Below are 49,731 nucleotides of genomic sequence, written 5' to 3'. Positions count from 1 at the left end.
TGTTCCACTTTAGATATTTGTTTAAGATGAGATGTAACTCATTGAAATGTGTCATCATATTCGTCGTCAGAAAACAAGTATTATGCCATTATTTCAATGAGTTATCTTTTTTTGTCGTGTACAAAGACTTTTTTTAAAGGTTTTTTGTTTTTTATGCTTTAAAAATAAAATAATTTATTAAATTTATTTCAAGGTTTTTTCTATATAAATAAATGTAATTTTTGCCTTTATATGCATCATGATGAGTTTTGTTAAAAACATACATTCTGGAATATTTTAATACCGCCTTTTAAGCTGGCTTGGTTCATAATTTCAATAATCTTATGTGTAACTGACGGATAATAATTTTGGATATTGCAGTTATTGGCAGTGGCATGGCTGGGCTAGCTACCGCAAGAATTCTTAAAGATGCAGGACATAGCGTTACTATTTTTGAAGCCTTGGCAGGTCGTGGTATGGATAGCCATAGCATTGAATTCGAGGGCGGCCTGATTGATGCTCCCCTGCGTGTCATGAACCCGCATTTGTGGAAAAACACCCTTAGTCTGGCGGCCTATCTGGGTATCCAGACCTTTCCTGTACGTACCTATATGGCATGCAGCTGGTTATTTGAAGACCGTACCGAAACCTGGCTGACTACCTCACGCAGCCGTATTGGTAATTTTCCGATTATTAATAACCGTAAAGGCATTCAGCAATATGGCTGGCGCATGGTGAAAGGCATGCTGCAGTTGAAGACGGCGATTGCGAAATTCTTCAGATCGAAGCACCAGGACATCACCCTGGCTGAATTCATTAATCATAATGATATCGAAGAAGTGTTCTGGCATGGTGCCGTAATGCCGGTGCTGTATACTATTTGTACTTGTAACCCGAAAACCATTGGCGAATGGCCTGCTAAACCCTTGCTGGTTTTCTTGCGTCAATTGACCGATGGCGATGCATTGCTGCGTCTGCAGGGCGGTACACCGGCCCTGGTCGATAAGCTGATTGAAGGCATTGAAATTCGTGGTGGTTCTGCCATTACCCATATTCAACAGCAACAAGAAAGGGTATTGATTGAAAATGAACAAGGCGAACAGCAGCTGTTTGACCGTGTGATTGTCGCCACACCGACCAATAAAATTGAAACATTCCTGGATAACCAACAATTTGCTGATGATATTGCGCTGTTAAAGAAATTTAAATTTGAGCAGGGCCAGCTGGTGATTCATACCGATCAATCGGTAATGCCACCAAAACGTAAAGATTGGGCTGTACTCAGCTACATGATGGACCGTAAATTTACCCGTCAGCAATTTACCGTCTGGCTGAATTCGGTTGAGCCAACCTTGGTCGGTAAATCGCCCGTATTCCAAACCTGGCAGCCGGTGACAGAGATTGATCCGAAAAAAATCATCTCCTCAGTGAGCTTAACCCGTGCTGTAGTAGATTCACAAACAGTAGCTTTAAATAAAGAACTGCAAGCCCGTCATCATGATTTAAACCGCAAAGTGTTCTATTGCGGTTCATGGTCTTGTGATGGATTGCCTGTACTGGAATCTGCCGTGACTTCAGCCATGCATATTGCAGAGATTTTAGGTGCACCATTGCCGTTTGCCGGATTAAAACCTAAAGTTGAGGTTGCTCCACAACTCGGCTACTAAGATATGAAATGGCTTCAAGCGATTCGGCAGAAACTTCCTCAACATAAATACGCAATCAATGCGAAACAGTTAGGAGATGATGCCGTACTCGCCTGGAGCAATCTGGGTTATTGGGATGATGCAACATCGTCCTATCCAGAAGCTTGCCGTCAGTTGGCAGATCAATTGGCGCAAGCTGTATCTTTAAATGCCAAAGATCGACTGCTGGACTTGGGCTGCGGGCAGGGGGCAAGTTTACTGTACTGGCAACAGCACTATCGGGTTCAGCATATTGAAGCCGTGGAACTGCAAGCCAGTTGTGTCATGCAAATTCAAAAACATTTTCCGCAAATTACGGCCATTTACCCGCAATCCTTTTTAAATTTAAAACAGATTCCTTTTCAACAGCGCTTTGATGTGGTGCTGTGTATCGATGCTGCCTATCATTCCAATTTAAATTCGTTCCTGTATTCAGTAGACAATGTTTTAAATTCAAAAGGCCGACTGGGTTTTCATTATTTAATGCTGTCCGAGCAATGGCTGAATTTAAATGCACTACAAAAGCAAAAATATAAGTGGTTGCTCAAGGCTGCAGATGTGAATCTGGAGCATTTGATGATGGCATCGGGATTAGAACAGACATTGCAGCAACATGATTTTAGTCACATTGAAATTCGCGATTTATCCAAAGCCGTTTTATACGGATTTGCAAACTACTTTCAACATTTGCAGCAATTGCCACAGCAGGGCACAGGTGTGGATGCCTTTAAAATTCGCATGACTGCAAAACTCTGTCAGCAGCTGTATCAGGATGGGTTAGTCAATTATGTACAGATCAGTGCAACAAAGAATGCCTGAGACTGGGATAAAGTTCTAATTTTTAAAAGCAAAGTACAAAAACAACAAAGCCTCACTAAAAAGCGAGGCTAAGTATAAAATGGTGCCGGCACACGGATTCGAACTGTGGACCTACTGATTACAAGTCAGTTGCTCTACCAACTGAGCTATGCCGGCAACGTGCAGAGAATAATAGCGAATTTCGTTGAAAACGCAAGCCAAAAAATGAGCGGTTGAATAGGGTAAATGGATTTGGATATTTTAAATCACCCGTTATTTAAATTCATGTCCTGTTTCAATTGAACCGGTTATTTACTCCTTAAAATCTGGTCCAGATCTTGAGCACATTCTTCTAAGGTTAAAGCCATATCGATTTGCATTTGTGGTTTAAGTTCGCTGGCCAGTTTTCGCCATTGTTCGATCAGTCGCAGGGCTTTTTGAATTTTATGTTTATTCATATCCTTGGCAATCGTTGGAGTATAACCACCACGTTTAGCATTCTTGATTTGTTTGACATAATTATTGCTGGTATTCATATCTACTCCCGAATAGCAGTTTTTCTATGTGTTCAATGTGCTGTTACAGGTCGATTTAAGGTTCTGTTATATGATTGTTATCATGGAAATATTGCATTTATATGATCATATCTCAACAGGTTTATTTACCTGCTGAGCTTGCGAAATAATAGCGTGCAGTAATTGTGCCATTTAGGTGACATGTGAATGAAAGATCGGACTTTGCAGGCTTTTGGTAATCAATGTGAAGCTGATTTCATCACGGTTGTTGCAGATCAATCATCTAGAAAATTCACAGTTACAATGATGGAAATTGAAACATGGCTGGAGTTGGAAGATTCAATTTAAGGCGTAGATTAATGCTGATGTAGCGCAACTGATTAATGGCAATGCACAGGAAAGATAACCATGACTGAACAAGATAACCCACAACCAGATCAGCAAAAACAGCCTGTTCCTTTAATTCAACATCCTGACCAGCAGAAACACCCTAATCCACCCAACCCTCAACCGGATCAACCCGACCAGCATATCGGGACAGCCAATCTGCAAAAAAATCCGGACGAACAGCCTGAAAATCCAATCAGACAACAGAAATAAAGGATTGCTGTGGGTCTTGAATGAGGCATCCCATTCTTATTATTTCATCAGTAGGGATAAGTAACTTTTTTCTGGCAAAGTGCTCTGATGAGGGATGTTTATCAATAAGCTCAAGGAAAATATATAAGATGACAAAATGGACCAAAATGATCAGTACTGTCGTGGTACTTATGTTTATCGCCATTGCTGCATTGCTGTATTTTCAGTCCAACAAAAAACAGGAATTTGGTGGCTTTGAGGAGGGTACAGAGCAATACTATGGTTATCGCTATGCACAAGACAATCTTAACTCTGTAGATCAATGTGATGATGATAAAGATGATCCGTCCATGAATTTCAACGAGGAATTTTTTCAGGGATGCCAGAAATATTTTGAAGATAAATAATGTTTCAAAAGCAGAGAATATAAAAACCTCAATCTTGACGATTTTTCCCAGTTTATTTTCATGGTTTTAGAACTGCTGGGTATTTTTGCTGAATAGTATACGATAAAAAAAGGCTTAAACCCTTTAGATTTAAACCTTTGTACACTGCGTTGGATTGCAGTTCTTTCGAATTTGGCGGTGAAAGAGGAAGTCGTAAACAGTATATAAATAACTGAAATATATAGATATAAATTATTAAAAATTAAAATATACCGACAAATATACCGACAAGTGAAAAAAGTTATGATGTCGGTACACGTATCGTCAATTAGATTCCTTAAATCTCGATTCGGGTAATTTTATATATTGAATGAGTTTAATAGCAGAAAAAAATATAAGTGGTTTTGCTGTTTCTTCCAATCTGCTTTTTTACTGGTCGAGTAATTCGAATAGTTGGGTAACTTTACGGTAACTGTTGTACATTATTTTTGGTATGTTGAACTGAGTATCTTTGAGCTAGTCACTGAATTATATTAAGTAACTCACTTATTCAGATTTTAAAAGTTATTTTTATTTATCATAGTCTTTTCTTTAATCATAAAAAATAGGAGGGTATATGGGGCTTATTCTCATAGTTATTCATGCAGTTATTTCATTTGCTGTTGGTAAAGCTGTAGTTAATGCAAAGCCAGGGATAGCTAATTGGTCGATAAACAAAAAACAAGCTATAACGCTTATCTGGTTTTTCCTCAGTGTACTTGTTTGGGTGGGTATTAAATCAATGCAACAAGACTTCGCTATTGAGCAGCATCTTTTTAGCAGTATTGGTACATCAATTATTATGGGTATGATTTTTTACCACGCCTTAAAACCTAAAAAACAAACTGTATAAAAACAAAAAACAAGTATTAGAGTAGTTTTTTTAGATTGGATATTATGCAATTATAAAACACTATCTTTGCAGAAAAGCCTCCACGTTTAATAATGAACTTGGGGGCTTTTTTTAATTTCATAATCAGTCATTTTTCTTCCTAAAATGTAATATTTTGCCAATAGAAAAAACCACTTGACTTTTACGCCCATGAGGTAGTTTCCATAAACAGGTAAAACGGCGTATTTTATTGTGATTTTTGGTTTTAATTTATTGTTTTATAAAGATAATTTAATGATTTGCTAAATTTTATTAAAAAATGCTTATATTTAGTCTATTTTTGGTAGTTTTTGCCAATAGAACCCCTCTAAAAAAATATGCTTGACAATTTGCTTCATGGGGTTAATTTGCGGAACAGCTAAAACAGCTAAAACAGCTAAAACAGCTAAAACAGCTATAAAAAATATAAAAAACAACCATAAACATTTGTTTTATATTACTAAATTTTGGTTTAGGGTTAATTTAAAATTAGTACATTCAGTATGGGGCTATTTTAGGTGGTTTGTTTTGGTATTTTTTGCCAATAAATATTAATAATTTCTACCTTGTTTAATAAGGTTTTTATGCTGTTTTCTCAAGGTAAATTCAAGATATGCCGTATCTGTAAAATACGGCGTTCTTGTTGGATGCAGCATGACAAAAATAGGGATTGCAGATAACTAGTTATAGCTAACTTATGACTAGGTTTAGCTATAGGTGTACCCAGTCGACACGTTATCTATGCCATGTCGATTCAGTTCGATTTTATCGATATAAAAAGCCCCCAGTTAAGGAGGCTATTTATTAAAGCAATTGCAGCTCATCGGCTCGAATCTCTGTTATTTCCTTTTCATATCCGCTTTGGTCTTTCCACTTTCGGGTACGCAATGAACCCTCTATATAAACCTTTCCGCCTTGCTTGAGGTACTTACCCCTCGCAATCTTGGTCAATCGGTTACTGGTGGCGATTCTGTGCCACTCTGTAGCCTGTTTGCGTTCGCTTGTAGTCTAGCTTTCCAATTATCAATAGTTGCAATGCTGAATGAAGTAATACTGCCACCGTTGGGGAAATTCTTAGTTTCAGGGTCACGGCGTAATACCCCCATTACAGTTACTCTATTTAAATTTGCCATTGTTTAATTCTCAACTGTATATAAATTCACAAGGCATAGATAACCAAGTATTAAACGCTGTACCTGTGCTGTCATCGGGTAAATAGTCCTGTTCTAGCTGGTCGGGAGTGGTAAGGAATGTTTTTGCATGGTCAAAATATACAAGCTGCCCACTTTGAATGAGCAATCTCTCAATGATATTCAATTCAGCATCATCGACCTTTAACACACCTTTAACTGTTTCTCGCCACTCATTCGCTAATACTCTCGCTGTAATCATAGGTACGCCATTGTAGCGGTAATGGGTGCGCTTACGGTCTAACATCCATTGGTAGCCATCTAAAGCACGTTTAACCAATATCGAAAGGTCACGGCTCGTATGTTTCAGGTATTCAATCAAGATGGGCTTATTTGCTTTCAGTTCCTCCAATAGTTCATTCGGTGGCATCACTGGGCTTTCCCATCTCAGTTGATCAGGTGGGGCAATAAACAATCTGCATTGATACGACTTGGCAAGTTGAATCAAATTAAGTGCCTTTTGCATGTTCATATTCCACCCCCGAACATATCAATCGTTTTTGTGTCTATCACTTCATTAGGCTGTGATACTTTAGCCTTTACCTGTTTTTTTGCTGTCGTTACCCCGTTACTATGCTGTTCACTCCTTGTAACCCTGTTTTGGGTAGTAACATCGTTACAAGTCTTGTGTGGCGTGGGTTTGAGCGAATTTTGAAACGTAACATCATTGTTCGGTGTTACGTTTTGTTTTTCGCTGCAAGCCTTATGTGTCGTGGGTTGTAACGATGTTACGACCTGAATACCCCTTTCAGGGATGTATCGCTTAAACGCATCATCAAATTGGCTTAACTCGTAACCGCTTTTTACTTCTGCACCCACCCGAACCTTTTTGGATTTAATGCCAAAATGTTTTAGGCGTGCTGCTAATTGGTGTTGAGAGATTGGCTTACCTCTATTCCATGTAGCCCATGTGCTTTCCTCATCTTCATTGAGGGCTGCAATCAGTCCAGCACTAAACATATTTTTATAGCCGTGTTGCTCAAATATCTTTTTAATGTCGGTAAGAAGTTGCTCATTTACGCTAGGAGATTCAACCTCTGTGCCATCAATTAATAATGCTGCATGATTTGCCTTTGCAAGCCATTCATCACTTGCTAGTTGAGCAATAATAAAAAGGCTCTCCCAGTTGTCTTGCGCTCGGTCATGTAGTTGCTCGGGCAATTGTGGTTGAGTGCTTTTTATTGATTCAAAATTATCATTTACCCATCTTAGGCATTTACTTTTGATGTTGTGCCATTCGGTTTGATCTGCATGTCGTAAACGCTGCTTTTGTTCACTGGGCAGCTTGCGCCGTAGCTCCAAAATAATTGAGCGGTCTTTAATGGTTTCAGGTAGATGACCAATACCACTAATCGCTTTAGCACAGTAAACATTGAAGCGTTTAGGCTTATTGTCATCTCCATCACAACGAACAACAAAAGCATTTTTACGGCTGTGACCTGAATTAATCACACCTCGTAAGTCCTCATTCTCTTTTAAGAACGTATCTGCTTCATCAATCAACAATGTTGGTTTCCAGCCCTCAATAGCTCTGTATAGTGCTGGGGCAGATATGTTTGAGGTCGATAAAGGCTTGTAGCAAAGCTCGCCAATCAGCGTTAAAAGCTGTGTTTTACCGCACCTTTTTTCAGGGGCAGTGATACAAGCGATTGGGGCAATGTGCATTGCATCTATTGCCCATGTGTAGAGAATCCACAACGCTGCTGCAATCCGTGTCTGAGGCTCACAAGCGATATGATTATCTATCACTTGCTCTATGCTGCTGAGTAGCTCGCCACCATTTACAGGCAAGTGCCATGCTTGCACATGGTCAAAAAAATCATCCTCTTGCTGACTTTCCGCTATCTCTTTCCGCTTGGCTTTAACAAGTTTATCTAAGATGCTTGCACGTATTCCTAGATGCTCGGCTTCTGCTGCTCGTGTCTGTTCATATTGCAACTCGGTAAGGTTTGCCAATCGTAGAATGTCGTTATCTGTTGCATCGGTGTCAAATGGGATTAATTCACCCCATGTTGGTTGTATCTCTGCTGACTTGCCATTTAATGCCTGTCTGATCTGCTCATCTGTTAAATGCGATATATCAGCATCAAAGTGAATCTTTAAATCATTGTTGTGTTCAAGCTGTTTGTTGGTTGCAATGATTCTAGGCTTATAAGCATCAAAGTATTTATCTAGCAGCTTAAATGCTTGGTCAATTTGTGAATGAAACACGGCGGTATAATTCAGTTTTGATAACTTACAAAACAAATTAAAATTATCAGTAGCAATAAAAACTTGTGCAGTCGATAGGCGCATATTGGCTACTGGTGTGCCACTTCCAACGGTAGCAATGCTTTTACTGCCCTTATTTAACACTGAATAGCCTACAAGCTCTTTGCTTTCAAGGTTATACAATGGAATAGCTTTAAATCCTGCAATATCACAGCCCTTATAAAGCGTTTCATCTGCAACGGTTCTTATATTTCCTTTTGGCTCATTTTGTACCAATACATTTAAATCAAAGTCTTGTATTGAATAGCTTTCAATGACTTTTTTTGTAAAGGCATGAGTATGAGAAAATATTGCCTTTTTTGGCATTAACTCCCTAGCATCAGCTATAATTTGCTCGGGTGTTATTAGTTCTTTGGGGTGGTCATAATCAAGCATTGTGGCTACCCCGCATTATTATTTAATAAAGAAATACGCTCATTATGTTTTTTTTGCCATTTAGCCCAAAATACACAAGAAACGGCTTCCATTGCCTGATCAATATGCAAAGTCCCTACAATAAAATCAAAACTACAATCTGGGTATTTTAACTGAGCCTCATTCTTAAATTGGTTAGCTTCCTCAATAGAGTAAAAAGGAATATTCCAGTTTCCTAGAGGATAGGCAATATCACTATTTGCAAGTCCCACGGCGATATAAAAGCAATAGCGTTTGTTATCTGCCATTGCATCAATCCATGCTTGGATTCTTTCTTTTGATTGATATTCAGGATTAACAAATGATTCGGTATTAATTTGATTAGGCATGATTACTCTCCCCATACTTTTTTTAGCACTGAGGAAATACGCTTAAATAGTCCCTGTTTTTGTGCAAAGTCTGAGGACTGGATGCGTTGGCGTGTAATTTGATGGATGTTTTTAGGCATTAGAATGCGCTCCGTTTGAATTTAAAGGAGCCTTGCCGATTACTGTCAAATAATGGTGGCGAGGCTGAAAAGGGTTGACAGACAGGCTCAAACGGATACCTGCACACATAAATGTGTCCCTCTCCAGCTCCGCCATAACATGCGAACGCATAGAGATATTACGCACAAAAAAACCGCTTGGAGCGGAATGTACGCCGTTTGATAATTTGCAGTCTGTCAAAACTGATTCATCATGTGGATGAACGGTCTTAGAATAAACAGAACTGTTTATACTTGCAATAACAAAGCAAAATATAACAAAGCAAGTGCCTAGAAATATGCCCTTGAATAAGTCAAAAAATAACTCTTTCATGTTGCCACCTACTTAATAAGTTCATAACGTGCATGTCTGCCAAAGCCTGACTTATTGCAAATGTTATGGGTCACAATGTCATAACCTGTGTTGCGTAAACGTTGGATGATTGCACTTAAACGGTAGCAACCGAAAAGGTCGATAGCCTCTGCCTGTGAAATGGTTTCACCTTGCTTGAGATGGTCTAAAACTTGCTGCAATTGGGTGCTATTCATGTTCTTGCCCTCACTGGATCGGGTTCACGTTGGCATTAATCAAAAAGCCATCAGTAGAAAGCTCAAGTTCTTTGTGCTGCTGCATCGTGTTTAAGCCTCCAAACCTTTCGAAGCCATCCATGCTTCAATATCTTCAATACGCCATGCAGTGATGCGCTCGGTTAACTTGATCGGGGCAGGGAACTCGCCAGTACGTACTTTCTCCCATATAGTTGTTTCACCCATTGGCAGTTTGCCTTGACGTTCAGGACGTGCCTTGATGATTCGAGTTGTGCCATCTTTGGTGGTGTACTTGCGTTCTTTACGTGCAGCCGTAGTCGCAAGCTGTGACATACGGTAAAAGCCTTTTGGGGGATGGTTGAATTTTTCAGTGGACATAAAAAACCTCTAACTATGTACCGTATTGCAACGGCGTTAGAGTTAGTATGTTGTTGTTTTATATCGGTGTGTGTAACGCTGCTAGCAAGGTTACCTCTCTGCTAGCAGAATGACCTTTTTGCTAGCAGAGTGACTTATTTTTTAGTGGAACGGGCATTTATTCTCTTTGTTATTTCTGACGCTAATTTTCTAGGGTCTAAATCTTTTAAATAATTATCCTCTTGAGCGTGTGGATTATTTAAATAAAATTGTCTTAAAAAATACCTTGCACATTCGATTTTTGTCCATTTTTCTACTTTTGCTCGTTCTGGGTGTTGGTATAAATCAAACACTTCATCAAAGATAGGATTCATTTTTTCTAAATACTTATTAGCTTTTGCCCTACCTCCGGTAGATGCTATTTTCGTTATATCAACTGATGGCTTTTTATTTTGAAACAATTTATCTGCAATAATTTTTGCATCATTCAATAGGTCGTGTAGATAACGAGTTAAATCAATAGATTGTCCCACTGTTTCAAAAGTAGCGTTAATTGAACAATATTTCCAAAAAAGCCCATTTAATCCCAGCATATCTATATGAAGGCTAGAATAATCTAATACGGTTATACCGTCTTCAAGTGTTGGAGGGGTTATTCCTTTGATAAAACTTGCATACATTTCATCATTAAAATTATTAAATTTATCTAAACAAAATTGGTGGTCGATTCTGGATTTAATAGGGATTTCTGAACTGTAATTAATTAAAAAGCTAGACGTGTAAAGTTTTTTTAAGTCATTGAAATTTTTTTGATTCTTTAGCTCAATTAAATTGTCATACCACAATGAATACATTAAATACTGAAATTCATCATAGGAATTATTTACTCGAATCATCTCTTTAAATTTTTCTCTTTCTTCATCGAGTGAAAAATATTGGAAACATTTTTTTGTATATTTTTCTATTAATGCTTTCAGTTCTTTGGGAGTTAAGATTTCGAATTGATTATTTGGTTTGAACAAAGATACGTTCTTTCGATTTGAAACTACCGCAATACTAATAATCTTATTAAAAATTTGTTCCTTCAAAGAAAGATTATAGGTATATATTTGATTTAAATATTGCACTTTGCCTCCCACGGCGCACCCAAAAGCAGTCAGGTAAACAAGTTGGGTACTTGCTTGTCGGATGCCTCCTATACCTGACTATTCAATAATACTGAAATTTATGCAGTTTTAATGTTTTGTTTGAATTGAATCAAGTTTTCACTATCATTATTTGGCTTAAACCTTGATACATCCCCACCTTGACGAAGCGTGTCCAAATAATCCGCCCATAGCTGCATCATTTCACGTCTACGGCGTAAAAACTTAGTTCGGTTGTAAGCTGTACCGTTTGGGTCTTTAACCTTGTGTGCAAGCTGGTGCTCCACAATATCGGTTCTGTATTCAATTTCTTCATCGAGCAATGTTCTCGCCGTTGCTCTGAATCCGTGTGCTGTGTGCTTTCCTTTAAAACCTAATCGCTTTAATACTTGAGTAAGGGTGTCTGTACTCATGCACTCAGATGAAATTTTGACGCTTGGGAATACATATTTTGAAGTAGTCCGCAGTTCTTCAAGTTCCTTGAGAATGTCATAAGCCTGAATTGATAGCGGTACTATGTGGTCTTGATTTGTTTTACTTGCTGCAAATGACAAGCATCTGTTTTCAAAATCGACTGATTCCCATAGTAGGCCACGTATCTCGTTTGGACGCTGATAAATGTAAGCTGACAACTTTAGTGCTAATTCGGTTCTGATTCTTGTACGTGGGAAGTCCTTAGTTAAACGCCACGTTTTACGGAGTAGATCGGCCAGCTCTTTTTCATTCGTCACAGCATTGTGATTGCCTTTGATGGGTTGGGGTAGGCTAATGTCGGGAGCAGGGTTATAAGTAATGATTCGGCGTTTTAATGGAAGTTTAAGCACCATATTCATAATTGACTTAACACGTCTAGCCGATTCAAGCGCACCACGTTCAACAAGTGCATCGGTCACATCTCGTTCCAGTTGCTCAGTAGTCAGTTGTGCTACTGGCAACTTGCCAATAAAGGGCAGTATATCTTTATCAAGTTTGCGTATTGTTTCACTGTCCACCTTTCCTTCATGCTTGCGAATCTCTAACCATTCCGTAGCAAATTTACTAAAAGTGTTCTCTAAGGTTTCAAGCTGTTCGCGTTTTTTATTATTCCGTTGCTCGGCTGGGTCAATACCATCTGCCAGCATCTTTTTAAATTCTTCTCTCTTTGTTCGAGCTTGTTCAAGGCTAATGGTTGGATAAGTACCAATTGCAAGGGTGTTATATTTTTGCGTCACTGGTCGGCGGTAATCCATGCGCCAATACTTCGCTTCGGTATCATCAATCAATAAATATAGGCCACCGCCGTCAGGGTGTCTTTGCTTCTTTGCACCATTCACATCAAAGCTAAGGTTCTTAACGCCTTTAGCAGTCAGCTTATTAGACTGTTTTGCCATTCTGATTTCTCCTAGTTGTCGGTACAAAATCAGCACTTCTTTGGATTGGTGGTCAAAATTTAGCTGATTTGAATTTATACCGACAAATATACCGACAAAGTTGTCGGTATACTACCGTAATCCACCGTATTGTATTGGGTATAAAAAAAGGCTCAATCCCTTTAGAATCAAGCCTTTTGCACTACGGTAAACTACTATAAAAATCGAATTTGGCGGTGAAAGAGGGATTCGAACCCTCGATACGCTATTAACGTATACACACTTTCCAGGCGTGCTCCTTCAGCCACTCGGACACTTCACCATTGCGCCGCGATGATAGCGAAAAAAAGCCCTTCTGCCAAGTTGAAACAATTGATTTAGAGCAAAAGTTTTTGCTCAATGATATCATTGCGAAAAAATAGTGTTCAAAACGAAGACGAAATATGCAAAGTACTGCACAAAAAGCCGCATTGCCCGCGATTACTCTGGCAGCATTAGGGGTTGTGTTTGGAGATATTGGAACCAGTCCACTCTATGCGCTGAAAGAATCATTCCATACAGTACATGGCTTGGGGATTAACCCTGAAAATGTATTGGGTATTTTGTCGATTATTTTTTGGACCATGACACTGGTCATTACCATTAAATATGTCGCCATTGTTATGCGTGCAGATAACAATGGTGAAGGCGGAATTATGGCGCTGTTGGCCCTAAATTTGCGTAATACAAATTTTAGTGATCAAAAAAAGTTACTGTTAATTGCGATTGGCTTTATTGGTGCTTCCCTGTTTTTTGGGGATGGCATCATTACCCCCGCAATTTCAGTGTTATCTGCAGTTGAAGGGCTTTCTATCGCTACAAATGTTTTAGACCCTTATATTATACCAATCGCCATTACGATTGTGACCATATTGTTCATCATGCAAAAGTATGGAACAGCCTTTGTGGGCAAGTTTTTTGGTCCAATAACTTTATTATGGTTTTTAGCACTCGGATTCTTGGGAATCTCTAGCATTATTCAGACTCCTGTAGTTTTGGGGATGTTTAGTCCACATTGGGCTTTCCAGTTTATTGTCACTCATCCCTTAATGACCTTCTTTATTATGGGCGCGGTCGTACTGACCGTGACAGGCGGGGAAGCCCTGTATGCCGATATGGGCCATTTTGGTCCTGTTCCTATTCGTTTGGCCTGGTTTTTTGTGGTGTTACCTTGTTTGTTAATCAACTATGCAGGTCAGGGGGCATTATTACTTCGCGATCCAAGTGCGATTCAAAATCCATTCTATTTATTGGTGCCTGAATGGGCTCTATACCCCATGATTTTCTTGGCAACGATGGCCGCAGTCATTGCCTCTCAAGCTGTTATTTCAGGGGTGTTCTCTTTAGCACGTCAAGCCATTCAATTGGGTTATTTACCACGACTGACCATTAAGCACACATCAGACTCAGAACAGGGACAAATCTATGTGCCTTTACTGAACTGGGTTTTACTGGCCTCTATTATTGTACTGATCTTGATTTTCCAAACCAGTTCACGCTTATCTCATGCTTATGGTCTGGCTGTGACCATGACCATGTTATGTGACACCTTACTGATTGCTGTGTTTATTCGTTACACATGGAAATGGAACCTACCGAAACTGATGCTGCTGATTACTCCATTCTTGGTATTGGACTTGGTATTGGTAAGCGCAACCTCACTCAAAGTATTCTCTGGGGGATGGGTTCCACTGTTGATAGGTGGAATTGCTTTCCTTCTATTAATGACATGGAAAGAAGGGCGTGAACTGACCTTCGCCAAGCTCCAGCAAGATACCTTACCTTTAGATATATTCGTGCAAAGTATCGATGAGCAAGCCAATTGGGTAGAAGGGGAAGCTATATTTCTCACGGGTACTCCCACCGTGGTGCCGCATGCCATGTTGCATAATATGAAGCACAATAAGGTCTTGCATCAGAAAAATATTATTTTGACGGTTAAAATTCAAGATGTTCCTTACGTCGCTGATCAGGATCGCTTCCAAGTAGAAATGATGAATCGCCATTTTTATCGGGTTGAACTGTTTTACGGTTTTAAAGATGAGATGAATATTCCGCAGGCACTCGAAGCGGTCTACCAATCGATTGAACTTGAATATAATTTGATGCAAATCAGCTTCTTTGTTTCGCGTGAACGAATTATTAGTACAGTGGGTGACGGTATGGCCTCTTGGCGCGAAAAGCTGTTTATTTCGATGCAGCGCAATACCAGTCCGGTGAGTGACTTTTATCGGATTCCTCCCAATCGTGTGGTTGAATTAGGCAGTCAAATCGAAATCTAAGTTTCAGATCGTATAGACAATAAAAAACCAAGGTGGAAAATCCTTGGTTTTTTATTTGGAGGATGAAAGCCTGAAAAAGAGCGTGATTAGTTCTCTGTTGCCTCTGTCATTGGTACTTCAGGAGAGACCTTTACCGGAGCATCGATTACAGCAGCTTCTGGTGCTGCTTGTACTGCATCATCTGGCTGTGTTGCTTCAGGAGTGGCTGCAAAGGCTTCCTGGGTTGCAGTGGTCTCAACATGATTTGCTGGTGCGGCAGCCGCAGATTCATTGCTTAGTTCTGCTTGAGGCATATTTGCTGCATTGACTTGTGCATCAGCAGCAGATTGATTGACCGGCGCAGTTGCAATCTGTTGATCGGAACCTTGTTCCGCCTGTTGTGCAGCTAATTCGCTATTCTGTTGTATCTGATCTACATGGTCAGATACAGCCTGAGCTGTTTGCTCAATAGCAGATTCATTTGCTTGTGCGCTAGATGAATCAACTTGTGCTGCTGTATTTATCTCTGAGCTTTGTGCCACAGTTGCATCTGAAGCTGATCTGGCTTGTGCTGCGGTTTCAGAACTCGCTGCATTTGCCTTGGTAGCAACTTGACCTGCATCCACAATGCGGATTTGACCGCTAGCCACTAATTCTTCAATCGAACCTGCCTGACCATTTACTGCAGTGCTTACTTTGACTTTAGATAGACTTTCTAAGGTATCGCCCGGTTGAATGGCTGGTTCTGCGAATGCCGTTGCACTCATCATTCCTGTAACCAGACTTAAACCTAAAAGCTTAAAATGCATAAAATACTCCCTAGCAATCATTATTCAGATTTTTTGCGTATTTTTACCTTGTCATAAGCAGCATCGGTTTTTCAATCAAACATACGTAAAGCTCTTAAGACTGGTTAGAAAAGCTTTAGAAAATGAGACAGACTGTTACAACAACTGTGCTTTTGTTGAACAGTTTTAGGCTAATTGTTAAGCAAATAAAATTTGCTACATATACTTCATTTTCACTGCTTGTTAAGCTCGTGAAAAATGAGGGTTGGTCTCAAAATGGCAGTCAAGAAAGGTAAAACGGGTCAATCTGTAATGCAAATTTTAAAGCGGAATAGTTTAAAAATTATCTTGGGAGTAGTTGCAACCAGTAGTTTTGCAATTGCCTTTGGACAAGAAAGAATTCAACAGCTGATTTCATTGCCATCAGTCTCCAACTCGGCCTGTCTGGATCAGTTTTACCGCGATATTCCGCCGTATCTGGCCAAAAAAAGCCTGAATAAAAATACTTTTCCGCTGTGCTTTAATGGCTTTAACGTGATGTATTCGGGGGTATCGAAAACACCTTTATGGGTGGCAGAAGCCCTGACGCCACAACGCTTGAGCCATAAAATTCCACGTGAAGACAATTTCCATGAAGAAACACGTCTAAAGACAGAATATCGAGCGACCTTGGCAGACTATAAAGCTTCGGGCTATGACCGCGGACACATGGCACCCAATGCCGATATGCCGAATAAAGATGCGCAGTTTGACAGTTTCTCATTAGCCAATATGGTGCCGCAAGTTCTATCCATCTAGCTATATCATATATTAAGTTAAGTATTTGTTTTTAAACATATATAAAAATATGATAATCATATTTTTATATCATATATATTTTTTATTAAGTAGATAATCGTGAAATTTAGTTTTTATTTAATCATATTTAGTATTTGCCTAAATAGTTCATTAGCTTTTGCTAAAGAAAATATTAGTGTTGTAGATTATTCAGAAATTGCTAAGAAAAGGCCGATAGAATTATATAGTAGTAAACAAAAACAAAATTCATTTGATGGTTGTTCTGATTTATTTCCTAAAAAAAATCCAAAAGAGACAACTGAGTTAACATATTTTAATAAGATGAAGTGGAGTATAAGGGAGCTATGTTCTGATAACTTTGCTGTAGTATATTCAGATATTACTAAAACACCGCTTCTAGTTATTGAAAAATTAAGTGCTAAACAAATTAAAAACAAAAGCGAAGGTTTGAAAAGGACAGATTTCTTTTATTCTGATCCTAGAACGCCTAATAAGGGTAGAGCAAAAGCATCTGATTATAAAAATGTTCGGCCTAGCGTTGATAGAGGACATCTAGTACCAGCTGGTAATTCAATTACAGCTCGGGGTATGGCTCAAACTTTTGCATTATCTAATATTTTTCCGCAAGATTCAGACAATAATAGAGGTCCATGGAAAAAAATTGAGACTGATGTTAGGAAATATATCTTAAGATCTGAAGGAGATACTTATATTCTTTCTGGCATTATTTTCGATAAAAAAGAAAATTCAGTTAAGATCGGTAAAAACAAAGTTTGGAAACCAACTAGAATATTTAAATTAGTTTATAACACTAGCGAAGATAAAGTGTGGGTATATCTTATTAAAAATGAATCTACAAAGATTGTACCCAAACCAATATCTTATGAAGAATTTGTTACTGAGACAGGAATAAAATTTGGATTCATTGAAAATAATGGGTCTAGTTATAATTCATCTAGTCAGCCTATTAGTGAACAAAATACATTCATTGAGAATATAAAATCAAAATTTTTGGAATGGTTGCAGAATTTTCTGCAAAGTTTAATGATTAAAATTCTTCAATAAGAGAGCAATTTTAAATAATGTATATTTTTATTAGCTAGTCGGATGGTTATGCCAAAACGTAAAAGTCAATATAAAGCTGATTCCGGTTTTTTATCTGGAAATTTTATTAAAGTAGTTTTAGCAATTATAGCAATTAGTAGTTTTGGATTAGCTTTCTATTATGATCAGGTATCAACAACTTTGGTTAAGCTCTATTCAATCTCGGATAAAAAATGCTTAGAACAATTTTACAATAATGTCCCACCCTATTTAAATAAGGAAAGTTTACAGAGACATACTTTTCCATTATGTTTTAATAGTTTTAATGTAATGTACTCAGGAGTATCAAAAACTCCACTTTGGGTAGCTGAACGTTTAACCTCTCAACGATTAAGTCAAAATGTACCTAGAGAAGATAATTTTCATGAAGAGGGAAGGATTCCTCCTTATTATCGTTCTAAGCTTTCAGACTATCGTGGTTCTGGATATATTCGTTGGCGTTTAGCTCCAAATGCAGATATGCCAAACAAAACTGCTCAATTTGACAGTTTTTCATTGGCAAATACAGCACCAGTTGCAAATTTAGAAGCACTAACAAAAATAGAATATTTAATACGGGGTATTGCGATTAAGAAGAATCTAGACGTGTATGTGGTTACTGGACCAGTATTTGCTGCGAAAAAACTTAAAACGATTGGTAAGGGTGTGATTGTTCCAACAGCGACCTATAAAGCCATATATATGCCAAAAACAGGGGTGGCAGGTGTGTACTATGCCGACAATACCCTGAAAGATACTGCACCAAAAGTGCAGGTGATCAGTATATGTGCGTTGGAAGATATCACTGGAATTAATATTTTTCCTCAGTTAGCGGAAGATCAAAAAAGAAATACATATAGCCTTCCTTTAAGTAAAAGCGACTTAGCTTTGAATAAAGAAATTGAATATTCTTACTGGGATGGAGAGAGTCAATGTGCCAATGAAGTTCCAGAAAATGAGATAACCAAGCTTCAGAAGGAGTTTAAACTCTAATAAACCATTAGTTATCTAATAATTAGTGATAAGATTTTTTAGAATTTGAGGTGATAATCCTCAAATTATTAATATAATGATTTGAATTTTATTTTATTATTTTAGGGATATGATGCAAACTTGGGGAAATTGGATAAATTCCAATAGGAAATTAATGCAACATCCTGCAGATTTTGAAGAAAGATTTGTCATTGATATCCTTTCAAAAATCAATAATTTAAATCCAGAAGATGTCATTCCTCAATATCATTTTACTGATTTTGATGGAGGTAATCGTTATATTGACTTTTGTATAAAAAATGCAGAAAAAGGGTACTTTCTATCAATTGAGCTTGATGGACGCTTTAAATTTCAACATGATTTATTGGAAAAAACTTTAGAGAGACAAAATGCATTAGTCGCTAAAGTTGGTACTTTAGTGCGTTACGCCAATACAACTTGGTTGAATAATCCAAATAGAGTTATCAACGAAATTCAGACAATTTTATTTAACCAGAAAAGTAAGCACATGAATGATGAAGAGTCTAGAAAGCAGATACAAGAATCTCTTAATGATTATCAAAAGCAATTACAAGAAGTAAAAGAACTTAGCAAACTGAATAATCATGAAAAGGAGCTTAAACATCTAAATTCTGTAATTATGTCTTTAAAGGCACAGATAGAAGATAAAAAAGAAGTTTCACATAATTATACAGCCGCAGATGAATTAAAAAATATCAATCAAATGATGTTGGGGCTTAGTCAACAGCTTGAAGATTTGAAAGACAAATTGAAAGAAGATGTAAAAACGATTAATTTAGAATCTGAAAAATATGAAGATGTAAGAACAGCTAGCCTAGAACAGAAAAAGCAGGCATCAGATTTAAATAATAATCCTGAATTGATAGTTGCATCAAATAAACCCATTGGTATAAAGCATATTCATATGGTTTTATTAGGGCTTATAGTTATCTCTATAGTGGGCATAACCGCATATATTATTAAAAATAAAAAACCTTCAGATACTAAATATACTGATTCTAAGGACACAGTAAGCAAAATTGTTGACTCTGAACCTTCTCTTAATAAAATTTCTAATGAGTCGCCAGACATTGATCCTGTAGTGAATGATTCACCTCAAATTGAAGTGGAACAAGTGCCTGCTCAGAGTCAACCTCTTGAATCCCATGCGGAAGATTCATCTTCTATACAAGCTAGTGATGCTTCAAACTATATTGGTGAATATAAGAAAGTTTGCGGACAGGTTGTACAAATAAAAGAATTTTCAAAAGGTACATATTTAAATTTTGGTAATAATTATCCTAGGCAAAATTTGACAGCCGTCATTTGGTCAAGTGATATTTCTAATTTTGTAAATTTGAATCAATATGTGGGTAATAGTATCTGTATTTCTGGTGAAGTTACGTCATATAGAGGTACTCCACAGATTGAATTAAGCAGTTTAGAGCAAGTAAATTAATATTATGGGTATCATTATAGGAATAGTAGGTTTTGTTTTTCTTCTCCTCGTTTTAGAACAATATTTTAAAGATCAAGAGGAACGAAACAGGAAAAAAGCAGAAGACGAGGCTAAACGAAAATTAGAAGCACAAAGATTACATAGCTTAAAGTTGGAAAAAGACCGTATAACTCTTGAGGTATATAAGTCAAAGTTATTGAATAAAGGTAATTTAAAAAATACGGGGCTTAATAAAGATCAAATTATACTCTGGTGTTTACTCATAATTATTACTGCATTAGTAGTTTTTATAACTGTTTGGAATATCTAAAGTCATGAAGAAAATAATGTTTAAGAAATTAAGTATAAGTTTATTTTGTTTAAGCATGGTGTCTTCTGCATTCGCCGCAGAAGCAAAAATAGAAGCTTTAAAGGCTCCTTTTTATGTAGGTCAGTCGGTTATGGCTTGCGGTAAATTAGTTGAAACAAAGCATTTATCTAATCGTCATTATTTGAACTTGGATAAAAAATATCCAAATCAAACATTGACAATATTAGTATGGGATAATGATTACCGTTGGTTTGAAGAACGTTTTGGTAAAATTGATGCAAAACTTGGTCAGAGATTTTGTGGTCGAGGAACTATAGAGGAATATAAGAATAATATGCAAATGCAAATTAAGAACCCGCAGTTTCTAAGATTGATGAAGTAATACATTTGAAATGCTTAATAAGTTTAAATAAATTAATGACTTGCAGTTTAGTATTGTTTCTAAATCTAAATTGCATTTCTTCTATCTATGCTAATAATCCTCGCTATTCTTCAGCAGGTATCGTAATTAGTAATATTTTATATGTTGTTGATGGAGATACCATCCATATAAAAGATAAAGATGAATGGAAAAAAATTCGTTTACAAGGAATTGATGCACCAGAGAAAGACCAAGCATTTGGTAAAGAGAGCATGCGTGTTTTAGCTAACTGTTTGTATAAAGCTAAAAAAATTCGTATTGAATGGACTGAAAAAGACAAATATGGAAGATTACTTGGAAAAGTTTTAGCAGATGAAACAGACTGTAATTTGTCTCAAATAAAACAAGGTTATGCTTGGCACTATAAATTTTATCAAAAAGATCAGACAGATCTTGATCGTCAATTGTACTCTAATGCAGAAATAGAAAGTCGTAAATCTAAAATAGGATTATGGAAAGAAAAATGTCCCACCCCTCCATGGGACTGGCGGAGAAATAATATTTTAAAATGTTCTTAAGTATTTGAGAAAATAGAATATTAGGGCAATAAATCTTTAGGGTTTATATCGATTGACTTAGCAATTATATAAAGTTTTAAGACAGTTAAATTGACTTCCCCTCTTTCGATACGTCCTAAATAGCTTCTATCTATCCCAGTCAGTAATGCCAAATGCTCTTGGCTAATTTTTTTAATATCACGATTTTTGCGTATTAATTTTCCAATATCTTTAGCTAACTCTTTCATTCAGATAGATCAGTAAAAAATAGAACTATTAATTTTTGATGTTTATAAGTCCACGGCTTATAATCCTCATTTTGATTTTGGATTGCTAGATGTCTAAGAGAGTATTGCCATTCTATAATCGTTTTTTTGATCTTTTTGATAGACTTGTAATTGAAGAATGGGAGGCTAAGACTTTTATTAACAATGTTTTATCAGAAGATCTTATCAATGATGAAAATAAGAAAAAAATTTATAAAGGAATTAATGTTCTTTATAAATGTGGTTATTTAACACGTAAGAAAAATCCCAAAAACAGTAAAGTGTTTTTGTACACAGAGACACAACCAATTGTGGATTATAGAGCGAAAAAAATTAACGAAAAGATTGAAAAAGTATTAAAAGAAAAAATGAATACTATCTCAGACAGTTTAAATACAAAAAGCAAAGAAGCTCTGTTCATTAGTGAATTAAAGGCAGAGTATCCAGAAATAGCTTGCCAAATTGACGTTATTCAACAAGAACATCTTCAAATTTTGAATGATTTAAGCACCAAAAAAAATGTCATAAAAAAACTTATGCAACATTTTAGTATAAGTGAATTCTAATATGGAAATACTTTAAAATTGATCAGATAAATCTTCAATTTTCCTATTAAAAAACATTAGGATTCATTATGCTTAGTTCAATTCCAAATAAAAAATATGGTTTTGGGGTATGGATAAAAAGAAGTTGTCTGAGCGTGATATTTGTAGCAAGTTTATCAACCCTGCATTAGAACAAGCTGGATGGGTAGCCCACCAAATTCGTGAGGAGGTTACTTTTACTAACGGTCAAATTATGGTGCGTGGAAAGTTGCATACACGTGGTGAGCGAAAAAGAGCCGATTATGTACTTTATTATAAAAAAAATATTCCTTTAGCAATCATTGAAGCAAAAGATAATAATCATAGTATTGGAGCTGGTATGCAACAGGCACTTGCTTATGCTGAATGTCTGCAAGTTCCTTTTATATTTTCGAGTAATGGTGATGGCTTCCTATTTCACGATCAAACGGGTTTATTTGAAGAAGTTGAGCAAGAACTAGGATTAGATGAGTTTCCTTCACCTGAACGTTTATGGAAGCTTTATGAACAGCATCATGGATTAGAAACTCCTGAGTCAAAGCATATTGTCGAATATCCTTACTATGATGATGGTTCTGGGCGTACTCCACGTTATTACCAAGTCAATGCAATTAATAAAACAATAGAAGCCATTGCTCGTGGTCAAAAGCGTATCTTACTTGTTATGGCAACAGGTACAGGAAAAACCTATACCGCTTTTCAAATTATTTGGCGATTATGGAAAGCCGGTGCAAAAAAACGGATATTATTTTTAGCTGATCGAAATATTCTAGTAGACCAAACCAAGAACAAGGACTTTAAACCTTTTGGTCAGCACATGACTAAAATCTCGAATCGTATGATTGATAAGAGTTATGAAATTTATCTGTCACTTTATCAAGCAGTAACAGGTTCAGAAGAAGAAAAGAACATCTACAAGCAGTTTAGCCCTGAATTCTTTGACTTGATTGTAATTGATGAATGTCACCGTGGTAGTGCGAAAGAAGATTCAGCTTGGCGTGAAATTTTAGAATATTTTAGTTCAGCTGCTCATGTTGGTTTAACAGCTACCCCTAAAGAGACGAAAGACACCTCAAATATTACATATTTTGGCGAACCTGTTTATACCTATACTTTGAAACAAGGAATTCAAGATGGCTTCCTTGCACCTTACAAAGTTGTGCGTATAGATATGGATAAAGACTTACAAGGATGGCGGCCAGAAAAAGGTAAGAAAGATCAGTATGGTAATGAAATCACTGATCGTATCTACAATCTCAAGGATATGGATAAAGGGCTTGTTTTAAAAAATCGGACCGAGCTTGTCGCTAGAAAAATTACTGAGTTTCTAGTGAATACTGACCCTTATGCCAAAACAATTGTTTTCTGTGATGATATTGATCATGCAGAACGTATGCGGCAAGCTTTGGTTAATTTAAATCCTGAGCGTGTTAGGGAAAACCGTAAATTTGTCATGCGTATTACAGGTGATGACAAAGATGGCAAGGCAGAATTGGATAACTTTATCAATCCTGAAGAACGCTATCCAGTCATAGCAACAACCTCAAAACTAATGACGACCGGTGTAGATTCTGAAACTTGTAAATTGATTGTGCTTGATCAGCATATTAAGTCCATGACTGAGTTTAAACAGATGATTGGTCGGGGTACTCGTATCAACGAAGAGTTTGGAAAAATTTGGTTTACGATTATGGATTTTAAGAAAGCAACAGAGCTTTTTAGTGATCCTGCTTTTGATGGTGAACCAGTTGTAATTTATGAACCGGAACCAGATGACCCAGTTGTACCACCGGATGAGCCTAATCCGGAAGAAGAGGATGATCCGCATATTCCAGAGGATGGCTCAACAACAGGTGATGATGACATTGGTGGCGGTGATGGAGAAGCGCCAAGAAAGTTTTATGTAAATGATATTGTGGTTAATGTCATTGGTGAGCGGGTTCAGTTTTATGATAACGATGGCAAGTTGGTTACGGAGTCCCTAAAAGACTATACACGCCAGCATATTTTAAAAGATTATGGGTCTTTAGATGCCTTTTTAAGAAAGTGGAAAGGTGCTGCTAAAAAGTCTTTGATTATTGATGAGTTTAAAAAACAAGGTGTGATTTTTGAAGCATTAGAGGGTGAGGTCGGAAAAGATTTCGATCCTTTCGATATGATTTGTCATATTGCTTTTGATCAGCCGGCATTAACTAAAAAAGAACGCGCCAACAATGTACGTAAACGTAACTATTTCACCAAATATAATGATCAGGCTCGTCAGGTATTAGATGCCTTACTGGACAAATACGCAGATCAGGGGATTGAGCCAATTGAAGATGTAAAGATTTTACAAATTCCGCCTTTTAACCAAATGGGGTCAATCATTGAAATTATTCAATCATTTGGATCGGTTGAAGCATATACAAATGCTTTAAAAGAACTAGGAGATCATTTATATGAGGATGCATCTTAATCACTGGATTGATACAATTGCCGCCAAATTTTTAAGTTTAATGCAGTTGTAATATGAGCATTTCAGGAACAATTAAATCCATTCAAGATACCATGCGTGAAGATGTGGGTGTTGATGGTGATGTGCAACGTCTTGGACAGTTGGTGTGGATGTTGTTCCTTAAGGTTGTTGATGATCGAGAGAATGAACTAGCAACTTTAGCTTTGTTGGAAGGGATAACTTTTAAATCTCCGATTCCTGAAAAATTTCGTTGGCGCAATTGGGCTGCGAATGATGAAGGTATGACAGGAGATGAGCTTAAAGATTTCATCGACAATGAATTGTTCCCAGCATTACAAAATCTAGCTGTTGAAAATGATGATCCACGCGCTCGTGTAGTTCAAAATGTATTTGCTGATGCATATAACTATATGAAATCAGGAGGTTTGATTCGTAAAGTCATTAACCAGATTCAAAAGGGCTTTGATTTTAATAAATCTAAAGAACGTCATGCCTTCGGTGATATTTACGAACAGTTATTACGTGATTTACAAGCAGCGAAGAACTCAGGTGAATTTTATACTCCACGTGCAGTTACAACTTTTATGGCGCAGATGATTGATCCTCAATTAGGTGAGTCTGTGCTTGATCCTGCGTGTGGTACAGGTGGATTCCTTACTTCTGCTATTGAACATAAACGTGAAAATTATGTTCAAACTGCTGAAGATGAAAAGATATTACAAAATAGTATTTACGGGATTGAAAAGAAGCCTTTACCGCATTTGCTATGTACAACCAATATGATTTTGCATGGTATTGATGTACCAGTAAAAATTATTCGAGATAATACGCTCTCTTATTCTCTGAATCATTGGGTTAAAGAAAAGCGTGTAGATGTAGTTCTGACTAACCCTCCATTTGGTGGTACAGAAGAACAAGGCATTGAAAAGAATTTCCCTTCAAAATTCCAGACTCGTGAAACTGCTGATTTATTTATGGTACTGATTATTCAGCTCTTAAAAGCTCATGGTCGTGCAGCAGTAGTATTACCAGATGGTTTTATGTTTGGTGAAGGCATTAAAACTGCGATTAAAGAAAAATTAATGGAGGATTGTAATCTGCATACGATTGTTCGTTTACCTAAGTCTGTATTCGCACCATATACATCGATTAGTACCAATATCTTATTCTTTACCAAAGGTAAGAAAACAGAAGAAGTGTGGTTTTATGAGCATCAATTGCCACAAGGTGTAAAAGCTTATAACAAAACCAAACCGCTACAACTTAAAGAGTTTGATGGTTTAAAAGCGTGGTGGGATAAAGAAAGTGATGGTTTTGCTGGTCGTGTAGTAAATGAACAGGCATGGAAGGTATCACTTCAAGATATTATTGATCGCGGTTATAACCTTGATATTAAAAATCCGCATCAGGTTGAAGAGGATGTAAAAGACCCTGAAGAGCTTTTAGCTAAATATGAAAATCTTGAGGCTGAGGTGGCTAAAATTCGCCAACAATTAAAAGCTATTTTAGATGAAGCTTTGGGTCAATAAGTCAGGATGAGTAAAATGACAGATGTAAAAAAACTCATTACTGAGCATTTAGATATTTGGTTAACAGCGGAAACTGAGAAGAAGTCGGGGCGTGGGCGCAGTTCTGGTTCTAGTAATTCAATTTATGGTGTACAGAAGCTTCGTGAGTTGATTTTAGATTTAGCAATTCGTGGGAAGCTATTGCCACAAAATATAAAAGATGAACCAGTTTCTCTACTTATAGAGAAGATTACTGATGAAAAAAATCAGAAAGTCTTAGTTGGTGAAATAAAAAAACAAAAGTCTTTGCCTAAGATTACAGCCCCATTTCATATTCCTAGCAATTGGCAATGGTTATATTTACAGGATCTAAGCTCATATATTCAAAGGGGAAAAAGCCCTAAATATGTAGAAAAGTCAGATAAAATTGTAATTTCACAAAAATGTGTACGTTGGAGTGGTTTGGATATTAGCCCTGCACGATTTATTGACCCTAAAAGTTTAGAAAATTATGAAAAAATACGCTTTCTAAAAGATGGGGATATTTTATGGAATTCTACAGGGACTGGAACTATAGGTCGTGCAAGTCTATTTTTTCAGATTGATACTTATCAAAATATTGTTGCTGATAGCCATGTTACAGTTGTACGGACTTTAGGCAATATCTCTGATTACATATATTTAGTTATCCGTAGTCCATATATCCAAAAAGATTTAGAAAGTTCAGCATCAGGCACTACAAATCAGATTGAATTAAACACCTCTACAGTATTACAGACTAGAATACCATTACCACCAATTGAGGAACAAAAACGCATCGTAGCTAAAGTTGATGAATTAATGCAACTTTGTGATCAACTTGAACAGCAGCAAAATTTAAGCTCAGAAGCACATGATAAATTAGTTGACACGTTACTGAATGTTTTGATTAACTCATCTGATGTTGATGAGTTTCAACAGAATTGGCAGCGTATTTCAGAAAACTTTGATCTATTATTTACTACTGAATACAGTATTGAACAGCTAAAACAAACGATTTTGCAGTTAGCTGTTATGGGGAAGTTGGTAAAACAAGACCCCAATGATGAACCAGCAAGTGAGTTGCTAAACCAAATTGCTGAAGAGAAAGCGAAATTAGTAAAAGAAGGGACGATTAAGAAGTCGAAGCCTTTGTCCGAAATTGATTTAGATAAAGTACCATTTGAAATTCCAGATAGCTGGGCTTGGGCTAGATTTTCTGAGTTAGGAGAGTTTGCTCGGGGTAAGTCAAAACATAGACCACGTAATGATCCAGCTCTGTTTAATCCACCAATTTATCCATTAGTCCAAACTGGTGAGGTTGCTAGAGCAGGAAATATTATTCTTGAATATCATTCAAAATATAGTGAAGTTGGTCTTGCCCAAAGTCGAATGTGGTCTAAGGGAACTTTGTGTATCACAATTGCGGCTAATATTGCTGATTCTGCAATATTAGGTTTTGATGCATGTTTTCCTGATAGTGTGGTTGGTTTTACACCAGTTGAGCCATTACACAGCGCTCGATATCTTTTATTTTTCATGAAAACAGCTCGACAGCAATTATTAGAATATGCACCTGCGACTGCTCAGAAGAATATTAATCTTGAAATACTTGAGTCAGTTTATATACCAATACCTCCATTAAATGAGCAAGAAAAAATAATTCAGACTGTTGATGAGTTTCTTAATATTTGTAATGTATTAAAAGATAAAATTAAACACGTTAATAGTATCAAGTGTGAACTTTCAGATGCTTTAGTATCAAATGCTTTAAAAGATTCGAATAGTATTGGTAAGCCTAAAGTTGCCGAAAATCTTATTCATTTTGAAAAACCAATTGAGATAGTTAAAAATTCGAAGCAAAAAAGTAGTGATCAAATTGATTTATTTACAGATGAAAGCGTTGATGATGATTTGAAGCTTTTATCTTTAGCTGCTGAAATCACGTTTCAGTTGCATACAGAGCAAACTTTTGGTCATTTAAAACTGCAAAAGTTGATCTACTTATGCCAACAACTAAAACATATGGATTTGGCGGCTGACTTTAAACAACATGCCGCTGGTCCATATGATCCAGTTATGGCACGTTATTTAGATAAAAAGTTTAAAGATCATGAGTGGTTTAGTTACGATCCTCAGCGAGACTTAAAGTACAAACCTCTCAGTAGATGTAATGATCATAGATCTGCATTTAATAAGTATTTTGCTAAAGATGTGACTGCGATTTATGACTTAATAGGACTTTTTAGAACAAGCAAGTCTGATCATATAGAAATAGTCGCAACACTATTTGCTTGTTGGTTACGTTTGTTAGAGAAAAAACTACCTGTTACTGAAGAGCAGCTTATGAAAGACTTCTATGCTTGGTCGGAAGAAAAGAATCGATTTGGTAAGAACGAAGTGTTGAATGGTTATAGGTGGATGAAACAGAATTCGGTTTTGCCTCTATAAGATTTTCGCATCATTTAATTTAGAATTCAGGTGAAATAGAATGATTTGGAATTCATTCAAAGATAAAAAAGGATTGGTTCAGTCTTTTGAAGTTGATAAATATCAAGAAGATATTTTACGTTTTATTGAGTCATCGATAAAAGCTGTTCCGCTAGTAGCAAATACTCCTGAAAAAGGGAGAGTATCTGTTTGCTATCGTCTAAATAATGGTAATGAAATCGGTATATTATTAAATGATTCAGCACCAACTATTTATTTAAATGAAAACGTTGTAGACAAATATTTGATGGTAGATTCTGATTTTATTACTTTAATTCAGGATATTCGCCTTTATGAAAGAGGCGGCCACATCTATCCTCATAGTATTTATAAGTTACCAAATACAACAGTATTAAGACCTAGTGTGAAGACACTTTATCCAACTGTTGATAACAGTGTCTTTGTAATAAGTCAGTTAGATTACAGATTGGTTATTAAGCTTATATTTTTGATATCCACATAGGGTAATCAATAGTTTGATAAAATTTTCTTTACAGCGGAAACATACCCAGCTCTAAATATTCTACGCCCACTTTCTGCTTTCACTGCACCATTTTCGTCAATGATCCAATTGTTCGTTTCGATTGTTGACCTACTTATTGCCTCTTGTAAAGCAGAGACCTCAATAGGGAGTAAGGTATCAATTTTAGTTATATTTAGATCTATGTATTGATCAGAAGGCTTTTGATTAGTTGCTAAATTGATTGTTAGATTAGATTCGAGAATTTTTTTAAGTTGATTAACTTCAGATTTTTTTTGCTTAAGCTGGGAGTATAAACTTAATGCCAAGGTTCTTAAGCCAATATCTTCTATAAGAGAAAGCTCCTGCTCAACTTGGCTCGCATAAGAGACCTTCTTTATAGTTTTTTTAGGACCAGCAAATGCAGCCCAAGCTAATATTAAAGCTTTATAATCTGCACCTGTTTTATTATGTATAGCTCTCTCTGATGGTCCTTCATTTTCAATGATTTTTGAAATGGTGGCCACCGAAAAGTCATTGGATTTATGTATTTCATATTGAGACTTACAGGCATCATGAATTCTCTTCAAAACTTTTTTTTTCCTTTCTGAAGCTGAGATATATAGTTCTTGAAATAATGTTTCAGGATCATTCATTTTCTTTACCTCTGTTTATTTGAGTTTAAAATCTTGACTAAAGGTTGACGGTGCCGTTAATTGAATAGACATTTTTTCTATCTTTTCTTTAAATGGTTGTAGTAAACCAATTTCTTCTAATTTACGTTCACATTCGAGAAAAGGCATAATCTCAATAATGGTGTCATTAGGCATATGGCTTTGCATAAGTTTTATTAAACTATTACCCGCTGCAAGTTGAAGCTCAGTTGGGATCCTATACATGATAGGCTTTAATCCATTCATGTCTAACATACAATCTATAGCCTGAGCTTGTTTTATTGCATATTTCCCAGCGTCATCTGTATGATATATTTCAGCTTGCTGACATATGATGCTCAGGCTGTAAAGTTTACTTGAGGTTTCATGTATGCTTGTATGTAAATCACCTATATTTCCTATAGTGACAAGCTGATGATTATTGCTAGAAGAATCTGAATTAAGCTTTATTAATGTTTGTATAAGATGATGAGCAGCTTGCATATTAGAAATATTTTCAGACAATTGAGCTGAAATTTCGACTTCTCTTTCTCTAGATCTTCTTAATTTGTTAACCTCTGAAAAAGGTAAGCTATTTATTGATGATTGATATTCAATTGATTCCAACAGATTGATTTCGGAATAAACCTTCGCAATTTCAGTTTGTAGTTCATTGATATTATATACAGCTTGGTCAAACTGGAATTTCAAACCATTAATAAAGGCTAAACTGCTCAAATTAAATCGGCATCTGATGCAATTTTTCTTTGGATAACCAGAAACAGAAGCCCATTCAATATTTTTGTTTCTATCAGGTGTTAGACACTCCCCTCCAATATGGCATAGTGAGGCACCATTTGGGCATATACCAACCTCAGTGACTATGTAGCCTAACTCATTGCAACCTTTAGCTAAAGAGAGTGCATTAACGACATCTAGAGATGCAAATTCACTACTAAGAGAATCGATAGTTTTTTGCTTTAAACTTCTTAAAGAATTTTGTTGTTGAGCATCTAGTACCTTACGTTCAGCTTCGTCTAATATATCTCTGACATAAGCGGTATTAAGTTTCGTATAGTGAAGAGTCATAATGATACTAGAATGACCTGCTATCATCTTAGAAACTATTTCCAAAGGGATTCCTAGATCAAGCACTAAAAATGAAATCATGGTTACACGCATACCATGTTGCGTATAAACAGGATTTTTTTTATTTTCATTGGTTTCTGAGTTCTTTGTTAGGATTATTAGGTCATTATCTTCGCCAAGTAAGTTATTATCTTTAAAATATAATTCTGCATAAAGTAAAAAATCTAACCATCTATTAGGACAGTTACCAGCAGGGATAGGTAGGTGACTTTCGTTAGGATTATTGGCTAAACTGCGGAAAAGAAATGCTACTGGATTGCGGTGTCGTACGACTTTTGGATTCAAGGTGCCAAAATATATGGAATTTGTTATTGATTCCCATTGGGTGGCTTTAGTAATAGGGTTATATTTTTGTTGCCAAGTACGCAGTTTATGCAACCAAAACAAGATGTGATGGGCATTTAATAAGGGCATTACATAGCCTTTGTTATTTGCAGCTTTATCTATGTCAGCGGTTTTATTTGTATTAATGAATAATGAGTTACAATCTTGATCTAATTTGTTTATATCAGAGATATGAAATACACCACGACAAATAGGTTTTTTCGTGTGATGGGTAATGAGAGGGTTATTATTTTTTGAAAACCAACTTTTAGATTTATTAATATTAAAAGTAAATGTATCAAATTCTCCAGAATCTAGTGCCCTAATCTGAATATTTCGAAGTGGTGTATGTAATAATAAAAAAAATAATATTGCAGTAACTGGATTCCATATTTCAAAAATTTGACCTCGTTGCTGTATGTTTCTTGATCTCCACACGCAATCAGGATCATTTTTATCTATCAAATTTTCAGGGACTTCTACGAAGTCTTTTTCAAGTGCCAAGTGACAGTTTATCCATTCAGAAAAGTATTCTGAATCCAGAGGAAAATATAAATTTTTTATTTTTTGAACAAGCCAAGCAGGCATCGCTACTTTGTTAGACTCTGATAAAACAGGGTCTCTAATACTTAGAAAATCATTATAGATTTTTTTTAGGGGATTAAATCCATATACTGTTTCAGGGGAGTCGGGATCATTCTCAAATAAAGTCAATCTCAAATATTCAATAAATTTATAAGCTTCGAATACTCTATCTTTTTTCGAATATTCAGCTAAATTGCTATGCTTAAAATTTAAAAAACTCAAAAAATCAGAATCAAAACTAGTTCTAGTTATGTATTCTATAGGATTAATAATATTATATTTAAGTAAGTACTCTAAAAAAGGAATTAGGTTGTTTTTTAATCCATCTAACTTTTCTGTTCTTTTGTCAGCAATATAGTTCTCTGCAAAATTAACCCAATCATTCATATTTGGATTTATAAGAGATATAAATTTAAATCCATATCTTTTAATTCCCTTCATACGAGTTGAATTTCTTTTGAAATTGGGTTCAATATCCCATGTCTCCTCTAATGTCATACCGATAAATTCAGGTCTTTTTCTCAGTATGAAATAAAATAAATCATGTATTATTGATCTGTGTTTTTTTTGATATTCGACAGAGTATTTTTCACTTTCTGCAAATTTAGTATAGCTTTCCTCTAGTTCAGAAGAAAAAATTAGATTTTTTATTTCAGAATTTATATTAAAAGTTGGCATCAGAATACAAAAAAACATATGTAAACAGCTAATTACTTGTCTTTTCCAATGTGAAGAAGCCTTTCCTTTATCAAAATTATTATCTTGATCAAGATAATATGTGTTGGTAAATTCTGTCAGAATTGGCATCCAATTAATATAATTTGAGTTATATTTTAATAGATTGGAATATGTAATATCTGTTTTGAATAATATTTTAGTCCGAATAAATGGATTCGAAACCCCTTTGTTTGGAATTGAATATTGATTCTCATTAAAATGAGAGTGTTCTGTTCGGATATACTCATCAAAAATATCACAAATAAAGTCCCAACTTTGTGAAATATTACTGAATCCATAAATTTTAGAAAAATCATCTAGGTGAATTTTTTTTTCAGAAATAATGATTTTTTCTGGCGATGAGGGCAGATCTAATTCTGATAATTTTTTAACTAGTACATTGATTTTGGGTAAATGTGCTAGGAGAGTGTGTGGTTCAAATCTCTCACCAACAATTGGAATATAATATTCGAAGAATTCTTGGATTTTCCATAATTTAGTACTTATGTCCCTTATCCAAAGCATGGACTTTTCTGTTTTAGGTTGAATTATATTCGTAATATTTAAAGGGCTATCATGCTCTTTATGTGCTCGTAATTTACCGTTATCAATATAGCTGTAGTTATCAATAATTTCACGCATAAAAATCGTATGAATGAGTTGAAATGATGCTGATAAATTTGTCTGAGTTGGTATCAATGCTGAAAACTCAAAAAAATCAAGATTTCTGGAAGATAATAAGATATCTCTAATATATTTAGGTAAATTTAATTTATCTAAATTGCTGAAAAACCATCTAAGAACTGGTTGTAATGATGCTTGAGTATTTTTTGAATAATTTTTTTCTTGACATATTTTGGGCCATTGCCTGACTAACATTTCTCGTAACGATTCTAGCTCGGTATCTAAATCTGTTAACCATTTGAAATCTTTATCCCAAAATTGATTTGTTATGACAGAACAACCATTTTGTTTATTTATAGGGATAGGGATCATTGGATTTTTGATATTACTAAAAACTTTTACTTCATTTTTATTGAAAGTAGAATATTCATTTTTTATAATTTTTTCCAATATCAATCTCATAGCAGTATAAGTTTGAATTGGCTTTTTATTATCCAACTCTAGTTTAATAAAAAGATCAAAATCTATTTTATTCTTAGTTGAAAAAGATTCACTACATTTTTTAGATAACCCCAAAGCTTCAATATTTTTTATTAATAAATTGATAGTTTTATAAATAAAGTCAGTTCGTGACCTACTCGTATCTTTTGCAATATCTGTTATTGCCTTTTCTAAAGGCTCAATCCAACTTTCAAGCAATGGATCATAAATGAGTAGCCACGAAAAAGATGAGGATCTACTAGGGAAAAGCCCCAATTTTATTTGTTCTTTAGATCTTGTTGTTCCTGTATCTGCGTTAATATATGTCTTATTATTCATGATTGTTATTCTCTGATTAAATTTTCAAGATCTAAAATAGATTGTATTTCATAGCTAGCATTAGTAGATAGCTTGTCAACCTTAGAAGGATATTTAGATATTTTTTCTTGTAGTTTCTTCTCTGCAATATCTAATTCTGTTCTGACCCTTTCCTGAGTTGGTGATGTGTATATCAACTGACTTTTTAATGAATTATGATGCATACATTTCATGATCACTTTATCAGTAACATGACAGTCTGCTAAACGTTGACCATATGCATGTCTATGCGAATGTGTATTTGTTCCATACGAGGTTGAATTTATCAAATCTATTCTCTTGAATGCCCTATCTCTAGCATTTTGATAACTTTTTATTGTGTATGGATGACCTTCTAAGTTTACGAAAGCATAAGGGTGTTTTTTAGAGAGACGAGTATGCTTTGCTCGTTCAATTAAATATACATACCAGAGTTTAAGAAAAATTTTACCTGCACTTTTAGGAAACCACTGGATGGTAATAGATTGATTCTGCTGGTCATCTAATCTTAAATTTTTCCATCCTGCATAATAAATATCATCTTTATTTAAAATATTTCTTGGATGTAATCCATATTTTTTATTTAACCAATCTCTTCTGTTTTTAAAAAGAGATTTTCTATTATTTATAGATTTATCTTCTGGTGGAAGACCATATTCTGGATGGAATATACGAACTAATGCAATATCAGAATCATCAGAATCATCAGAATCATCAGAATCATCAGGAACCGGTATAACATCGGTCACATAGAGATGGAACACCTCACTTATACGGAGCCCACCATAGTGCATTAAAAGTGTAATCAATATATCTCGAATATTATGTGTTTCATGAGAAATCTTACATATATCAGAGTTTGAGATATTTTTTCTATTTCTAAACCCTTCTACAAGTAATTTAGAGAAAATTTCTTCTGGAAAGCTTTTTGTATTATTAAGCTTATCAAAGCTAGTAGGAATTCTTTGATGTGCTGATCTTTTCTTTGTTGTATTATTCGATTTATCATCTTTCCCAATTAGATGATTAAAGAAAGAATTATTTTTTTTGTAGTACCATGCGCTTGTTAATATTTTCTGTTCTAAGGTTGTAGCCTTACGCCATGGATTTAAATGTGTTGCATTGGGGTTTATTTCTAAGAAATAATCAAATACACAATTTATCTCTGAAATTATTGTATTAGCATTTTTAATATTTCTTACTTCCCAATATAAATTTGAATGGTCAATGCCATCTTGGCCAATGGTGCCATCATATAAATTCTTTATGAATTCAGATAATATATTTTTGGGAGAGTTATATAAGTTTCCCTTAACTAAAAAAAAATTTAAAAATAATTTCCATGCTTGGATTAATTTTTCATTTTTAGAAGGTGATGTATTCCTATCAATCATATAATGTAGAAGTGGTAGGAATGGATAATTATCAATAAATAATACAGGTAGTTTTAATGAACTACTATTTAAATCTTGTTTTATTAAAACATTTAATTTAGTTATCATTCTTTTATACCTTATTATCAACTTGATTATAATATCAAAAGCATAACAGAGCTTTTAAATATTTTGTCTATTTTTTATTCAGTTTGTTATTGTTATTTTGTTTAAATATGATACTGAATGTAGTACACAGAACGCAAGCTCCGAAGAATAATCAGCAGGTTTGGCGAGAGCTGGAAGAAGCGACTCGTGCGATCGTGACCAAGCAGAAGCAGGATGTCTATATTGTAACGGGACCGGTGTATTCAGCTAAAAAATTGAAGACAATTGGTAATGGGGTGATTGTTCCAACAGCGACCTATAAAGCCATCTATATCCCAAAAACAGGGGCAGCAGGGGTGTACTATGCCGACAATACCCTGAAAAATACTGCACCGAAAGTGCAGGTGATCAGTATCTGTGCTCTGGAAGATCTGACAGGAATTAATATTTTTCCCCAGTTAACCGAAGACCAGAAGCGCAATACTTACAATTTGCCACTAAAGGCAAGTGCAGTGAAAGCAACTCAGAAAATTGCCTATTCACATTGGGATGCAGAAAGCCAATGTGCCGAAGAAGTCAGTGCAGATGAGCTTAACGCTTTGCAGAAAAAGTTTAAATCTTCCTCCGCAAGTTCAGCAAATTTAACCCCTGCACAAGAGAATAATGGCAGTGCAGCAACGAACGGTTCAAATACTCAAGATGCAATTATTAAACAGTTGATTGAAGGGCTTTTGCAGTACATTTTACAGTTGTTGAAATAAGCCTTTTTTAGGTAGGATGAAAGTCGTCATCCTACCTTTTTAATAACAACAAAGAGCAGTGAGAATACAATGTTCAAGCCTTTTGAAAATGGTACCGAATCGCATGCCATTCACGACCTCACCTTAGAAAATCAAGAAGACTGTGTCAGTATTTATGGCAATTTACAGCTGACCAAAGATCAGGCCGGGCTTCAGGCAGCGAAAGCCTTGCAGGCTTTTGTCAATGCTGTGGTCAGTGCTTTGGAAAATGAAGCTCATCTTCCGGAAAAAATTGACCGTCAGAATGAACATGAAATTGAAAATCCATTTTTATAAGCAGTGCTTATGTTTCACATGGAACATAAAAAAAGCTCACCGACGTGAGCTTTTTTATTCTTCAGGATATTTGATATTAATCGGGAAATTGCTGGTTGATTAATCATAACATGCTGAATAGATATGACATTTACTTAATGATTTGAAGGTAAATTTATGCATATTGTTGTTGTCGCCATTGCTGCGGTGTCATGCCTGTCCACTTTTTAAAAGCACGCTGGAAGGCACTTTGTTCGGAATAACTCAGCAATAAGGCAATTTCTTGCAGGCTGAGATGCCGATCTTTTAAATATTGCTCTGCCAATAAATGTCGTACTTCTTGCATACGCTGCTGATAGGTGGTGCCTTGTTGTTGTAAATGGCGTTGCAATTGCCGTACCGACATACTGAGCTGCTTGGTAATCGGTTCGATTTGATACAGGTTTTTTTGCAGTCCGGTGAGAATAGCTTGTTGCAGACGTTCATCTAATTGGGTGGAATTCGGAAGTTTATCCAGGAGTGCCTGAGCTTGCTGCATCAGCAAATGTTGCAGGGTTTGGTCTCCTTGACGAAAAGGCTTGGCGAGCTCGGCAACTGGTAAAATAATTTGCGCCACAGGCTGAGAAAAACGGACTTTGCAATGGAAATACTGTTCGTATAACGCGACATTCTTGGGTGCCGGATGGGTAAAGTGAACCTCATGAATATGAATATCTTCAAATTCCATAGAATGTTTCAGGAACTGAAACATCACGGCAATTGCGATTTCATTGCTGACTTGAGTGGTCAGATGAAAAGGAACACTTCCCCAGCCAATGGCCAAATAATCCCCTAGCATGTCGGCTTGTAAGGGGCTGCCATCATAGATCAAACGATGCAGGTCATGATAACGATACAAAGCTTCACCTAAGGTATTACAGGACAGGGCAATATAGGCAATGATGCCGAGATGTTTGGGTTGTACATATTCGGCAATCTCTAAGCCGAGTGCAGGAATTTTTAAATGCTGATCTACATCGGTCAGTAATTCGCGCCAAAGACAAAAGTCAAAGCGTTCCAAGTTCTGAACTTGTTCAAGTTTTTCAGAAATGGCTAAGCCTTTGGCCTGACTATAGGCATAAAGTAAATGCCCAAGTCCGCCATATACAGAGCCTGTGTAATCTTTAAACTGATGCATATTGATCTTTTTATTGTCGTAATTTGTCAATGAAGTTTTATTTTAAGGTCAATATTTAGCACATTTCATTGCCTATATTCAATACAGAATAGGGAGAAAGCGATAATGTGGAAAGGTTTCTTGTTGGGTTTGGTGGTGGCCAATGGCTTTGAATGGATCGCACACAAATATATTTTGCATGGCACACATCGCAGTGGAAAGCCGCGTTATAGTCCGGTGCCAGACAGCATGAAATCACATTGGGAGCATCATCGTGAAGTCAGAAAAACGGCATTTCATGACCATGGCTATGTCGAAGGTCTTGCCAATTGGCGCACTAAAAATGAAATTATTTCACTGACTGTGGTTGCGGGCGTTTTTGGCACGCTATTTTATCCGGTCTCCAAAGGCATGGCACTGTCTACGGTATATAGTGCCTGTAATTATTATTATATTCACCGCCGTGCCCATTTAGAGCCAGAGTGGGCCATGAAAAAAATTCCCTGGCATTATGATCATCATATGAATTCCAATCAGGATGCTAACTGGTGCGTGACCAAACCCTGGTTTGATTATGTTTTGGGAACTCGGGTGATTTCAGCCCCAGAATTGCAGGAGGAAAATCCCTTAGGAATTTTGCTGCCCGACATAGTTTCAAATCTGTTGAACGGTATAACCGAGCGTTATTTTCCTGCGAAATGGGTGGAAAAACAGGGTAATTAGTTATTTTTTTAGAATGAAGTGTAAGTTTTATCGATCAGGAAGATATTGCGCGATAAAATAGCTAGAAGACACGACTGCCGAGATCTTGTCGTAATTTGTCAATATTTTCGGTATTAATAGTCAATGTTTTTATTATTATTTGTTATATATTTGTTTTCGCAATCAGGCTGGCCCAGTTAAGTTGACGAGTCACTGTATATGTCATTTTACTGTTTTTCTTTTCAAGAAACCGCGCTGTAGTTTTCTTGGTTTATAGGGAGTCTTCAAGACTCCCTTTTTTTATCTGCACTTTTTATGCGGGTCTGATTTCAGAGCTGGTCTATAAATAAAAAAGAGTGGAAAGGACCACTCTTTTTAGATTAACTCGTGTCACTTCTTAGAGACGCATTTCAATCCCTTGTGCAGCCAGATACTGTTTGGCTTCCTGAATGGTGTATTGACCAAAGTGGAAAATAGAAGCTGCAAGTACTGCATCTGCACCACCCTTAAGAATACCATCAGCCAAATGCTGCAAGTTACCCACGCCACCAGAAGCAATAGTTGGAATGGTGACACGGTCATTGATGTTACGCATTAAGGCCAGGTCATAACCGGCTTTGGTGCCATCGGCATCCATAGAGGTAATTAACAGTTCGCCCGCACCGTAATCGGCCATTTTGACTGCCCATTCAATCGCATCAATGCCGGTCGGTTTACGGCCACCATGGGTGAAAATTTCCCATTTATTGTCGCCGGTTTTCTTGGCATCAATCGCAACTACAATACATTGGGCACCAAAGCGTTGCGAAGCCTCTTGAACAAATTCCGGGTTAAATACTGCAGCCGAGTTAATGCTGACTTTATCGGCACCGGCATTCAGCAACAGGCGGATATCTTCCACCTTGCGTACACCGCCGCCTACAGTTAGGGGAACAAAGACACTTTCTGCCATGCGTTCAACAGTACGGTAAGTGGTATCGCGACCGCTGGAGGTGGCAGTAATGTCCAGGAAGGTAATTTCATCGGCACCCTGTTCATTATAACGGCGTGCTACTTCGACCGGATCGCCTGCATCACGAATATCAAGGAACTGTACGCCTTTCACCACTCGACCATTATCTACGTCAAGGCAAGGAATAATACGTTTAGCAAGCATAATTTTTTCCAAAAATAACAGCCGATTATGAAACTTCGCCACGAAGGTGCTACACCTTGGTAGTTGTAGCAGGTATTCTATCAAAATTATGTAAGTTTTTTTGCAGGTTTTCTATGTCGGTTTATACCACTTTGACTTTACAGGAAGTTCAGGCGTTTGCAGCACCTTATGGATTAGAGGTGCTGGAGCTGATTCCGATTCAAGGCGGGATTCAGAATACCAACTATTTTTTAGTCTGTGAAAATGCAAAGCAGTATGTGCTGACCGTATTTGAAGAAATGGATGAGCAGGGTGCAGCAGAACTGGTTCCGGTACTGGAGCATTTAGGTCAGCAAGGTTTAGCCGTGCCTGTACCGTTAAATTATACAGGGCAGGCTATTCATCCTTTAAAAAATAAGCCTGCGCAGATAGCACCACGCATGATGGGCAAGCATCCCATGCCAGCAACTTTGGAACAGGCACAGGCCATTGCTGTGGCTCAGGCGAAAATCCATATTGCCTTACAGGGTTTTCCACTGGAACGGGCCGAATATCGTAACCACAATTACTGGCTGCAAGTGGCGAAAGAATTAAAACCGACTCTAAATCCTGCCGATTCTATTCTACTTAGTGAAGTGCTGGGGCTTTATGACGCGCTCACTGCCGTCTATCCAAACCGTCCCAAAGGCTTTATTCATTCCGATTTGTTCCGTGACAATACCTTGTTTGAAGGCAATGAATTGAAAGGAATCCTGGATTTTTACGAGTTAAACAAAGATGAATTCCTGTTTGATATTGCCATTACCTTAAATGACTTCTGTACCGAATATCCCGAGGTGTATTTAAATGAAGCGAAAGCCCAAGCCTTTTTAGAAGCCTATGAAACGGTGCGCCCCCTGACTCAGGATGAAAAATCCTGTCTGGAAATTTATCTGGCCATGGCGGCAGCACGGTTTTGGCTGATGCGTTTACAAGTCGCACAAAAAAATGCACAGCAAGGACGTACAGGAGATGATATTCTTCAGAAAAATCCTTTGGAAATGCGTAATATGCTGGTAGAACGACTAAAATTTGTGACGGCTTGATATAGGATATAAAAATGCGTGATCAGGGGCGATTGGTCGAATGGTTTGATGAAAAAGGCTATGGTTTTATTCAGCCCAATGATGCCTCGAAAGATCGCGTGTTTCTACACATTAAGGATTTTGCCCGTCAAGGGCCCCGTCCGATTGTGGGTTGTGCGCTTGAATATACGGTCTTGCTGGATGGAGATGGACGTTATCGTGCCCAGCAGGTGACTTATCTTAAAGCGTCACAAACCAAAAAAAATGTGAGCAAGCCAAAGCTCTCCAAGCAACCGGCACAAAAATTAAAACCGATGCAAATTGCCTGTATCGGTTATATTTTGGCTCTGGCCGTGTTTACCATAGCGGGTTTATTAAGTGGCATGGTGCTGTTATTTATTAGCATCATTAATGCCATCACTTACTGGATGTACGCTCAAGATAAAGAAGCTGCCTTGCAAGGTAATCGCCGCGTACCCGAGCAAACCCTGCATCTGCTATCTTTTCTGGGCGGCTGGCCTACGGCATGGCTGGCTCAGGAAAAGCTGCGTCATAAAACACAAAAACAACCCTTTAGAAAGATTTATTTTTGTACTATAGCCTTAAACATACTTTTGATTTTATGGCTGATTTCTCCTTTTAATGTGCTGAAATTTTAAAAGGGGGAACGATTACTTAAAAGGTATAATAATGAATTATTCTATCGATCAAGATCCCAACCGTACCCTGACTTTAATTCTTTATATCCTGTACATTATTGCCATTTTTACGGGAGGCTTATTGGCCGTTGTTGCCCTGATCATTAACTATATAAAGCGCAATGATGTACGGGGTTCCATTTTTGAAAGCCATTTTAGCTGGCAAATCCGGACCTTCTGGTGGTATCTGTTTTGGAACCTGATTGCCTTTATTCCTTTTATTTTCCTGTTTTTTACCGGCGGTGAAAACATGGATGTATTTACTGGGGTTGCCTTAGGCGCAAGTGTATTTTGTTTGCTGGTGATTGGCATTTCCTGGATCTGGATTGTCTATCGTGCTATTCGCGGTATTATTTGTTTGAATGACAATCAGCCTATGTATCAATAACAACAGATCTAAAAAATGAAGGTGGCAATAGCCACCTTTTTTATGCGCTATAATGAATCATCTGTTTAAACAGATGCATTAATTTAATTCTTTTGTAAAAAATCAGTTTACCTTTTTAACTTTTATAGCATACTTTTTTAGTTAATCTACTTTACTTTTTTAATATTTAAAATTTACTTTTTTATTTTAATAGTTTTACTTTTTTAATATTTATAGTTTACATTTTTAATAAAATAACTTTACATTAATGTACATTTATTTATATAAATTTAATTTCTTTTTTTATTTTAATTTAGACGGGTTTTAGGCTTAAGAATAAAATCGACCGCGACGGCGGCGTAGTCCTAAAACATGAATTGCGCGCACCAAAACCGCATACGAAACTGCGTAGCCAAAACGTTGCTCAAATAATATTACAAGGTCGCTAATATTCTTAAATTTTGTATTTTTTACAAATACTTGAAATTCATCCCAGTCTTTAATATGACTCGGTGCACCGCGGTTTTTTGCCGGTTTTGGCACTAAGTCTCCGGTTTCTTCTTCCAGCTTGATCCATGCATCCAGTGTCACACGAGAAATGTTGAATTCTTTGCATACTGCAACTTTGTAATCAGTTTTTTTATACATTTGAATGGCTGCTTTTCGAGTTTCTAAACTGTACTTTGGCATTTACTCGTACCAGGATTAAATATTTATTTTTTATTATATGGCATAGTCGTTGCAAATGAACAAATAACTCAAATAAATAATGTTAAGGTGACAGCTATGGAGAAAACACAAGTCTCTTTCAAAAAAATGTCGTTATGGCAAGTCGTCATCCTTGGTGTGGCCTATATGACCCCAATGGTGGTGTTTGATACTTTTGGTATTGTGTCCGGAATCACCGATGGCCGGGTACCCTTGGCTTATATTTTTGCTTTGGTGGCGATGCTGCTGACTGCATTTAGCTATGCACGCTTTAGCCGGCAAACTGAAAAACCCGGTTCTGCCTATACCTACACCGCAGAATCTTGTGGAGCCAAAGCTGGCTTCTTTGTGGGCTGGTGTTCCTTGCTCGACTACATCTTGCTGCCTTTAGTGAATGCCTTGTTGGCCGGGATTTATCTGGAAGCGGTTATTCCCAGCGTACCTTACTGGATGTGGGTCACGCTGTTTGCAGGCCTGGTCACACTCATTAACTGTTTCCGCATTAATTTCCTTGCCAATCTCAGTCTAGTCTTTGTGATCGCACCTTTATTACTGATGGTGCTATTCATCTATCTGGTGATTCGCGGTGTAGGTGAGGGACAAGGTTATGAGCATGTGTTGACTCTTGCGCCGTTATTTAATGGTGACAGCTCCATCCTACCCTTGATTGCAGGGGCATCCATCCTGTGCTTTTCATTCCTGGGCTTTGATGCGGTGACCACCATGTCGCATGAAACTCAAGATCCGAAACGAACCATTCCACGTGCGGTGATGCTCACTACACTGTCAGGCGGTATCATTTTCCTGACGGCATCCTGGTTTATTCAACTCTATTTTCCAAGCAATGTCCGTTTTAACAACCCGGATGAAGCCTTGCCTGAAATTGTGCTGTATGTCGGTGGAGCATTGTTCCAGTCGGTATTTTTGTGTGCACAAATTATGAATACCTTTGCTTCAGGTCTGGCAACCCATGCCAGTGCATCCCGTCTGATTCATATTATGGGTAAAGATGGTATTTTTCATAAAGAAACTTTTGGGCAAGTTCACAGCAAATTAGGTACACCGCTTTATGCAGTACTGTTGGTTGGTTTGATTTCTCTGACGGCCATCGCCCTTGACCTGGCAACTGTGGTGAGCATGATTAGTTTCGGGGCCTTGATTGCCTTTACCGCAGTCAATTTTTCAGTTTTCGTCAAATTCTATGTCCGTGAGCAGCAACGCCACGGGATGAAAAATATCTTTTTAAACCTGATTTTACCGTTTATTTCGGTCGGCGTGATCATGTGTTTATGGTTCAACCTGGAGCGTTCCGCACTGTTGTTTGGTTGTGGCTGGCTGTCTGTCGGGATTGTGATCTTCCTGTACAAAAAACTGAAAAAGCAAAACATTGTGATTGGCAATGCCTACTAAAAGATTGCCGCAAATTTTGAAATGAATTGAAGATGGGAAGAGTGAACATGAATATACAAAAGCCAGTATTTTTAAATGACGTAGAATTTAAAGCCAGCATAAACCAGCAAAGTGGCAAGGAATGGAACTGGATTAATCCAAAGCATGGTGCATTTGGGCATCCTGCGAATTACTATGAAAGTTCACTGGAACAATGGCACCAGTTTGATGCCTTGAGTGCCGATATTGAATGTGATGTGGTGGTGATTGGTGGCGGCTTGCTGGGTGCTTCGACGGCCTTACATCTGTCTGAGCAGGGGGTGGAGACGGTTCTGGTCGAGAAAAACCGGATTGGCAGTGCGGCTTCTGGAAGAAATGGCGGGCAATTGACCCCAGGCTTGGCACGTTGGGAAGCGGCAGAAATGATTGAACATTTCAGTTATGCAGATGCCAAAAAACTCTGGCACTTTACCTCAACCGAAGCGATGTCCTTAATTGATTCGATTGCAGACCAATACAATCTGGACTTGCAGCGTAAACGTGGCCATATCACCGCTGCCGTACATGAAGGGCATCTGGTTGGTTTAACTCAAGGTGCCGATGCACGCAAGTTTTTGGGTGAGGCCCATACTCAAGTAGTGGGCAAGCATGAGCTGAAAGAACACATTGCCTCTGACAATTATTGTGGTGGTTTGCTGGATGCTCTGGGTGGACATATTCATCCCCTGGCTTTAAACCGCGGTCTCATTTATGGTTTCTGTAAAAATGGCGGCAAAGTCTATGAGCAAACTGAAGTCACTGTAGTAGAAGAACGGGAAGATGGTATTTATGTGACCACCACCAGTGGCGTGATCAAAGCCCGTAAAAGTGTGGTGATGGGGGTGCATCATGCCTCCTTTAAGTTGCTGCAAAAGAATAATCAGACCACGATTCCGTTCTATACCTATGTCTGTACCACAGCTCCATTAGAATTTGATTTAAAAGAATTATTACCAACAGATGCACCTGTCTATGATACGCAATTCCAGATCGACTATTATCGTGGTGTATCGCAAAACCGCTTGCTGTTTGGTGGGGAGGGGACAGGTTCATGCTGGAATCCTGAAAAAACCCATCAGTATTTATTGGGCCGGATTCAACATGTATTTCCGCAGTTAAAAAGTGTCGAGCTGGATTTTGTCTGGAGTGGAACCACTGACCTGACCATGAATGGCGCGGCAGATAGCCGTAAGTTTGGTAACAAATTCCCCATCTATGCCGTACAGGGCTGGAGCGGTCATGGCGTGGCGCAAACGGTACGTATCGGTAAGGCGATTGCTGATGATTTCTGTGGCAAAGCGGATGACTTTAATATGCTGACCCGTATTCATCATCAGGATATTCTGTTTGGTCGTGCACTGGCACCCGTGGTCATTCCGGTAGCAAAAAGCGCCTATGGATTGGGTGCGTTGATTAATCCGGGGAAGATGGTGTCGTTTTAAATATCTCTTTCCTTCCACAAAAACCGATAATGATTCTTCCTCTCCCTGTGGGAGAGGATTGGGGAGAGGGCAATATTTTCAGTGAAAAATTCGAATTTCTCGTGCTCTTGAAATTAACCTTTCCTAACCGCTCCTGGAAGATGAGGAATTTTCTTTAGAGAAATATTCAGCAGAAAGAGATCTTTTAAGGATTCACTTCTTTATTTTTCTTCAAAAACTTCGGTTTCCATTCACTGACAATGACCCCTAAAACCACCAACACCCCACCAAGGATGGCCAGTAAGGGCAAACGCTCCCCCGCAATACGACCAATTAAAGCTGCCCAAACTGGCTCACCGGAATAGATGATGGCAGCTTGCGCAGGGTCGACTGCACGTTGTGCCCAGTTCATCACCAGTTGAATGGCGGCACTAGCAAAACCTAAGCCAGTTAAAATGATCACCAGAGGCCAGGAAAAAACTGGATTCCAGCTTTCACCAGCCAAAGGCATCATGCAAAAAGCAAAAATCGAGGCAAAGCCGAGTTGAATCACGGTGACACGGCGGACATTGACTTTACCGGCAAAAAATCCGATCAGAATAATTTCCATCGCAATAGCGACTGAACCCAAGAGGGTAATGATCTGACCAAAGCTCAGCTGGATTGCACCAAACCCATTTCCGGTTAAAAAGACCAGACCTAAAAAGGCCAGCACTGTGCCACACCAGGTCATGAATTGCGGGGTTTTACGGAACAATAGCCATAAAAGAATCGGCACCAGAGGTACATACAGCGCGGTTAAAAAAGCCGATTCACTGCTGCTGATGCTTTGTAGTCCAATGGTTTGCGTGCCATAACCCAGCGCAATCACCAGACCAATGACAGCTCCTGCGGCAATTTCTTTCAGTTGGATTGCGGTTAAATCCTTCCAGGAAAACAGGCTGACAAACAACATGGCAGCAGCAAAACGGCAACCGACGAAAAACATCGGGCTGGCAAAGTTTAAGCCATATTGCACGGTGATAAACGAGCCACCCCAAACCAGGGTAATTAAAATTAAGGCAAGTTGCGGTGCTTTGGCTTTCAGGCAAGAGGGAAAATAGGACATGCTTACACAGGAAGTGATTTTTAAAAATATCAGAAATAAAAAAGAGGTCCGAAGACCTCTTGGAGATACATCACGGAATTAAAGTGATTGTTCATCTAACAGTAATTGCGCTTCACGAAGGTTCAGTGTGCCTTCGTAAATGGCGCGACCGGTAATGGCACCTAAAATGCCCGGCTGGCCTTTCAAGTTACGGACATCATCCAGATTGGTCACACCACCAGAGGCAATCACAGGAAGACCTGAATAAGTCGCCAAGTTAACAGTTTGCTCGATGTTTACACCCTGCATCATACCGTCACGTGCAATGTCGGTATAGACAATGCTTGATACGCCAGCATCAGCAAAACGTTTTGCAAGGTCAGTCGCTTTTACATCTGTGACATTGGCCCAGCCATCGGTTGCCACCATGCCATTCATGGCATCGATACCGACAATGATGTGGCCGGCAAATTTCTTGCATGCTTCTTCCACAAACTCAGGATTTTGAACTGCTTTGGTCCCGATAATCACAAAAGACACACCGGCATCCAGATAATGTTCAATGGTTTCCAGTGAACGGATACCACCACCAATTTGAATTGGCAGCTCTGGTTGTGCTTTGGCAATGGCTTCAACCACAGGTTTATGAATCGGTGTACCTGCGAAAGCGCCGTTTAAATCCACCAAATGCAAGCGACGTGCGCCTTCATTGACCCAATGCTGTGCAGTTGCAACCGGATCGTCAGAGAATACGGTATCGTCTTCCATACGGCCTTGTTTTAAACGGACACATTTGCCATCTTTCAGGTCAATTGCAGGGATGATCAGCATGCTTTCGCTCCTTGCCCAATCTTATTGAATTCATTGTGTTCCATCTTAGCAAAGTATTGGCAAATCTCTAAGCATGAGTTGCAGCTTTTATTTTGTTGGGGCGAATGCGTAACTTTAATGTGGTATTGGGAATATGTTTGGGCAGCAAGCCTAAGCGCAGTAATTCTTCAAACACTAAAACCGGGGCATAGGCATCGGCAGCCGCATAGTCAATCTGCTGAGGAGTCAGCGTTTTACGTGCCCAGTTCGAGGTGCTGGTTTTTTTACTTTTGGGAAAGTTCACCTGAAATAGAAGTGCCATGGCATTTTTCAGTCCCATTGGATTGGTAAAGCCAAAAGCAGAAAAGCATTTCGACAGTTCAATCACACTGTTTAGTTCAATACCTTTTTTACGGAATAGATGGGCATCATTTTTTAAGCCAAAGCCAACTTTAATCTGGTCACGGCTGGCAAAAATCGGCTTTAAAAATTCCCAAATCTCATCATTCATTTGGAACAGATAGGCTTTGTCTAAGGTCGCCAATTGAATCAGATGTGGCCCCGTGGAAACTTCACCGACTCTAAATGTGGGCTTGGATTCAGAATCGAAACCAAGTACTGCGCAGTGTGTTAATTCTGCTTCCAAAGCATGACATTGTTCCAGGTTGTTAATCACCTGAATCTGTTGCATCGGAAGGTTTTTAAATGGAGGGAAGGCCTGAATCTGTTCTTTGCTGGGCAGGGTTTGAAGTAGCGGCTCTTCCATAATCATCAATAGCTAACTGGTCTGAAATCAGCTTAATGGTTTTTCCGAGTTTAGGCAAAATAAAAGCCCACCGAAGTGAGCTTTTTAAAATAAGTTGGAAGAGCCTTAGATATCCCATTCCACAAAGTTTTTCAGTAACTGCAAACCGGCAGTATGACTCTTTTCCGGATGGAACTGGGTAGCGAACAGGTTTTCTTTATGCAGCGCCGTACAGAACTCTAAACCATAGTCACAGGTGGCTGCCACAATGCTCTTGTCTTCAGGTTCAACATAGAAACTATGCACGAAATAGAAACGCGCATCCTGTTCAATGTCTTTCCACATTGGATGGCTTGGGTCTGCCTGATGCACCTGGTTCCAGCCCATGTGTGGCACTTTTAAACCGGCCATATCCGGGAAACGCTTTACTTCACCGGCAAAAATACCTAGCGCATCTGAACCGCCATTTTCTTCCGAGTGTTGCATTAAGGCTTGCATGCCGACACAGATCGCCAGCACAGGCTTATTGAACACGGCATGGCGTACCACTTCATCAATACCTGCTTCATGCATGCCTTGCATACAGTCACGCATGGCACCGACACCCGGAAAGACGATTTTATCGGCTTGGGCAATCAGTTTGGGATCATTGGTAACATCTACAGTTGCGCCGACATGTTCCAGGGCTTTGGCTGCGGAGTGTAAATTTCCCATACCATAGTCAAGAAGGGCAATACGGGTCATTACAAAGTACCTTTGGTTGAAGCAACAGTATTTTCTGCACGTGGATCGACTTCACAGGCCATACGGAGTGCGCGGGCAAATGCTTTAAATACGCTTTCGATCTGGTGATGGCTGTTTTTGCCTTTCAGGTTATCAATGTGCAGGGTCATTAAGGCGTGATTCACAAAACCTTGAAAAAATTCAGAGAATAGATCAACATCAAAGCTGCCAATACGTGCGCGAGTGAATGGAATATCCATCCACAAGCCCGGACGACCAGATAAATCAACCACAACACGGCTTAAAGATTCATCCAGTGGGGCATAGAAGTGACCATAACGACGTAGGCCTTTTTTATCACCCAGGGCTTGGGCAAATGCCTGACCTAGAGTGATACCACAGTCTTCTACGGTGTGATGGTCATCAATTTCCAGGTCACCATCACAATGAATATCAATGTCAAATAAGCCGTGTCGCTTGATTTGATCAATCATATGATCTAAAAATGGAACACCTGTATTGAGAGTGCCTTGACCTGTACCATCAAGATTCACACGAACTCGGATTTTGGTTTCGTTAGTGTTTCTTACCACTTCACTGATACGTTGCGTCATAGACACGTTCCTCAAAAACGATGATGTAAAATGTTTTTTTCGCGATGACGAAATTATCGCATATTAGATTGCTCAGGAGGGTTAATCAATGCCTATTACCGTACATGCTTATACTTCACTAGAAAATGACGAAGTGCGCAGCCAGCTTGAGCGACTGTATGACACCAGCCCGGAATTTGGGGATGGGCAGGATGCCATTGAACAACTAGAGCAAAACTTGGCTCAGTATACCTTAGTTTACACAGCAGAATTTAATACTAAACTGATTGGGGCAATTTGGTGTACCGGGCAGGGGGAAAGCCGGACGCTGGAAAATATTGTGGTCCATCCAGCTAACCGTGGACGTGGAGTCGCAGAACGACTGGTCAGTGAAGTGTGCCGAATGGAAGAAGAAAAAGGCGTGAAGAGGTTTGAACCGGGCTGTGGAGCCATTCATCGCTGTCTGGCACATCTGGAAAAAATTTAAGCCTGATAAAAATAAAAAAGCAGCCATGGTGCCACTGCTGTCCCATAGTTTGCTTTAAATAAAAAAACCTGAGTCCTAACAGTTAAAATATGAGTGCAAACAAACACTTTAACGACCAGGATTCAGGTTTTGTCACATCAGAATACCGTATTTCATGAG

General features: G+C 37.8%; 48 protein-coding genes, 2 tRNA genes and 3 pseudogenes. 28 read left to right on the top strand and 25 right to left on the bottom strand.

Translation table 11 applies throughout. From position 1 onward, the window contains the following. Window positions 1–347 precede the first annotated feature (347 nt). On the top strand, window positions 348–1,646 hold the full coding sequence (locus FTU91_RS04890; protein WP_166170758.1) for an FAD-dependent oxidoreductase: 1,299 nt from the start codon (window positions 348–350) through the stop codon (window positions 1,644–1,646). Between the two features lie 3 nt (window positions 1,647–1,649). Continuing rightward, window positions 1,650–2,483 (top strand): cyclopropane-fatty-acyl-phospholipid synthase family protein, encoded by an 834-nt coding sequence (locus FTU91_RS04885; RefSeq protein ID WP_180081212.1) that lies wholly within the window; start codon window positions 1,650–1,652, stop codon window positions 2,481–2,483. Between the two features lie 80 nt (window positions 2,484–2,563). On the opposite strand, the gene FTU91_RS04880 is transcribed toward FTU91_RS04885, so the two are convergent. Continuing rightward, a tRNA-Thr gene (locus FTU91_RS04880) sits at window positions 2,564–2,639 on the bottom strand. Window positions 2,640–2,770: 131 nt separating this feature from the next. After that, window positions 2,771–2,998, bottom strand: coding sequence for a hypothetical protein (locus FTU91_RS04875; RefSeq protein ID WP_086196493.1), 228 nt, complete (start codon window positions 2,996–2,998; stop codon window positions 2,771–2,773). Window positions 2,999–3,184: 186 nt separating this feature from the next. On the opposite strand from FTU91_RS04875, the gene FTU91_RS04870 reads away from it, so the two are divergent. From FTU91_RS04870 to FTU91_RS04855, 4 genes are all read left to right on the top strand, one after another. Continuing rightward, a complete protein-coding gene (locus FTU91_RS04870; RefSeq protein ID WP_180041935.1) occupies window positions 3,185–3,325 on the top strand; it encodes a hypothetical protein in 141 nt (46 codons plus the stop codon). 60 nt (window positions 3,326–3,385) lie between these two features. Further along, window positions 3,386–3,577: a hypothetical protein gene (locus tag FTU91_RS04865; protein WP_180041937.1), complete on the top strand. Its 192-nt coding sequence runs from the start codon at window positions 3,386–3,388 to the stop codon at window positions 3,575–3,577. A 128-nt stretch (window positions 3,578–3,705) separates the two neighbouring features. After that, the gene (locus FTU91_RS04860; protein WP_180041939.1) at window positions 3,706–3,963 is read left to right on the top strand and encodes a hypothetical protein; all 258 of its coding nucleotides are present in this window, start codon (window positions 3,706–3,708) and stop codon (window positions 3,961–3,963) included. A 595-nt stretch (window positions 3,964–4,558) separates the two neighbouring features. Beyond that, window positions 4,559–4,834, top strand: coding sequence for a hypothetical protein (locus FTU91_RS04855; protein ID WP_180081210.1), 276 nt, complete (start codon window positions 4,559–4,561; stop codon window positions 4,832–4,834). Window positions 4,835–5,659: 825 nt separating this feature from the next. On the opposite strand, the pseudogene ssb reads toward FTU91_RS04855, so the two are convergent. The 10 genes and pseudogenes from ssb to FTU91_RS04805 form a co-directional block, all read right to left on the bottom strand. Further along, window positions 5,660–5,985, bottom strand: a pseudogene (gene ssb, locus FTU91_RS04850) (single-stranded DNA-binding protein); the annotation flags it as partial. A 10-nt stretch (window positions 5,986–5,995) separates the two neighbouring features. Beyond that, window positions 5,996–6,508 carry a hypothetical protein gene (locus FTU91_RS04845; RefSeq protein ID WP_218944728.1) on the bottom strand — a complete coding sequence of 171 codons (513 nt, stop codon included), beginning with the start codon at window positions 6,506–6,508 and terminating at the stop codon, window positions 5,996–5,998. A gap of 2 nt (window positions 6,509–6,510) precedes the next feature. After that, complete coding sequence (locus tag FTU91_RS04840) at window positions 6,511–8,688, bottom strand: DUF3631 domain-containing protein (protein WP_180081206.1); 2,178 nt, start codon at window positions 8,686–8,688, stop codon at window positions 6,511–6,513. A gap of 5 nt (window positions 8,689–8,693) precedes the next feature. Then, window positions 8,694–9,056 carry a hypothetical protein gene (locus FTU91_RS04835; RefSeq protein ID WP_180081204.1) on the bottom strand — a complete coding sequence of 121 codons (363 nt, stop codon included), beginning with the start codon at window positions 9,054–9,056 and terminating at the stop codon, window positions 8,694–8,696. A 111-nt stretch (window positions 9,057–9,167) separates the two neighbouring features. Then, entirely contained in the window at window positions 9,168–9,527 is a 360-nt protein-coding gene (locus FTU91_RS04830; protein WP_180081202.1) for a hypothetical protein, read from the bottom strand. A gap of 8 nt (window positions 9,528–9,535) precedes the next feature. Beyond that, a complete protein-coding gene (locus FTU91_RS04825; RefSeq protein WP_180081200.1) occupies window positions 9,536–9,742 on the bottom strand; it encodes a helix-turn-helix domain-containing protein in 207 nt (68 codons plus the stop codon). Between the two features lie 90 nt (window positions 9,743–9,832). Beyond that, window positions 9,833–10,120, bottom strand: a complete 288-nt coding sequence (locus FTU91_RS04820; protein ID WP_180081198.1) for an AlpA family transcriptional regulator — start codon at window positions 10,118–10,120, stop codon at window positions 9,833–9,835. 134 nt (window positions 10,121–10,254) lie between these two features. Then, window positions 10,255–11,226 carry a hypothetical protein gene (locus tag FTU91_RS04815; RefSeq protein ID WP_180081196.1) on the bottom strand — a complete coding sequence of 324 codons (972 nt, stop codon included), beginning with the start codon at window positions 11,224–11,226 and terminating at the stop codon, window positions 10,255–10,257. Between the two features lie 98 nt (window positions 11,227–11,324). After that, window positions 11,325–12,614, bottom strand: coding sequence for an integrase arm-type DNA-binding domain-containing protein (locus tag FTU91_RS04810; protein ID WP_180081194.1), 1,290 nt, complete (start codon window positions 12,612–12,614; stop codon window positions 11,325–11,327). Window positions 12,615–12,824: 210 nt separating this feature from the next. Then, window positions 12,825–12,915, bottom strand: a tRNA-Ser gene (locus tag FTU91_RS04805). A gap of 121 nt (window positions 12,916–13,036) precedes the next feature. Between FTU91_RS04805 and FTU91_RS04800 the strand changes: the two genes are divergently transcribed. Continuing rightward, window positions 13,037–14,914, top strand: coding sequence for a potassium transporter Kup (locus FTU91_RS04800; protein WP_086196470.1), 1,878 nt, complete (start codon window positions 13,037–13,039; stop codon window positions 14,912–14,914). 86 nt (window positions 14,915–15,000) lie between these two features. Here FTU91_RS04800 and FTU91_RS04795 read toward each other — a convergent pair whose 3' ends face one another. Beyond that, window positions 15,001–15,702: a hypothetical protein gene (locus FTU91_RS04795; protein ID WP_180041974.1), complete on the bottom strand. Its 702-nt coding sequence runs from the start codon at window positions 15,700–15,702 to the stop codon at window positions 15,001–15,003. 255 nt (window positions 15,703–15,957) lie between these two features. Here FTU91_RS04795 and FTU91_RS04790 point away from each other — a divergent pair. The 7 genes and pseudogenes from FTU91_RS04790 to FTU91_RS04760 form a co-directional block, all read left to right on the top strand. Then, a pseudogene (locus FTU91_RS04790) lies at window positions 15,958–16,464 on the top strand (DNA/RNA non-specific endonuclease); the annotation flags it as partial. Window positions 16,465–16,578: 114 nt separating this feature from the next. After that, window positions 16,579–17,544, top strand: a complete 966-nt coding sequence (locus FTU91_RS04785) for a DNA/RNA non-specific endonuclease (protein WP_180081192.1) — start codon at window positions 16,579–16,581, stop codon at window positions 17,542–17,544. A 48-nt stretch (window positions 17,545–17,592) separates the two neighbouring features. Then, window positions 17,593–18,555 (top strand): DNA/RNA non-specific endonuclease, encoded by a 963-nt coding sequence (locus tag FTU91_RS04780; protein WP_180081190.1) that lies wholly within the window; start codon window positions 17,593–17,595, stop codon window positions 18,553–18,555. Window positions 18,556–18,709: 154 nt separating this feature from the next. Further along, window positions 18,710–20,014: a hypothetical protein gene (locus tag FTU91_RS04775; protein WP_180081188.1), complete on the top strand. Its 1,305-nt coding sequence runs from the start codon at window positions 18,710–18,712 to the stop codon at window positions 20,012–20,014. Window positions 20,015–20,018: 4 nt separating this feature from the next. Continuing rightward, entirely contained in the window at window positions 20,019–20,324 is a 306-nt protein-coding gene (locus tag FTU91_RS04770) for a hypothetical protein (RefSeq protein WP_180081185.1), read from the top strand. A 4-nt stretch (window positions 20,325–20,328) separates the two neighbouring features. Further along, window positions 20,329–20,706 (top strand): hypothetical protein, encoded by a 378-nt coding sequence (locus FTU91_RS04765; RefSeq protein WP_257221653.1) that lies wholly within the window; start codon window positions 20,329–20,331, stop codon window positions 20,704–20,706. Window positions 20,707–20,759: 53 nt separating this feature from the next. Then, window positions 20,760–21,263, top strand: coding sequence for a thermonuclease family protein (locus tag FTU91_RS04760; RefSeq protein ID WP_180081183.1), 504 nt, complete (start codon window positions 20,760–20,762; stop codon window positions 21,261–21,263). A gap of 20 nt (window positions 21,264–21,283) precedes the next feature. Here FTU91_RS04760 and FTU91_RS04755 read toward each other — a convergent pair whose 3' ends face one another. After that, window positions 21,284–21,490, bottom strand: a complete 207-nt coding sequence (locus FTU91_RS04755; protein ID WP_180081181.1) for a helix-turn-helix domain-containing protein — start codon at window positions 21,488–21,490, stop codon at window positions 21,284–21,286. Between the two features lie 89 nt (window positions 21,491–21,579). Between FTU91_RS04755 and FTU91_RS04750 the strand changes: the two genes are divergently transcribed. From FTU91_RS04750 to FTU91_RS04730, 5 genes are all read left to right on the top strand, one after another. Beyond that, window positions 21,580–22,074: a hypothetical protein gene (locus FTU91_RS04750; RefSeq protein WP_180081180.1), complete on the top strand. Its 495-nt coding sequence runs from the start codon at window positions 21,580–21,582 to the stop codon at window positions 22,072–22,074. Window positions 22,075–22,183: 109 nt separating this feature from the next. Beyond that, window positions 22,184–24,547, top strand: coding sequence for an EcoAI/FtnUII family type I restriction enzme subunit R (hsdR, locus tag FTU91_RS04745; protein ID WP_180081178.1), 2,364 nt, complete (start codon window positions 22,184–22,186; stop codon window positions 24,545–24,547). Between the two features lie 53 nt (window positions 24,548–24,600). Continuing rightward, window positions 24,601–26,076 (top strand): class I SAM-dependent DNA methyltransferase, encoded by a 1,476-nt coding sequence (locus FTU91_RS04740; protein WP_180081176.1) that lies wholly within the window; start codon window positions 24,601–24,603, stop codon window positions 26,074–26,076. Window positions 26,077–26,091: 15 nt separating this feature from the next. Next, window positions 26,092–28,524 (top strand): restriction endonuclease subunit S, encoded by a 2,433-nt coding sequence (locus FTU91_RS04735; protein ID WP_180081174.1) that lies wholly within the window; start codon window positions 26,092–26,094, stop codon window positions 28,522–28,524. Between the two features lie 40 nt (window positions 28,525–28,564). Next, window positions 28,565–29,026, top strand: coding sequence for a hypothetical protein (locus FTU91_RS04730; protein WP_180081172.1), 462 nt, complete (start codon window positions 28,565–28,567; stop codon window positions 29,024–29,026). A gap of 5 nt (window positions 29,027–29,031) precedes the next feature. On the opposite strand, the gene gmtX is transcribed toward FTU91_RS04730, so the two are convergent. From gmtX to gmtY, 3 genes are read right to left on the bottom strand one after another with little or no spacing between them, the layout of a single operon-like run. Then, the gene (gene gmtX / locus FTU91_RS04725; RefSeq protein ID WP_180081170.1) at window positions 29,032–29,679 is read right to left on the bottom strand and encodes a gamma-mobile-trio protein GmtX; all 648 of its coding nucleotides are present in this window, start codon (window positions 29,677–29,679) and stop codon (window positions 29,032–29,034) included. Window positions 29,680–29,694: 15 nt separating this feature from the next. Beyond that, entirely contained in the window at window positions 29,695–33,894 is a 4,200-nt protein-coding gene (locus FTU91_RS04720) for a VPA1269 family protein (protein ID WP_180081168.1), read from the bottom strand. A 5-nt stretch (window positions 33,895–33,899) separates the two neighbouring features. Beyond that, window positions 33,900–35,414, bottom strand: coding sequence for a gamma-mobile-trio recombinase GmtY (gene gmtY, locus FTU91_RS04715; protein WP_180081166.1), 1,515 nt, complete (start codon window positions 35,412–35,414; stop codon window positions 33,900–33,902). A gap of 134 nt (window positions 35,415–35,548) precedes the next feature. Here gmtY and FTU91_RS04710 point away from each other — a divergent pair. Together FTU91_RS04710 and FTU91_RS04705 are read left to right on the top strand one after the other, a co-directional pair. After that, window positions 35,549–36,154 (top strand): annotated as a pseudogene (locus FTU91_RS04710) (DNA/RNA non-specific endonuclease); the annotation flags it as partial. Between the two features lie 69 nt (window positions 36,155–36,223). After that, complete coding sequence (locus FTU91_RS04705; RefSeq protein WP_180081162.1) at window positions 36,224–36,469, top strand: hypothetical protein; 246 nt, start codon at window positions 36,224–36,226, stop codon at window positions 36,467–36,469. Between the two features lie 154 nt (window positions 36,470–36,623). Here the strand turns inward: FTU91_RS04705 and FTU91_RS04700 are convergent, their stop codons facing one another. Then, window positions 36,624–37,625: an AraC family transcriptional regulator gene (locus tag FTU91_RS04700; RefSeq protein WP_180081160.1), complete on the bottom strand. Its 1,002-nt coding sequence runs from the start codon at window positions 37,623–37,625 to the stop codon at window positions 36,624–36,626. Window positions 37,626–37,730: 105 nt separating this feature from the next. Here FTU91_RS04700 and FTU91_RS04695 point away from each other — a divergent pair, with 105 nt between their 5' ends. Further along, window positions 37,731–38,327: a hypothetical protein gene (locus FTU91_RS04695; RefSeq protein ID WP_180081158.1), complete on the top strand. Its 597-nt coding sequence runs from the start codon at window positions 37,731–37,733 to the stop codon at window positions 38,325–38,327. A 376-nt stretch (window positions 38,328–38,703) separates the two neighbouring features. On the opposite strand, the gene hisF is transcribed toward FTU91_RS04695, so the two are convergent. Continuing rightward, complete coding sequence (gene hisF / locus FTU91_RS04690; RefSeq protein ID WP_320159621.1) at window positions 38,704–39,465, bottom strand: imidazole glycerol phosphate synthase subunit HisF; 762 nt, start codon at window positions 39,463–39,465, stop codon at window positions 38,704–38,706. A 110-nt stretch (window positions 39,466–39,575) separates the two neighbouring features. Here hisF and FTU91_RS04685 point away from each other — a divergent pair, with 110 nt between their 5' ends. Genes FTU91_RS04685 through FTU91_RS04675 form a run of 3 tightly spaced genes read left to right on the top strand, consistent with a single transcriptional unit; the run spans window position 39,576 to window position 41,591 of the window. Continuing rightward, window positions 39,576–40,526: a homoserine kinase gene (locus FTU91_RS04685; protein WP_180081157.1), complete on the top strand. Its 951-nt coding sequence runs from the start codon at window positions 39,576–39,578 to the stop codon at window positions 40,524–40,526. 14 nt (window positions 40,527–40,540) lie between these two features. Continuing rightward, window positions 40,541–41,164: a DUF1294 domain-containing protein gene (locus FTU91_RS04680; RefSeq protein ID WP_086197727.1), complete on the top strand. Its 624-nt coding sequence runs from the start codon at window positions 40,541–40,543 to the stop codon at window positions 41,162–41,164. A gap of 31 nt (window positions 41,165–41,195) precedes the next feature. Beyond that, window positions 41,196–41,591, top strand: coding sequence for a hypothetical protein (locus FTU91_RS04675; protein WP_180081155.1), 396 nt, complete (start codon window positions 41,196–41,198; stop codon window positions 41,589–41,591). 309 nt (window positions 41,592–41,900) lie between these two features. Here the strand turns inward: FTU91_RS04675 and FTU91_RS04670 are convergent, their stop codons facing one another. Then, a complete protein-coding gene (locus FTU91_RS04670) occupies window positions 41,901–42,260 on the bottom strand; it encodes a helix-turn-helix domain-containing protein (RefSeq protein WP_166170698.1) in 360 nt (119 codons plus the stop codon). Window positions 42,261–42,356: 96 nt separating this feature from the next. On the opposite strand from FTU91_RS04670, the gene FTU91_RS04665 reads away from it, so the two are divergent. Together FTU91_RS04665 and FTU91_RS04660 are read left to right on the top strand one after the other, a co-directional pair. After that, window positions 42,357–43,688, top strand: coding sequence for an APC family permease (locus tag FTU91_RS04665; RefSeq protein ID WP_180041985.1), 1,332 nt, complete (start codon window positions 42,357–42,359; stop codon window positions 43,686–43,688). 47 nt (window positions 43,689–43,735) lie between these two features. Beyond that, entirely contained in the window at window positions 43,736–45,148 is a 1,413-nt protein-coding gene (locus tag FTU91_RS04660) for an FAD-binding oxidoreductase (protein WP_166170694.1), read from the top strand. 184 nt (window positions 45,149–45,332) lie between these two features. Here FTU91_RS04660 and FTU91_RS04655 read toward each other — a convergent pair whose 3' ends face one another. From FTU91_RS04655 to hisB, 5 genes are all read right to left on the bottom strand, one after another. Continuing rightward, window positions 45,333–46,253: a DMT family transporter gene (locus FTU91_RS04655; protein ID WP_171522028.1), complete on the bottom strand. Its 921-nt coding sequence runs from the start codon at window positions 46,251–46,253 to the stop codon at window positions 45,333–45,335. Window positions 46,254–46,313: 60 nt separating this feature from the next. Further along, a complete protein-coding gene (gene hisA / locus FTU91_RS04650; protein ID WP_086197722.1) occupies window positions 46,314–47,045 on the bottom strand; it encodes a 1-(5-phosphoribosyl)-5-[(5-phosphoribosylamino)methylideneamino]imidazole-4-carboxamide isomerase in 732 nt (243 codons plus the stop codon). A 67-nt stretch (window positions 47,046–47,112) separates the two neighbouring features. Next, window positions 47,113–47,790: a 3'-5' exonuclease gene (locus tag FTU91_RS04645; RefSeq protein WP_166170691.1), complete on the bottom strand. Its 678-nt coding sequence runs from the start codon at window positions 47,788–47,790 to the stop codon at window positions 47,113–47,115. Window positions 47,791–47,895: 105 nt separating this feature from the next. After that, window positions 47,896–48,513, bottom strand: coding sequence for an imidazole glycerol phosphate synthase subunit HisH (hisH, locus tag FTU91_RS04640; protein WP_166170690.1), 618 nt, complete (start codon window positions 48,511–48,513; stop codon window positions 47,896–47,898). After that, complete coding sequence (gene hisB / locus FTU91_RS04635) at window positions 48,513–49,106, bottom strand: imidazoleglycerol-phosphate dehydratase HisB (protein WP_086197720.1); 594 nt, start codon at window positions 49,104–49,106, stop codon at window positions 48,513–48,515. Before hisB ends, hisH begins: the two co-directional genes overlap by 1 nt. A gap of 88 nt (window positions 49,107–49,194) precedes the next feature. Here hisB and FTU91_RS04630 point away from each other — a divergent pair, with 88 nt between their 5' ends. Continuing rightward, entirely contained in the window at window positions 49,195–49,572 is a 378-nt protein-coding gene (locus FTU91_RS04630) for a GNAT family N-acetyltransferase (protein WP_166170689.1), read from the top strand. Window positions 49,573–49,731: the final 159 nt, after the last annotated feature.

Source organism: Acinetobacter sp. YH12201 (assembly GCF_013418145.1).
In the GTDB taxonomy this organism is placed as follows: Bacteria; Pseudomonadota; Gammaproteobacteria; order Pseudomonadales; family Moraxellaceae; genus Acinetobacter.
Note: the sequence above shows the minus strand (reverse complement) of the source record. Positions and strands in the feature narration are given on the sequence as shown.

Excerpts from the sequence above, each read along its gene's own strand:
- FTU91_RS04885 (WP_180081212.1), top strand. The coding sequence starts at position 1,650 with ATGAAATGGCTTCAAGCGATTCGGCAGAAACTTCCTCAACATAAATAC.
- FTU91_RS04875 (WP_086196493.1), bottom strand. The coding sequence starts at position 2,998 with ATGAATACCAGCAATAATTATGTCAAACAAATCAAGAATGCTAAACGT.
- FTU91_RS04870 (WP_180041935.1), top strand. The coding sequence starts at position 3,185 with ATGAAAGATCGGACTTTGCAGGCTTTTGGTAATCAATGTGAAGCTGAT.
- FTU91_RS04865 (WP_180041937.1), top strand. The coding sequence starts at position 3,386 with ATGACTGAACAAGATAACCCACAACCAGATCAGCAAAAACAGCCTGTT.
- FTU91_RS04860 (WP_180041939.1), top strand. The coding sequence starts at position 3,706 with ATGACAAAATGGACCAAAATGATCAGTACTGTCGTGGTACTTATGTTT.
- FTU91_RS04855 (WP_180081210.1), top strand. The coding sequence starts at position 4,559 with ATGGGGCTTATTCTCATAGTTATTCATGCAGTTATTTCATTTGCTGTT.
- FTU91_RS04845 (WP_218944728.1), bottom strand. The coding sequence starts at position 6,508 with ATGCAAAAGGCACTTAATTTGATTCAACTTGCCAAGTCGTATCAATGC.
- FTU91_RS04840 (WP_180081206.1), bottom strand. The coding sequence starts at position 8,688 with ATGCTTGATTATGACCACCCCAAAGAACTAATAACACCCGAGCAAATT.
- FTU91_RS04835 (WP_180081204.1), bottom strand. The coding sequence starts at position 9,056 with ATGCCTAATCAAATTAATACCGAATCATTTGTTAATCCTGAATATCAA.
- FTU91_RS04830 (WP_180081202.1), bottom strand. The coding sequence starts at position 9,527 with ATGAAAGAGTTATTTTTTGACTTATTCAAGGGCATATTTCTAGGCACT.
- FTU91_RS04825 (WP_180081200.1), bottom strand. The coding sequence starts at position 9,742 with ATGAATAGCACCCAATTGCAGCAAGTTTTAGACCATCTCAAGCAAGGT.
- FTU91_RS04820 (WP_180081198.1), bottom strand. The coding sequence starts at position 10,120 with ATGTCCACTGAAAAATTCAACCATCCCCCAAAAGGCTTTTACCGTATG.
- FTU91_RS04810 (WP_180081194.1), bottom strand. The coding sequence starts at position 12,614 with ATGGCAAAACAGTCTAATAAGCTGACTGCTAAAGGCGTTAAGAACCTT.
- FTU91_RS04800 (WP_086196470.1), top strand. The coding sequence starts at position 13,037 with ATGCAAAGTACTGCACAAAAAGCCGCATTGCCCGCGATTACTCTGGCA.
- FTU91_RS04795 (WP_180041974.1), bottom strand. The coding sequence starts at position 15,702 with ATGCATTTTAAGCTTTTAGGTTTAAGTCTGGTTACAGGAATGATGAGT.
- FTU91_RS04780 (WP_180081190.1), top strand. The coding sequence starts at position 17,593 with ATGCCAAAACGTAAAAGTCAATATAAAGCTGATTCCGGTTTTTTATCT.
- FTU91_RS04775 (WP_180081188.1), top strand. The coding sequence starts at position 18,710 with ATGCAACATCCTGCAGATTTTGAAGAAAGATTTGTCATTGATATCCTT.
- FTU91_RS04770 (WP_180081185.1), top strand. The coding sequence starts at position 20,019 with ATGGGTATCATTATAGGAATAGTAGGTTTTGTTTTTCTTCTCCTCGTT.
- FTU91_RS04765 (WP_257221653.1), top strand. The coding sequence starts at position 20,329 with ATGAAGAAAATAATGTTTAAGAAATTAAGTATAAGTTTATTTTGTTTA.
- FTU91_RS04755 (WP_180081181.1), bottom strand. The coding sequence starts at position 21,490 with ATGAAAGAGTTAGCTAAAGATATTGGAAAATTAATACGCAAAAATCGT.
- FTU91_RS04750 (WP_180081180.1), top strand. The coding sequence starts at position 21,580 with ATGTCTAAGAGAGTATTGCCATTCTATAATCGTTTTTTTGATCTTTTT.
- hsdR (WP_180081178.1), top strand. The coding sequence starts at position 22,184 with ATGGATAAAAAGAAGTTGTCTGAGCGTGATATTTGTAGCAAGTTTATC.
- FTU91_RS04740 (WP_180081176.1), top strand. The coding sequence starts at position 24,601 with ATGAGCATTTCAGGAACAATTAAATCCATTCAAGATACCATGCGTGAA.
- FTU91_RS04735 (WP_180081174.1), top strand. The coding sequence starts at position 26,092 with ATGACAGATGTAAAAAAACTCATTACTGAGCATTTAGATATTTGGTTA.
- FTU91_RS04730 (WP_180081172.1), top strand. The coding sequence starts at position 28,565 with ATGATTTGGAATTCATTCAAAGATAAAAAAGGATTGGTTCAGTCTTTT.
- gmtX (WP_180081170.1), bottom strand. The coding sequence starts at position 29,679 with ATGAATGATCCTGAAACATTATTTCAAGAACTATATATCTCAGCTTCA.
- FTU91_RS04720 (WP_180081168.1), bottom strand. The coding sequence starts at position 33,894 with ATGAATAATAAGACATATATTAACGCAGATACAGGAACAACAAGATCT.
- gmtY (WP_180081166.1), bottom strand. The coding sequence starts at position 35,414 with ATGATAACTAAATTAAATGTTTTAATAAAACAAGATTTAAATAGTAGT.
- FTU91_RS04705 (WP_180081162.1), top strand. The coding sequence starts at position 36,224 with ATGTTCAAGCCTTTTGAAAATGGTACCGAATCGCATGCCATTCACGAC.
- FTU91_RS04700 (WP_180081160.1), bottom strand. The coding sequence starts at position 37,625 with ATGCATCAGTTTAAAGATTACACAGGCTCTGTATATGGCGGACTTGGG.
- FTU91_RS04695 (WP_180081158.1), top strand. The coding sequence starts at position 37,731 with ATGTGGAAAGGTTTCTTGTTGGGTTTGGTGGTGGCCAATGGCTTTGAA.
- FTU91_RS04685 (WP_180081157.1), top strand. The coding sequence starts at position 39,576 with ATGTCGGTTTATACCACTTTGACTTTACAGGAAGTTCAGGCGTTTGCA.
- FTU91_RS04680 (WP_086197727.1), top strand. The coding sequence starts at position 40,541 with ATGCGTGATCAGGGGCGATTGGTCGAATGGTTTGATGAAAAAGGCTAT.
- FTU91_RS04675 (WP_180081155.1), top strand. The coding sequence starts at position 41,196 with ATGAATTATTCTATCGATCAAGATCCCAACCGTACCCTGACTTTAATT.
- FTU91_RS04670 (WP_166170698.1), bottom strand. The coding sequence starts at position 42,260 with ATGCCAAAGTACAGTTTAGAAACTCGAAAAGCAGCCATTCAAATGTAT.
- FTU91_RS04665 (WP_180041985.1), top strand. The coding sequence starts at position 42,357 with ATGGAGAAAACACAAGTCTCTTTCAAAAAAATGTCGTTATGGCAAGTC.
- FTU91_RS04660 (WP_166170694.1), top strand. The coding sequence starts at position 43,736 with ATGAATATACAAAAGCCAGTATTTTTAAATGACGTAGAATTTAAAGCC.
- hisA (WP_086197722.1), bottom strand. The coding sequence starts at position 47,045 with ATGCTGATCATCCCTGCAATTGACCTGAAAGATGGCAAATGTGTCCGT.
- FTU91_RS04645 (WP_166170691.1), bottom strand. The coding sequence starts at position 47,790 with ATGGAAGAGCCGCTACTTCAAACCCTGCCCAGCAAAGAACAGATTCAG.
- hisH (WP_166170690.1), bottom strand. The coding sequence starts at position 48,513 with ATGACCCGTATTGCCCTTCTTGACTATGGTATGGGAAATTTACACTCC.
- hisB (WP_086197720.1), bottom strand. The coding sequence starts at position 49,106 with ATGACGCAACGTATCAGTGAAGTGGTAAGAAACACTAACGAAACCAAA.
- FTU91_RS04630 (WP_166170689.1), top strand. The coding sequence starts at position 49,195 with ATGCCTATTACCGTACATGCTTATACTTCACTAGAAAATGACGAAGTG.